We start from the raw sequence: 56720 nt of genomic DNA on the forward strand, positions 1-56720 counted from the left end.
CTCATCGACTCGGTCAAGGGCGCGCTCGACTCCCTGATCAAGAGCGGTGAGTACGGCAAGCTGCTCGCGGCCTGGAACCTGGACAAGCTGGCGGTCCAGTCGGCCGTGGTCAACGGCGGGAAGTAGCGTGCGTACCGAACCGATCGCCGACCCGTCGGGGACGCTGGTCCCCGTCGCCCGCACCCGCCACTGGGGCCGCACGCTCTCCGCCGTGGCCGCGCTGGCGATCTTCGGCTGGCTGCTCTTCCTGATCGTCGTCAACCCGCGCCTCGACTGGAGCGCGGTCGCCACCTATCTGTTCGGCGAGCGGATCCTGGCCGGGGTCTGGGTCACCATCGAGCTCTCGGTGCTGGCCACGGTCCTCGGTCTGGTGCTCGGCGTGCTGATCGCGGTGATGCGGCTGGCGCACAACCCGGTGCTGAGCCGGCTGGCGACGCTCTACATCTGGTTCTTCCGCGGCACTCCCGTGCTGGTCCAGCTCATCTTCTGGTACAACCTGGCGTTCCTGTTCCCGGCCCTGGTGATCAAGATCCCGTTCACCTCGATCGGCCTGATGTGGGACACCAACCAGGTGATGACCGGCTTCACCGCCGCCATGCTGGGCCTCGGGCTGAACCTGGCCGCCTACTTCGCCGAGACCGTGCGCGCCGGCATCCAGGCCGTCGACCACGGCCAGACCGAGGCGGCCTACGCGCTGGGCATGACACCGGCCAAGCGCATGCGGGTGATCGTGCTGCCGCAGGCGCTGCGCATCATCATCCCGCCGACGGGCAACGAGTTCATCTCCATGCTGAAGACGACCTCGCTCGTCTACACCGTCGCAGGGCACGACCTGATGACCAACGCCAGCCAGATCTACAAGGCCAACAACCTGATCATGGAGCTGCTGATCGTGGCGAGCCTCTGGTACCTGCTCCTGACCACCGTGGCCACCTTCCTGCAGGGCAGGCTGGAGCGCCGCTTCGGGTCCAACGCCGTCCGGCTGGTCCGCCGTGGCGGTCTGGCCGCCAGGGTCCTGCCGAAGGTCTCCGCGTGAGCCCGGTCGTGCACGCCACGGGCGTGCGGATGGGCTACGGGGACGTCCAAGTCCTCAACGGCGTGGACTTCGAGGTCGCGGCCGGCGAGGTGAGCTGCGTCATCGGTCCCTCGGGTTCGGGCAAGTCGACGTTCCTGCGGTGCGTCAACGGCCTGGAGCCCGTGCTCGGCGGCAGCTTGCGGGTGCTGGGCGAGGAGGTGGGCCATGCGCTACGCGACGGCAAGTATCACCCCTGGTCCCCCAAGCAGTACGCGGCCTTCCGGAAGAACATCGGCATGGTGTTCCAGCGCTTCAACCTGTTCGCCCACCACAGCGCGATGGAGAACGTCGCCTGCGGACCCGTCCACGTGCTGGGCACGCGGGCGGACAAGGCGAATGCGCTGGCGATGGAGCTCCTGGACCGAGTCGGCCTGGCCGACCACGCGCACAAGCGGCCACACCAGCTCTCCGGCGGCCAGCAGCAACGGGTGGCCATCGCCAGGGCGCTGGCGATGAACCCGGCCCTGATGCTGTTCGACGAGCCCACCTCGGCGCTGGACCCGGAGCTGGTCGACGAGGTGCTGGAGGTGATGCGAGGCCTGGCCGCCGACGGGATGACCATGGTCGTGGTGACCCACGAGATCGCTTTCGCCCGAGAAGTCGGCGATCGGCTGACCTTCTTCGCCGACGGCGTGGTCGTCGAACAGGGCCACCCCGCCGAACTCCTGGCCAATCCCGTGCACGAGCGCACCAAGGCGTTCCTGTCCAGCGTGCGCGGTTCCGGTTCTTGAGCGGTGAAGGGCGGCCAGTCTCGGCGCACCTGGAGCGAGAGCCGCGCGCTGAAGTTTTCGGCATGGCCTCGTATTGCCTCAGGTAGCGGCCACACCCTGTCCGCTTCCCCTGCGATTGTGGTCATCGAGCAAGGGCCGGGCGGGTCGATCCCCGTGATCGTCATCGGCGGCAGGGGAGCACGATCCCGCTGTCGCAGCGAACCGGCCCTGCGGTCGACACGGGCCGTCGGACGACGACGGCGACGTGTAGGACCCGCCAGATGACAGGAATCGAAAGGCAGGGACCGCATTCATGTCCGTCAACGTGGTGACCCATCTGAACTTCCGGGGTGACGCCCGCGCGGCGCTCACGTTCTACCAGTCCGTGTTCGGCGGGGACCTGGCCGTGGTCACGTACAAGGACGCCGGAAACGTTCAGGAGCCGTCCGAGGCCGACCAGGTGATGTGGGGCCAGGTGGCCGCCGACAACGGCTTTCGCGTGATGGCCTACGACGTGCCCTCGCGCCTGACCTGGGACCAGGGCGAGAACGCGTTCTTCGTCTCAGTCCGGGGCGATGCGGCCGAGGAGGTCGCCGGGTACTGGGAGAAGCTCTCCGAGGGCGCGACCGTCCTGCAGCCGCTGGGGCCCGCGCAGTGGGCGCCCCTCTACGGGATGCTGAAGGACCGGTTCGGCGTCACCTGGGTCGTGGACATCGTCAGCGAGTACCACGCGTCCTGACCTCCGGAGCCGGGGCGGCGGGCACCCGCCGCCCCGCCACCACCCGACTCGAAGGCAAGGACGTAGCAGTGAAGATGCGCCCACTGGGCCGGACCGGGATCCAGGTCAGCCCCTACTGCCTGGGCACCATGATGTTCGGCCAGGTCGGGAACCCCGACCACGACGAGTGCGTCCGGATCATCCATCGGGCGCTGGACGCCGGGATCAATGTCGTCGACACCGCCGACGTGTACGGACCGCGCGGCGAATCCGAGGAGATCGTCGGCAAGGCGCTCAAGGGCCGGCGCGACGACGTCGTACTGGCCACCAAGGTCAACGGCTCGATGGGGGAGGACCCCAACCGCGGCGGCAGCTCACGGCGCTGGATCGTCACCGAGGTCGAGCACTCGTTGCGGCGCCTGCGGACCGACCACATCGACCTCTACCAGATCCACCACCCCGACCCCCACACCGACATCGAGGAGACGCTGTCCGCCCTGACCGACCTGGTACGCAGCGGCAAGGTACGCGCCATCGGCTCCTCCAACGCCCCCGCCTCGGAGATCGTCGAGGCCCAGTGGGTCGCCGAACGCCGCGGACTGCAGCGTCTGCGCACCGAGCAGCCCACGTACTCCGTCCTCAACCGCGGCATCGAACGCGAGATCCTGCCCACCTGCCGGCGCTACGGCATGGGCACGCTGGTGTGGAGCCCGCTGGCGATGGGGCTGCTCACCGGCCGCTACCGCAAGGGCGGGCCCGAGCCGCTGAACGCGCGGATGCACTGGGTGCCCCGCCACATGACCGACGAGCGCAAACTCGATGCCGTCGAACAGCTCGTCCCGCTGGCCGAGGAGGCCGGCCTGTCGCTGACCCACCTGGCGATGGCCTTCGCCATCACCCACCCCGGCGTCACCTCGGCCATCATCGGCCCCCGTACCGTGGAGCACCTCGACGACCTCCTAGCCGGCGCCACGGTCACCCTCGACGACGAGATCCTCGACCGGGTCGACCAGATCGTGCCGCCCGGAACCGACGTCGGCCCGATCGACGTGTCCTACACCCCGCCCGCCATCACCCGAACGTCGCTACGCCGGCGGTCGGCCGACGAGCGCGCCGCGGCCTGAGCCGATGACCGTTCTCGGCACCCGGGCGCTCAACCGCGCGACGCTCGCCCGGCAGTTGCTTCTCGACCGGGCCGACCTGCCGGCCCTCGACGCTGTCGCGCACCTGTGCGGTCTGCAGGCGCAGGAACCGCAGGAACCGTTCGTCGGGCTCTGGTCGCGGCTGCGCGCGTTCGATCCGGCGGTGCTTTCGGGCCTGCTCGTCGGGCGGAGCGTGGTGCGTACCCACCTCATGCGCCGCACCGTGCACCTCCTCACCGCCGACGACGTCCTCGCCTGGCGGGCCCGCCACGGCATCATGCTGCGCCAGCAGGTGCTCGGGACGTACCGCCGCGAGCTCGACGGGGTGGATCTCGACGAGCTCGCCGCGGCGGGCCGGGCGGTGATGGCCGACGGCGAGCCCCGTTCGATGGCCGAGCTCGCGCGGGCGCTGGCTGAGCGCTGGCCGGCGCCGGGACCGCGGGCGCTGGGGGAGATGCTGGTCGCTGCCCTCCTCCCGATGGCGCAGCTCCCGCCACGCGGGCTGTGGCGCACGAGGGCGGGAGTGCGCAACGTCCTGCTCTCGTCCTGGCTGGGGCGCGAGATCGACCCGCCGTCCCCGGACGGTTCCGACCCGGTCGGCCAGACGCTGGTACGGCGCTACCTGGCCGCGTTCGGCCCCGCCGCCGCAGCCGACCTGCGCGCCTGGTGCGGGCTCGCCGGACTGCCGGCCGCCGTGTCCGCGGTACGCGAGGAGCTGGTCACCTTCCGGGACGAGCGGGGCCGGGAACTGCTGGACCTCCCCGGCGCGCCGCGCCCCGACCCCGACACGCCCGCCCCGGTGCGGTTCCTGCCGGCGTTCGACAACGCGCTCCTCGGCTACCACGACCGCAGCCGGATCGTCGACGACGCCCACCGCGGCCTGTCGGTCGCCGGCACCCGCGTCGTCCTGGTGGACGGCCGGGTCGCCGCGACCTGGAACGTTGAGGCGGGCACCGTGAACGTCACCCCGCTGCGCCGCCTCTCCCGATCCGACCGCGCCGCCGTGGCCGAGGAGGGGCGGGTGCTGGCGTCGTTCCTGTCCGACGACGACAGCGACCGCGTACAGCTCGACGCGTCTCCCCCCTGAGGGCTGTGACCAGCGCGGAGAGCCCGACGGATCGGGCCCTGAGGAGCGCGTCCCCGGTTGACCGCCTGCGTGATCGACGTGGCCTGCTGGTGACCGTGCCCGGGCACGAGGGCGAGGAACGCTCCGATTGAAGGTTCTATCCCGGTGAAAGGGGGGTTTCTGCGGCAAAGTTTACACCGAAAGTTCAACGATACCGTTGAAGGCATGGATATCAAGGACACGGCCCGGCCGCTCGACGGCTCCGGCGTCTCGGCGTTCCTCCGATCGCTTCCCGCCAAGCCCCTGCTGCTCGGCCTGGGCGAGGCCAGGCACTTCGTGGGGGAGCTGGGCGAGCTGCGCAACGAGATCTTCCGGCATCTGGTCGAGCACGAGGGCTACCGATCGTTCGCCATCGAGAGCGACTGCCTCATGGGGCTCGTGGTCGACGACTACATCACGACGGGCGCGGGCACGCTCGACGACGTCATGGAACGCGGCTTCAGCCACAGCTTCGGCGCGTTCCCGGCCAACCGCGAGCTCGTGCGCTGGATGCGCGCGTACAACGAGGAGCATGACGAGAAGCTCCGGTTCTTCGGCTTCGACGGCCCGCTGGAGTATTGGGCGGCGAGCCCGCGTCAGGCGCTCACCGCCCTCTACGCCCTCCTCGACGGCCCGCTCCCCTGCACCAGGGAAACCCTCGACACGCTGCTCGGCCCGGACGAGCGGTGGGAGAACGAGGCCACGGCCATGGATCCGTCCCAGTCGATCGGGCAGTCAGCCGACGCCCAGCGGCTGCGGCTGATCGCCGACGACCTGGTGGCGCTGCTCGACACGCAGGCGCCGCGGCTGAGCGCGGAGGACAGGGAACAGGCGGCACTGTACGGGCGCACCGCCGTCGGCCTGCTCCGCTACCACTACTGGATGGCCGACGCGTCCCAAGAACGGTGGGCCCGGCTGTCGGCCCTGCGGGACGCGATGATGGCCGCCAACCTGCGTGCCATCGCCGAGCAGGGCCCGGCCCTGGTTTTCGCCAGCAACCTTCACCTGCAGCGGAACAAGACCCTCATGCCGTTCGGCGACCAGACGCTGGAGTGGTGGAGTGCGGGGGCGATCGCCGAAGCGCACCTGGGCGACCGGTACGCCTTCCTGGCCTCAGCCTTCGGCACGGCCGGCGACAACACCCCGCCCCCCGACACCGTCGAGGGCGTCCTGTCCGCGCTCCCGTGGGACCACTCTCTCATCGACGCCCGCCGCCTGGCCCAGGCCGTCACGAAGCTCGCCCCGCGTATCTCCCACGATTTCGCCTATTTCCCGCTGGACCCGGCCCAGCTCGACATGATCGACGGCATCGTCTTCCTCAAGCAGGCTGTCAAGCTGAAGAAGCTGGGTTGACAGGCGCGTACGTGCCAGGCTGTGCCTGACGCGCCGTCCATGCCCGGGGTGCCGTCAACGCCGCTGTCACCGGCCGCCGTTTCGGCGTTGACCTGAGTGATCAGTGGATACGGCGGCGGAGCGCCAGAACCTCGGTGACCTTGGCGATGGCCTCGCTACCGGGTTTGACGTAGCGCATGGAGGTGCGGGGGTTCTTGTTCCGATGATCAGCTGGAGCGGAACGTCGGCCTCGCCCAGTTGGGTGGCGGCGCTGTGGCGCAACCGGTGGAGGTCGATCTCGACCTCGGCAATCGTGACGCTCCGGACAGGCGTCGCGAGGTCCTGCCTGGCGTGCGGCTCGGCTGCGCTGATGCTGCCGAGTGACCCCGGCCGGAATTCCCGGCCGGGGTCACCGAGCTCGGTCGGCGCCTCCGGACGACCTGTGAACCAGACGCGCCTTCACACTTTCTCGTGCTGGCCTGTCAGATCGGCCTGGCTTGTCGTGCGGACATAACGGTCACTGACCAGCACGCCGACGATCGAGATCGCGGCGAGCGCGGCGAGCCAGAACGCGGGTGCGAGGGGCGTGTCGAGGGTTGCGAGCAGCCAGGTGACGGCGACCGGTGTGAGGCCGCCGAAGATGATGGCGCCCACGTTATAACTGATGGACAGGCCGGTTCCCCGGGCTGTGGTCGGGAAGAGTTCGGCCATGCGGGCGGCGAGGGGGCCGGAGTACCAGGGTTTGATCAGGCCCATCAGCGTCATGACGATGGCCATCGTGGTAAAACTCGGCGCGGCTTGGAAGAGCAGGAACAGCGGGATGCTGGAGACGGCGATGCCCACCGCCGCGATGGTGAGCATCCTGGTGCGGCCGATGACGTCGGAGAAGTGGCCGGCGAGCGGAGCGATCAGCACCATGATGGAGCCGGTGAGGATGACAGTGGTGAAGCTGGTCGACGCGGGCAGATGGTACTGCCGGATGGCGTACGTCGGCATGTAGGTGATCAGATAGGAGTAGCCAGTCGACACTGCGAGGATCCCGATGCAGAGCGCCATCCTGGTCTTGTGTGAGCGCAGTGTCTGTGCCAAGGGCTGCTTCAGCTGGTCAGTGCGGCGCGCCTGGCTGAACTCCGGTGTCTCGCTGAGATTCTTGCGGATGTAATAGCCGACAGGGCCGAGCAGCAGACCGAACGCGAAGGGAACTCGCCAGCCCCACGACTCGAACTGCGCGTCAGACAGGGTGCTGCTGGTGATCGCGAGCAGCAGGGTGGCCAGAACTGTGGCGAAGGCCTGGCTGGCGCCCTGCCAGCTGGCCATGAAGCCGCGCCGGTTGGCGTTCTGCTCGACGAGATAGCCCGTGGCGCTGCCGAACTCTCCGCCCGCGGAGAAGCCTTGCAGCATCATCGCCAGCACCATGCCGATCGGTGCGGCGATACCGATCGTGTCGTAGCTGGGCAGGAACGTGATGATCAGCGTGGCGAGCACCATGATGCGGATGGAGGCCATCAGTGCGGGCATCCGGCCCGCGCGGTCGGCGTAGGAGCCGAGCACGAGCGCGCCGATCGGGCGGACGACATAGGCCAGTGCGACGGTGCCGAACGCCAGGAGTAGCGAGCTCTTCTCGTCCTGGCTGGGAAAGAATTGTTTCGCGATGGTGCTGGCAGCCAGGGTGTACGCGGTGAAGCTGAGCCATTCCAGCGCGTTCCCGACCGATGCTGCGGCCACGGGCCGCCACTTGCCACTCATTTTGCACCACCGATGCTGCGCAGGACCGCGGCCGCGGTCACGATGCCGTCATGGAACCGGGCGAGTTCGAAGTTCTCGTTGGGAGCGTGGTTGCGCTCGTCGACGTTGCCTAGCGGAATGCCGTAGCAGGGCAGTCCGAGCCCGTCGGTGAGGCCCGCGATCGGCAGGCTGCCTCCCATCGCGGGCGCGAACAGCGCCGGCTTGTCCGCCGTGGCGCTCACCCCATCGAGCACCGCCTGCGCATAGGGCGCGTCCAGCAAGGTACGCGAGGGCTCCATCATGGCCTTGAAGACGACCTCGGCGTGCGGAAGCCGGGCGGCCACGTGCTTGCGCACCGCATCGACGACCGTGGCGGCCCGTTGGCCGCAGGCGAGCCGCATGTCACAACGGGCGATCGCGACCGACGGGATCACCGACCGGTGCTCCTGATTGTCCAGGCACGTGAGCGAGTTGATGCTGAAGGTGGGCAGCGCCAACCGCTCGTTGACCCCGGCATCGCCGTACGGGTCCATGCGGTCGAGCCCGACCCCGGCGAGTAGCTCCTGCGGGGCCACGGGTAGTGCGTCTAGTGCCGCACGCTCGGCCGTGGTCAACCCGGTGGTGCCGGCGTCGTAGCCCTCGACGAGGACGCGCCCATCGGGTGCCCGCATCGTTGACAGCAGCCACACCAGCTCCCACGCCGGGTTGGCCGCGACGTTGCCCCAGTTGCCCGAATGCAACGCGGTATTCGCGCCCCGTACCGTGATCTCGAAACTCACCACGCCGCGCACGCCGAGCAACACCGTCGGCTCGTAGCTGTCGTGAACCGGCCCGTCGCTCCACACCGCGACGTCCGCGTCGAGGTCCGTGCGCATCCCTGCGAGCGTGGCCGCGAGGTGCGTACTGCCGATTTCCTCCTCACCGTCGAGCAGCACCGTCACCGAGCAGGGCAGCCCCTCCTTGCTCGCGCGCAGCGCCCGCACGGCGAGCAGTTGCGCGAAATGCTGCCCCTTGTTGTCGCCTGTGCCGCGCCCATACATCCGGCCATCACGGATCGCGGCCTCGAACGGCGGGCTGTCCCACTCCTCGAGCGGGCCGGCGGGCTGCACGTCGTAGTGCCCGTAGATCACCACGTGCGGGCTGCCCTCAGGGCCCGGCGCGTGACCAGCTACCAGCGGCCACCCGCCCGTCTCGACGAGCCGCGGTGCGAGGCCGCTTGCGGCCAGCAAACCCTTGGCGTGCTCGGCTGCCTCCGGCATGCCCTCCCCGGTGGCACTGACGCTCGGAACCCCGATCCAGTCAGCCAGCTCCTGCTCGTGCCGCGCCCGGTTACGCGCCACGTACTCCTTGATGTCCTCGATCGATTCCATGCGACCGCCCCTTGCCATTGCCTCCAGGAAGTGAAATCGATCCCAATAATCGACATCGGTTATACTGCTGTCAATGGCTGAACCTATGCTGTCGACGGCTGAACCGGAACCGCGCAGGCGGGCAACCCCGCAAGACCTGCGCGCCCTGACACACCCGCTGAGCTGGCGAATCCTGCGTCTCTGTCTGGAGAGATCCCAGACCAACCAGCAGCTCGCACAGCGGCTCGGCGTCTCGCCGGCCACACTGCTGCGCCGAGTGCGAGCCCTCACCGACTCCGGCTTCCTCACCGTGGAGCCACCCCGACAGGGCGAACATGGAGCATGGGAACGCCCCTACCGTGCCACCGGTGCGACCTGGCGTCTCGACCTCGGTACAGATGCGGACCAACTGACCGGTCAGATCGACCTGGCCATCGTCGACGCCCACCGCGCTGAACTCGTCGAGAAGGGTCCGACCCACAGCCAGCAGCACACCCGACGCGTGCTCCTGCACCTCGACGCCGAGGCCCGCGCGGAACTCGACCAGCGGATCGACGCCCTCCTCGACGAATTCGAGAACCGATCCACACCGGATGGCACGCCGATAGCCATCCTGTGGAACGCGGTCGAGCAGGGAAACACGCCGCCGGACTGACCGCCGGCCTTCCAGGGCGTGCATGCAGTCCTGACGTCGGCAGCGTACTGACCAGCCATGGTCGGGGCGAGCAGCGGCCACCCAGCTACATTGCCGCGCCGGCACCGGCAGCTCGATCCGGCGCGGCATCGCAGCCACTCGGGCCAGGTCCACCCCGACGTGGCAGGCGTCCTCATCATCTGGGGGAAACCCGTCGGCTCTGGCGCACATCCGGTGGTGAAAGAAGTGGCCCATCGCGGTCTGCCTGCTCAGCCACTGGCTGGACAACACAGGTCAGGCCGTTCGGGTCAGCATGTAGGCGTTGATCAAGCTCAGCGCCACGCTCGCGAAGAACATCGAGAAATTCAACACGAAGGGGAGATGGTCTTCGATTCCGGCTTGCATGGCGCGAGATTCAACGAGAAAGAGCACCTGGATCTGTACTACTTTAACGGATGTCAGTACCGGATCCATGGATACTCGTTCACCAAGAACGGAAAGTCCTACCAGGCGAGTTCTACAAGCGATACACCTTCGGAAACTGTCGCGAGAATCGCGGCCCGGGCCCTGTGTTCGACACGCCTCAGTATCTCGAATCTACACACGGTCGGACCGACTCGGGCTCGATGCGGGCGACTCGCGCCACGCCGAACATAAAACCGAAGGATATCGACTGGCCAGGACCTGGCCAGGGCCGTGGTAAGGTGCGAGCTCTGCGTAAGGAGCGATGCGTGGATATGGATTTGAACAGAGTCGGAGCATGTTTCTTGCTTACGCTTCTCGTCGATGCTCTGGGCGCATGCTCCTCGGGCCCTCCGTTGACCGACCACAATCCGGATCCACGCGCGCTTCCCGGTACGGCGCCCACTCTCAAACTCGACAACGTACTGGCCGATCACCGGATATCACTCCCGAAGGCTGCGTCCGGCGTAAAATTCAAATCCAGAATGGATAACGATCCTTACTGGCTGGAGCTGGCTTTCTCGGTGGACTGCGCGCAGGGATCCGCCTTCTTTGAGAAGGCAGGGCTCGAACGGCAGGGAGACGACGGGGATCTCTATGACGAGGCCAGGGTCGAGGAGTCGGAACGTTCCTTCGGGATAGAGCCGAGCCGATATTCGGTGCGAGGAACGTACGTCAAGGCTCCCGACGAATTCCGCAACTGCAAAATGGGGGCGCTGCTGGCTGATGCGGACAAATGCCAAGTGATCATCTTGTCCGATCGGTACAACTAGTAGACGTTCCCGGGGAACGGTATGCCCCTTTTTCGGGAGTGTGAACGCTTAGCTCGCTGAGAGCTTTTCGTCCCGGCTTCGCGAAGGCGTAGCACGAGAATAGCTTTGACAAGTTGACCGCCGAAGAGATCCTCGAATCCCTCGCGCGATAGTGCCGACGAGTTTCAGGCGCAGAACTCCAGTAGGGCCTGGTCGGCTCCGGACGCGGCGGCGTGTCGACCTCTTGAAGAGGAACCGGAAGAGATGTGAGCGCCAGGCGGCGGGTCGATGAGATCCGATCGTCACCCCACCTGAGGGCCGGTCGCCAGACACCTCGCCGACCTGCCCCTCACCCAACCAGGCCCTAAGAACCTGATCATGTCTTGTGAACGGCCTGTCACCGCTGAGGGCTGGCCCGAGACTGATGCCCGCGTCCCATGATGACGGATCACCATGGGACGCGGGCACGGCTCACCGTCGCCTGGCCGGGGCGCTGTCCTTGTCGCAGGTGGTGTCGCCGTCGGGCAGGACGCCGTCCACCAGATACCGGTTGGCGGTGGCGTCGACGCAGGCGTTGCCCGCCGCGAGGTAGGCGCCGTGGCGGAAGGCGCCGCGCAGGGTGACCATGCGGGAGCCGGTCAGTGCCCGGTGCATGGCCCGCTGGCCAGGGTAGGGGGTGACGGGGTCGCCGTCGGCGCCGACGATCAGCATCGAGGCGTCGTTGCCGATCGTGGTGGGCGCCTCCACCGGTGTGGTCGGCCAGAAGGCGCACGGACTGATGTTGCGGGTCATCGGCCCGAACAGCGGCTCGCCGGCGCGGTGGGCCTGGATGTCGCGGAAGTAGGCCTCCAGGTCGTGGGAGGCGGCCCGGTCGGCGCAGAGGATCGGGGTTCCCGCCCGGTCCTCTGCCGCCCCCGAGCCGGTGAACAGGCCGTCGAGGGCCTCCTTCAACGACGCCGGGACGGTGACCGCGTCGCCGCGGGCGGCGTCGGCCAGCACCTTCACCTCCGCGGCGAAGCTGGCGTACACCTTCGCACTGTCGTCGTAGAGGCGGATGAACAGCAGGTAGGGGACGTGGTGGGCGTCGATCCGGTACTCGCCGACCCGCAGCGGGCGCCGGGTGGCGGCCTGGTTGACGCGCTCCACGGTGGCCAGGACCTCGGCCTCGGTGGCGCCCAGGCCGTACTCGGCGTCGTGAGCGGCGGCCCATGAGGCCCAGTGCTTCAGCGCGGCGGTGATCGCCGGGCCGTTCCCGGACAGCAGATCGGGGCCGTAGACGTCCGGGTCGACCGCGCTGTCCAGCACGACCCGGTCGGCCCGGGCGCCGAACATCTGCGTGTAGACGGCGCCCAGGTAGGTGCCGTAGGAGTAGCCGAGGTAGGACAGCTTGGGCTCGCCGAGAGCGGCGCGGATGGCGTCCATGTCGCGGGCGGTGTTGCGGGTGGTGGCGTACGGCAGCAGGTCACGGTTGCCCTGGACGCACCCGGCCGCCAGCTCCTTCATGAGGGCCACGCTCTCGTTGAAGGTGCGGCGGGTCGGGCCGGCCGACCGGGTGAAGGTGTCGGTCGTCCACCGGCAGTGGATCGGCGTGCTGCGGCCGACGAAGCGCGGATCCATCCCGATCAGGTCGTAGCGAGCCGCGACGGCGGGCATGAACGTGCCGAGGAGCGCCCGTTGCAGTCCGCGCCCGCCCGGACCGCCAGGATTGATCAGCAGGACGCCCCGGCGCTTGGCGGGGTCGGTTGCCTTGATCCGTGAGATCGCCACCGAGATGGTCCGTCCCTGGGGCCTGCGGTGGTCCAGCGGGACGGTGACCTCGGCGCACTGGGCGCCCGCCGCGTCCAGTTCCTTGCCGGTCTCGTCGTTCGGTCCGGTCATACAGCCGTGCAAGTTGAGCGTCTGGTGGTGAAACCGGGCCAGCCTGTCGGTCCCGGTGTCACCCGTGACGTCTGCCGACGCCTGGCCGGTGACCGCCATCCCCGCCATCAGAGTCGCGCTCGTGGCGACGGCCGTGGCGATCTTTCTTGCACGCACAGAAGGCTCCCTTGCCGGATGATGTCGTCACCGAGGCTAGGGTTCCTCGCGGTTGATCCTGATCGGCCATATGGTCGACCGGAATCGACCTTATGGACAGTTCCTCGTCCGTCTCCGGCTGGAGGCGTTCGTCGGGTCACCCGCCGCGCACCGGCGCCGATCCGCTCGGTGCCACCGCTCGCCGTACCGGCGCTGTGAACGGTCTGCGCCGGACCTGTCGTACGCCGCCTTCAACCGCAGGTACCGCGAACGGGCCCGGTCCGGAGCGCTGCGCTACCGCCCCCGGTGCCGCTGACGGGGGCCGACATCTGGCGGGCCTACCAGATCGAGCCGCGCGAGCCGCACCACGATCCGTGGGGCTTCAATCCCGTCGAGCGCAGCGGAGCTGTGCCGCTCCCGTGGCCGGTGCCGGCGCGGCTGGCGCGGCGGATCGAGGCGCTGGATCCGGTAGAGGGCGTCGCCTACGGTCGGCGGGCGGGGAATCGCCGAGGATCCCGCCGATCGACCTCCAGCGACAGATCGGCAACGTCATCGCCGGTTCCGGCACCGAACTCGTCCCCTTCGGCCCGCAGAAGGCGGCAACTCTCAGGATGACGCTCCGTAGCGGGTGGCGATCGCGGCGGCGCGGTTGCGCAGGGAGTCGCGCAACCACTGCGGGGCCAGGGCTTCCGCGTTCGTGGCGAGCTGCCACAGCGCCCATTCGGCGTGTCTCGGATCTTGGAAGGTCACCTCCAGCCGCAGCCAGCCGTCTGAGTCGGCTTCTTCGGCGAGGACGGCCAGCGCGGTGCCCACCAAGTCCTCCCGCCGCGCCGGGTGCACCCGTACCAGCACGGTGACTTGGTCGCCGCCAGCCCGAAACTGCGTGCTGCGTTCCTGCCAGGCCCGGTCCAGATCGACCCGGTCTGGTCGCTGTGCGGGTTCGGCGAGTTCCTTGGCGGCCAAGACCCGGGACAGCCGGTAGGTGCGGTCCGCGCCAGACCTTGTGGCCAACAAGTAGCCCCGGTCTCGTACGGTGACCAGGCCGATCGGGTCCACCGTGCGCCATTTCGGGGTCTGGTCCATAGCCGCGTAGTGGATGCGCAGCTTGTGTCCGGCGAACACCGCGCGCAGGACCTCGGCCGCAATGGTGTCAGGCACCTCCTCAGCGACGAGCCGACGCGAGAGGAGGTCGGTCTCCGGGTCGATGAGCAATCGCTCGGCCGCGCCGGCCGCGGTGTCCCGATAGCTTTCGGGTAGCGCGTCAACCACCTTGAGCATCGCCGAAGCGAGCGCCGAGCCGAGGCCGAACGCCTGCGCGCCGCGCCGCGATCCGGCGACCAGCAGGGCAAGGGCTTCGTCGTGGTTCAGTCCGGTGAGCTCGGTCCGGAAACCGGGCAGCAACGCGAAACCGCCGTGCCGGCCGCGTTCGGCGTAGACCGGGACGCCGGCTGCGGACAGCGCCTCGATGTCGCGCAGCACGGTGCGGGTGGATACCTCCAGCTCGCGGGCCAGCGCGGCCGCGGACAGCCGACCGTGCTGCCGCAGCAGCAGCACCAGCGAGACCAACCGGTCGGCGCGCATACGAAAACTCTACAGAAATACACGACACAGGATGTCGTGTATTCGCTGGGAGGCTGATCAACACGACGAAAGAGATGGCGGCTACCGAGCCGATGGACGTACGTAATGTCGACGAATCGAATGGAGCTGATGTGGCAATGGAGCGAACGGCGGTCAACCCGTGGGCGTGGTCGGTGGAGCTGGGGTACAACCAGGGTGAGATCGTCTCCGGGCACACCCGGACCCTGTACTGCTCCGGGCAGACCGCGATGAGCGGCGACGGTAAGTCCCTGCATGCCGATGACATGGCGGCGCAGTTGGCGCTGAGCCTCGACAACCTGGAGGCCGTGCTCGGCGATGCCGGCATGTCCCTCGCGAACCTCGTCCGGCTCAACGTCTACACCACCGATGTCGATCGGCTCTTCCAGCACTACGGCGTGCTGGCGGCGCGGTTGGGCGCCGCCGGGGTAGCACCGTCCACCACGATGCTCGGGGTGACACGGCTGGCGATCCCCGACCTGATGGTCGAGCTTGAGGGAACCGCCGTCGGGTGATGCGACCTCGCCGCCTCCGGCAGGGCTTCCGGAGGCGGCACGAGTAGTAGGCAGGTGGGTGATTTCCGGTGCTCAAGATGGCGACAATCGGGGTCTACGGCTTCGACGGCGAGTCCTTCCTGCAACGACTGCGGCACGCGGGCGTTCGTCTGCTGCTCGACGTACGCGTTCGACAAAGGACCGCACGGCCGTCTCTTCTACGGCGTCAAGGCCGGCGAACTGCCGTTCATCACGTATCGCCCGCCCGCAGGGCAGCCTTGACCGACAAGGAGTTCGCCTCGCCACTGGCCGCCCAGCCGTACGACCTGCGCCACGCCTGCGTGTCCATGTGGCTCAACGCTGGCGTTCCCGCTCCCCAGGTCACCGAGTGGGCCGGACACAGCGTGGATGTGCTCCTGCGCGTCTACGCCAACGACGTCACCCACTGGCTCCAGCAGAAACACGCATACAAGTCCTGGTACACCAAGCGCGCCATGCGCCTGATGGGTGCCGCCCTGTCCGGGATGGCCACCGCCGCCCGCGCCGAGCCAGCACTACGCCACGCACGTGCGCCTGCTGATCGACCAGCTCGCCGAGGTCCGGCCAGGCGCCGACGACGCCGGCCGGGGCCAGGATGCCGTGCACAAGGTCGCCGAGGCGGCCGCGCTGGCCGTCGCGGTCACTGCGGGCCTTCGTCGGCCCAGATCAGAGGCCGGCATGGCGGGCGACCCCGGCCGCGTGTTCCAGGATGCGGGCGTTGACCAGGTCCGGCACGTCCAGCGCGATCGCGTGCCCGGTCCCCGGCACCAGCTCGACTTCGGCGGCGGGCAGCACCCGGGCTAGACGCCGGGCGACGGCGGGCGAGTCCTGCATCGTGCTGTGCTTGCCGAACAAGATGCGCGTCGACGCGGATATCGCCGCCAGTTCGTCGTCGGTCAGCGGGACCATCGCGGGCTGTGCGCCCTCGTACAGATAGGTGCCGGAGATGGCGACCCTGACGTCCTCCACCCGGTTGATCGAATCGCTGTACAACAGCTTGGCCAGCGGACGCCGCAGGAGGGGCGGCAGTTGCATCCCGATCCCGCAGCCGAATCCCCACGCGTAGTGGGCGACCCCCGCCACGCGAAAGGCGGCCGGGTCGAGCAGCGTCATCCCCGCCACCCGTTCCGGCGTGTGCATCGCCTGCACCAGCGACATGTATCCGCCGTAGGAGAAACCGACCAGGTAGACGCGGGGTGCGTCGATGCCGTCGAGCACCTCCCTGATCCATAGGGCCTGATCCTTGGCGTCGCGTAGCGGCGCCGTCTGGTCGCTGCGGCCTGCCGTGCCGAGGGGATCGACCAGGTAGACCGGGTGATGGGCGCCGATGGGGCCGCTGGCGTGGATCCAGCCCAGCGAGTTGCCGCCCATGCCGGGCAGGAACATCACCGGCAGCCCTTCGCGGGCGCCTGTGCGGTACAGGCGGGTGGTGCCGTGGCCGGTGGGGATGTCGAGCGGCTCCAAGGGAACGGGCCAGTCGCGAATCGCTGCGTCGTAACCCGCGAGGTAGCGCTGGGCGGCCCAGTCGCCGCGGAAACGGCCGATAGCGGAGGGTTCCTTCATTGATACGATCGTATCACAAACGTGGTACGACTGTATCATCATGAGGTGCCGATGAAAGTGGACCACGAAGAACGCCGCCACCAGATCGCCGAGGCCGTCGTGCGCATCGCCGCTTCCCGCGGCCTGCAGGCGGCCAGCATGCGCGAAGTCGCCGCCGAGGCAGGGGTCTCGCTGCGGCTGGTGCAGTACTACTTCCACACGAAACAGGAGCTGCTCGCAGGAGTACTCACCTACCTGAGTGAGCAGATCGGCAGGCGGGTGGCACGGAGAGTGGCCGAACTCGGCGAGCCCTCCACCCCCCGCAGCTTCCTGTACGAAGCGCTGACCGCACTCCTGCCCACCGACGAGGAGAGCCGCCGCATCGTCCTGGCCTACACCGCCCACTTCACGCTCACCCTCACCGACCCCGACCAGGCGGCGGCAGGCGTGTCCTACGCCAACGCCTTGCGCGACGTCGTGACAGAGCAGTTCAGCCAAGCCCAGGTCAGCGGCGACCCGCGCACCAGAGCAGCGGTGACGCTCGCACTCGTGTCCGGCCTCCAGCTGGGCGTGCTCGTCGGCCAGTACACGGGCGAGGAGGCGGTGGCGCTACTCACCGCCCATCTCGACGAGGCGCTCGGCTAGTTGAGGGCCCGTCCCGAAACCGCTGCTGACCGGCCAGGTCGGCAGCGCGGCCGACCTGGCCGGCGTGTTGCGCTGGCGCACCGGCAAGACGCTGGCCACACTGCGGAGACCGCCAGCACCCGCAGGGACCGGCCCAAGTTGCGTGCCCTCAACGGTGGGGCTGAAAGTGAGCAGATCGAGTGCGGTCCGCTCCGGTCGGCGAGATCTCCGCCGCGAAGGAGACGCCGTCGGTGCCGACGTCCGCGAGCGCGCTGGCCCCAGCACGTCGCGCGCCCTTCCAGCACTTCTTGTGCCGCAGCTCGGGTGAACCCCTCGGGGCCGCCGCTGTCTTCGGGCGGGCAGGCACGGCCGCCGGCGCTGCAGCGCGGGTAGCGCGCGTTCGGCGTGGCCTGGTGGACCTTCTCCACGATCAGGTCGTGGTCCCACATGTCGCCGAAGTCGTAGCGGTAGGCCAGCCGCTCACCCGGTCAGGGTGACGCCGCACTCGGTCCAGTCCTTGGCGAACAGGTGCAGGTGATAGTTCTGCCAGCCCATCGCGATCTGGACGACGTTGTGCAGGTCCAGCAGGCCCGCCGTGGACGGGACGTGGATGCGCCGCCAGACCGGCGGGTGGACGTCGCGCAAGGTGACCTTGAGCTGGTGGATGGCACTGACCGCGCCACCGTAGCGAGCCGGGTGGTTGTCGTCCTGCCGGGCGACGTCACGATGTCTACGGACATTCGGCCGTTTGCGCAGGTCAGCAGTTTGCAGTCGTACCCGTAGGCGTCACGTTCGGACTCGTTCTGGCATGGTCAGCGGCGACAATAGGGACATGCAGGGTTTATCGACCAAGGCTGTCCTGGGGCGTGCAGCCCTCATCGGGTTGGTGACGGGCATCCCCACGGCCATCATCTGGGCGGACATGCAGGGGGAAGAGCTTGACGGAACCGTTCTCCCGCTGGCCATGTTCCTCCTGGCGATAATCCTGGGCACGGTGGGCGCGCGGCTGGCCGGGCTGCCGCGCTGGGGCGTGGCCGGTCTTGTCGGGGGCTCTGCGACTTGGGTGCTCATTGATGCCCTCGCGGTGCTGGTGCCGGTGCCGGAGCCGGAGCTATTCGGCCCTCTACCGGCCCTTGTCGTCCCTGTCTACGTGGTCGGTGGTGTGGTTGGCTTCGCCCTGTCGGCGTGGTCGTTCATGTCGCCCCTTCGCTGGTGGGCGGTAGCCCTGGCCGTAGTCGTGCCCCTCGGATCCTGGGGCGCGGCGCAGTACAAGCCGCAGATCCTGGCCTGGTTTGAAGTCCGCAGCTTCGAGAGGTCCGGCGTGCCGCTGATCGCTCCAGCGATCCAGGGGTACCGGCTGGTTCACGTGGATCTCAATGCCGCCGGGCAGCGGGAGCCGGAACCGTCCACCTGGCTGGAGTACTGGCGGGCCGCCACGCCGAATCGGGGATTCTCCGAGATCCAGGTCACGGTCTGGCCCGCCGCGGCTGGAAACCCGCGGGATTCCTGCCTGGCGGTCACCGAGAACTATGGAGTTCCGCTGCGATGCAAATCGCTCCCGGGAGACCGATGGGTCCGGACCGGTGCCGGGTCCTCCTGGGTCACCGTCTTCGCCAGGTCGGGCGATGCGCTGGTCATGCTCAACGGTTCGGGTATCGCTGAGGCTGACCTGGTGGCGGCGCTGTCCACTTTCCGTCCCATCTCGGCCTACGAGCTTGCCATGGTCGCGTGACCAGTTGCTCAGCAGCCACCGAGACGGGCGAGGTGGCCAGGGCGGGCAAGTGCGGCGCGTCCGGCAGCATCGGCTCGCTCTCCCGATCCCGGCCGGCCGCGGTGGCGGGGGTCGAAGTGCAGCGGAACGAATCGTACGTTAAGCCCGTTCCCGCAGGTCAACCCTGCCTGTCCGATAGGCGGAAGCGCACGCCATCTGAAGCCGATCACGCACCAGCGCTGAGCTGGGCGAGCGGGGCTTAGCGTACGCTTTCGATCCACCGCACTCCGAGGGCCGTTTCCGCAGGTCAGCGCGTTGACCGGTAATGCGACAGAATGGACGCACTGTGCCGATACTGGTGAGTAACGGCCGTGGCGTCTCGCCCGGCGTCGTTGTCCTGGGCTCAGACGACCTGATGGCGACTTGCCGAGCCTGATGCAAACGGAGATCAATCTGATGCCTGGCTCGGCGGATCTGATGCCGTGCTGCCGCCCCGGGCGTGGCCCGGGGCGGCGTTGGTGGACCGTCTAGGGCCGGCAATCTACGGCCATGACTTCCATGGCGTTGGCGGGGCCGAACACCCGAGCCTGTCGGCACGTCCAGACAGGCGGGTGGTAGCGCGGCTGGTTGATGACCAGCTTGACCGGTCCGCTCGTGCCGGTGGTAGGAGCACCGTTGGAGGCCTGGCAGCCGATGGCATGGATCATGATCGGGAATCCAGGGGTTCCTGGGGTATCGGTCTGGCAGGTGTAGGTGGGCTCGTCGGCCGTGGCCGAGGCCGTGGCGGCCTGGGCGGCGGGGGCAAGGGTCAGCATGCCCGCGGCGATAGCCAGGGTCAGGCCGAGGGGCAGGGGAGGTGGCAAGCGCATGGGTTCCCTCTCGTTCGACTACCGTACGTATATACATAAGCACGCTCAGTAAGCATTGGCTATGCGTCGAAACCTTTCGCGACCGCATCCGTGCTGGGCCCGCGTTCGGCGCGCCCGTTCCGGCCCTCCGCTTCCGAAGGTGTCCCCGGCCCCAAGGTAGCTGTGTGAGTAATCACGATTGCGGTGCGTGATCGTCACGGAGGGGTGAATGCGGCTGGCAAGTCCGGGTTTCTGCTTGATCGTGTTCGTGTCGGAGACGGTCGGGTGGAGGGCGGGGTCGGATGCACAGCACACGACAGGCCGGCCGACATCCCGCCCCGGAAGACACCCTGACAAACACACGCTGCGTCGTCGACCGCGGCACCGTCCGGGCGGGCCGACAGCCGCTGCTTCCGACCAGGCGAACCACCCATCAGGCAGTACAGCCGGGTGATCTGCTCGTCCCGCCGAATCAGACGGTCAGAACGATCTTGCCGAAGGTGGCGCGGGACTCCAGCAGAGTGTGCGCGGCCGCGGCTTCGTCCAGCGGGAAGGTGCCGTGCACCACCGACTTCAGGCGGCCTTCCCGCAAGTCGGCGAAGACGAGTGCGAAGGTCTCGGCGGCGGTCTTCGACGGTGCGCTGGTGAGACTGAGGGTCGAGATGGTCCAGGACTGCTGGAAGTTCGCGAACAGTGCCATGCCGAAGTCGGGGGTGGGGGCACCTGCGGCGATACCGCTGATCACGTACCTGCCGTTCGGGCGGAGCAGGGGGATGAAGTCGGCCACGTCGGAACCGGCGACGATGTCGATGACGGCGTGATAGCGGCCGTCCGGGCCCGGGTCGACCGCGTCCAGGCCCTCGACTTCCGTGGCCCCCAGGTCGTACAGCCGCTGCGCGACGGACCGGTCGGGAACAGAGGCGATCACCGTCGCACCCCGAGCGGCCGCGAGCTGGGTGGTGAGCACGCCGATCCCGCCACCGGCGCCTCGAACGAGCACCCGCTCGCCCGCCTTGAGGTCGGCCCTTTCCAGGCTTGCCGCGGCGACCAGGGAATTCACCCCGAGCGCTACCGCGTCATGGAACGAGACGTCCTCCGGTAGTTCTACGAGAGATTCGACGGGCACCACGGCGCGGTCGCTGTAGCCGCCGCCGTGTCCGGTCGGCGCGAAGACCCGGCGTCCCACCCACCCGGCGTCGTCCTCCGAACCGACCTCGACCACCGTGCCCGCCACCTCCAGACCGGGTACGAAGCCGGTGCCGACGTCGGGCTTGGCACCCTGCCGTATCAGAACGTCGAAAAGGCCGACCCCGGCCGCTGCCACCGCCAATACGGCATGGCCCGGCTCGGCGGTCGGGTCCGGCCGGTCGACCAGCTTGAGGTTCTCCGGACCACCGAAGTCGGTGATCTCTACTGCACGCATGATGTCTCCTTGTAGCGTTTTGCCGCGCATGAAAGGGGAAATGGCTGTCGAACAACGAGGCTCAGACGTCCTCGGTGACCTCGATGCCGCGGCACCAGAGCAGGCTAACCCCGCTAACCGGATGACCTCTTCCATTTGTGGTTAAGTGAGAGACATGCCTATTCAGCCGTCTCGGAACCCGTCCTTGTCCGCCTCCGAGACCCCCGTCCGGGGGCAGCGAGCCGACGCCCGGCACAACCGCGCCCGGCTCCTCCAGGCCGCCCGCGAGGCGTACGCCCTCAACGGCACCGACGTACCCTCCAGCACCATCGCCCGCAGGGCCGGCGTTGGCGCCGCCACCCTCTACCGGCACTTCCCGACCCGGGGCTCGCTGATCGCCGCGGCGTTCTCCGAACAGCTCGCCGAGTGCGTCGCAGCCTTGGACGAGGCCCTACGGGACGACGATCCCTGGCGCGGTCTCTGCTCCGTCCTCACCAAGGTGTGCAGGATGCAGGCCGAAGACCGCGGGTTCAGCGCCGCGTTCCTCGAGGAGTCTCCCGACGATCCCGACCTCCATCGCGAGCGCGCCCGCGCCGAGGCAGGACTCGCCCAGCTGGTACAACGTGCGAAGAACACAGGGCAGTTGCGCAAGGACTTCGATCCCAGCGACGTCACCCTCCTGCTCCTGGCGAACAGCGGCGTCGTGCGGCAGTCCCCGGAGGCGTCCCTGGCCGCCTCTCGCCGCCTGCTCGCCTACTTCCTCCAGTCCTGCCGGGCCACGGACGGCGCGCCGTCCCTGCCCCAGCCCGCACCGCTCCGCCTCGACGACCTTTACGGGCCGCCACACCGAACCGACTGACCGGCGACTTCCGCCTGGGGCGCGCCCCCACGCCAGACGCTTGCCCGTCTGTGCGCCAGCCAACCAAGATCAATATCGTCGGGATTTCGGTTCCAATGCGACATCGACTGCTCGGCCCGCCGAGCACGCGACCGACAGTCGCGGAGTGATTTCGAATCGCTTCCGTGGTCCGTGCTCGCCGCTTGCTGGGCAAGTCCACTACTCGGTGGTACTGTGTAGTGGTACTCGGTAGTACAAAGTACCAGGAGACCGAAGAGGACCGACGATGGACGACCTGACGGAGATGCTGAAGGGCACGCTTGAGGGCTGCGTGCTTGAAATCATCGGCAGCGAGGAGACCTACGGGTACGCCATCACGCGTCGGCTGAACGAACTCGGCTTCGCCGACGTCGTCGAGGGGACGGTTTACACCATCCTGCTGCGGCTGGAGAGGAACGGGCTCGTCCAGGTGACGAAACGACCGTCCGGGCTGGGCCCGCCGCGCAAGTTCTATGCGCTCAACGACGCGGGGCGCGAAGAACTCGCGACGTTCTGGGCGAAATGGGAGTACATCACATCACGGATCGACAAGCTCAAGGAGGGTGGGAGATGAACTTCTGGGAGACCATAACAGGCAGCGATCTCACCAGGGAATGGAAGGCGTTCGAAGCCCGGGCCGCGGCATTGCCGGCCGACTACCGGGCGGCGTGGGAAGAGATCAAGGGTCATCTTTCTCTCTACTCGGACTTCACAGGTCGAAACCTGATGCCGATTCTCGACGGTGCTCTGGGGCTGCTCGAAGAGACAGCGTCCGATGGGCAGAGCATTCACGAGGTGCTGGGTGACGACATCGCGGGCTTCTGCGCGGCGCTGGCCGGCGGAGAAAGGGGTCGGGGCTATCGCGACCGGTGGCGCGAGCAGTTGAACAGGAACGTCGCAAGGAAATTGGGCCGGCTAGGAGGCTGACGTGGGCATCCAAGACATCATCGAGGGCAAGAAGCAGTGGCGGGCGCACATGGCGCGGGTCAAGGCGCTCCCGCCGGACTATCAGATCGTCTACAAGGAGATTCAGAGGTACCTCTTCAAGGTTGGACCGATCGACTTGCATGACGGGCCCCTGCTTCCAGGGATCGTCGATTTCTTCGAGGAGGGCGTCGCAACCGGCAAGGGAGTCCTGGAACTCATCGGCAGCGACGTCGCCGCCTTCTGCGACGACCTGGTCAAGGACTCGCGCACCTACGCGGACATCTATCAGGAGTCCATCAGCGGGGAACCCGGCACGGCCGAGAAATAACACCCGTCGACCCGAGGCACCGGCGGGACGCCTTGACCACTGGGACGTCGTTGTCGTGCCAGTGACAGCCCTTGGCGAGCCGAGCAGCTTGTAAGCACTCCTCCAGACTGCACGCCGAGACCCACGGCGTGGACCCAGGAGCGTTGGGAAGATCGTCACATACTGACACCCTCTCAGCCACGCATCGGCGCGTTGCGGCGGGGCCACTCGCACGAGGGGCTGTGTGAGCCCGCCGGAGATTTGATCATCAGCTTCACCGACCACGTGCTGCCGCCTTGACGGTTACCCGCCGCCCGCTGTGCTGGAGGAAGCAGGACCCGGCCAGAGGCCGGCAACTTCTGCGGCACCGTCCTCGTTGCCGTCCAGGCAGCCGCTCGGGCCCACCCGGGCCGGCCCTGGTGGGCCCGCTACGGCCGTGATGATCCGCAAGATCACCGAAGCCCTCGACGCTTGAGGATAAGGCACAGGGCCTGACCGGGCCCGGGACACGGCGGCGTTGCGACCATCGACAAGGATGTCGATCTGCTCATCGTGCCCGGGGACGAGCACCACGTTCATCGACGGTCTGCACGATGCCATGAACGGTTCAGCGCTTGCGGCCTCGGGGCTGCGAACTGCGCCACGCCGACACCCCCGACCCTCGCGTGGCGCTCATACAAGCCCATGAGCGCCACGCCAGGACGGATATCACAAGATCAAACACTATAGGTAAGGGACATTCATGATGGGAACCGGCAACAGCGGCTTCTCCGCAGCAGGACTGCGCAGACTGCATGACGTGCTGGCGCGGCATGTCGAGTCCGGGAAGATTCCCGGGCTGGTCGCTCTGGCCAGCCGGGGCGGTGAGACGCACGTCGAAGCGATCGGGACGATGCGCCATGACGGTGGCGCGCCGATGCGCCGGGACACGATCTTCCGGATGGCGTCCACGTCCAAGCCGGTCACGATCGCGGCGGCGATGGTCTTGCTGGATGAGTGCAGGCTGCGGCTGGATGACCCGGTGGAGCCGTGGCTGCCGGAACTCGCCGACCGGCGGGTGCTGAAGCGGATCGACGGCCCGCTGGACGACACCGTGCCGGCGCGGCGGCCGATCACCGTACGGGACCTGATGACCTCCACGTTCGGGCTCGGCATGGATATGACGGCACTGGGCACTCCGATCATGAACGCGGTTTTCGAGCAGGGGCTCACGCCCAATCTGCCGGAGCCGATGCCCGAGCCGGATGAGTGGATGCGCCGTCTGGGCACGCTTCCGCTGATGCAGCAGCCCGGAGAGGGCTGGCAGTACCAGATCAGCAATGATGTCCTTGGCGTGCTGGTGGCCAGGGTCACGGGCCAGTCGTTCGAGACGTTCCTGCGTGAACGCATCTTCGATCCGCTAGGCATGAAGGACACCGGTTTCCACGTGCCCGCTGACCAGATCGACCGGCTCCCGCCCCTGTATGTCCCCGACCCGCAGACCGGAGAGTTCCTCGTGGACGAGGCCGAGACCGGACGCCACAGCCGGCCTCCGGCGTTCCAGTCAGGCGGCGGCGGGCTGAACTCCACCGTCGACGACTACCACGCCTACTTCCGGATGCTGCTGAATGGCGGGATACACGGGAATCAGCGGATCCTGTCCCGGCCCGCCGTCGAGCTGATGACCACCAACCGCATGACGCCCGAGCAGACAGCCGCCCGAATCACCCTGGCCAAGAACAACGTCCATGTGTCGTACGGCCAGGGCCAGCACGGCGGCTGGGGATTCGGGATGGCGGTGCGCACCTACCGCGGCGACTACGCCTCCATCGGCCAGTTCGGCTGGGACGGCGGAGCCGGCACCTCGACCTACGCCGACCCGGGCAAGCAGCTCACCGGATTCCTGCTCACCCAGGTCGGGATGTCCACCCCGGATTCGGCGCGGGCCATCCACGACTTCTGGACCACGCTCTACCAGGCCATCGACGACTGACACCGAGCCCGCGCACGATAGGGCCGTCCTCAACCCACGCGCGGTCAATCTTTGGCGGGGAGAACCGTCGACGTTTCCGGGCGGGGCTGGGCTTGGCCCTGTCTGCCTGAGGCGGCGGCCGGAGGCCGCCCAAGTGTGAGATCCCCTCGGGCACCACCAGGATCGCAGTTCACCATCCGTGATGGTGCTACCCGTGGTTGGGCAAAGGGCCGATCGACGACAAGCGGCGCCATCGGCCATGCAAGGCGCGCACGCAACGGCTTCCCGCCACCTATCACACGGCGATCGATGCGCGCAGCCGTACCTGCAGTACTTCGGACCGGGGGACGGATCTCGTCGATCTGTTCGAGCAGAGCGCGGCGGACGGAACCCCGCTCCGCGAAATCGTCGGTGAAGACCCGATGGAGTTCGCCGATGCGTTTCTTGCCAACTACCCGCGGCGCGTGCTGCGCGGCGTGGACTTCGACGGATAGCGGCCACCTCCTGCACCTCCTACTCACGCTATCGGCGTGGGGGCCTGTGATCACCAGCCGGACACGAAATGCCGCCGGAAGGCGAAGAACAACGATCGCGCCGGCGATCGCCGTACATCATTCACAGATTCAAAGGAGCACACATGGCTGCCTCGAACCCGACCCACTCGACCTGGACCGGCATGATGCCGGTCGACGACACGGCGCTGGCCGTGACCGACACCGGCGGCCCCAGTATCCCTGTGGTCTACCTCAACGGCGCCTATGCCGACCAGTCACACTGGCGGCGCGTCGTCGCCGGCCTCGGCAGCGACTACCGGCACATCACCTACGACGAGCGCGCCCGCGGCAAATCGAAGCGCTCGGCGGACTACTCGTTCGAGGCCTGCATCCGTGACGTCGATGCCGTCCTCAAGGCGAGGGGCGTGGACCGGCCGATCCTGGTGGGCTGGTCCTACGGTGGGGTGCTGGGGTGGCACTGGGCCGACCGGAATCCGGACCGCGTCGCCGGCCTGGTCACGGTCGACGCCTTTCCGGTCGGTCTCACCGGCGAGGCCGGCGCGGAGCGGATCCGGAAGCTGTTCCGCCGCATGCGGTTGTTCCTTCCGATCGCCGCCCGGCTGGGCCTGGCCGCGCGGATGAGTGCTGACCAGCACGCCGAGGTCAACATCGAACTCAACGAGATCGCCGCCGCCAGCGTGCCGGTCCTCGAACGCCTGACCTGCCCGGTGCGGTTCGTCCTGGCCACGGGTGACAGCCTCGGGAGCCAGGAAGGGGAGATGGAACAGGGACGGGCCGTGCTCGATCCTGTGCTCGCCCGCAACCCGAACGTCAAGATCAGCGCGAAGGTCGCGAGTAACCACAGCAAGATCCTGCGCAACGACTCCCCCGCCGTCGCCCAGGCCGTACGCGAGCTCGCCGCCACCCACGGCCACACGGTCGGCTAAGCCGTGACAGACGGCATCACCATCGGCCAGGCGAGCTCACCCGCGCTGCGCGCGTCCGACGCGGACCGCGACCGGGTCATCGAACTGCTGCGCGCCGCCGTCGTCGACGGCCGGCTCGACCCGGTCGAGTTCGACGAGCGGCTGGACGCGGCGCTGGCCGCCCGCACCATCGACGCGCTGGCGCCGCTCGTCACCGATCTGATCGCGGTGCCAGGCAGCGACGGCGCACTCACGCCGCCGTTCGCCGGGACGCCGGCCGAGCCGACCGTCGAACTGCTCACCGTCAAGGAGCGGCATGGCACAGTGCGCCGCGACGGCCGGTGGACGCTGCCGCACCGGCTGGCGCTGCGCACCGCATGGTCCCACGTGATGCTGGACCTGACCAGCGCGGTGCGCAGCGCGCCCGAGCTGGTCATCGAGCTGCGGGTGAAGGGCGGCAACGTGGAGCTGGTCCTCGCGTCGGGCATGGTGGTGGACGCCAACGAGCTGTCGGTGCGGCACAGCACGCTGGCGATCAGCAAGGACACGGGCGACAACACGCCCGAGACACTGCACGTCCGCCTGGTAGGCCGAATGCGGCACGGCCGCCTCGACGTCCGGTGGCAGGCGCCGCGCCGGTGACGCGGAAGTGCCCGGATACCGGCGGATTCCAGGGGTCGTTGCAACACGGCTTGTCATCTGGCTTCGGCCAGGAGCTTAGCGAGGCGCTCGGCTGGGGTATCCCAGCCGAGCGCTTTGCGTGGGCGGCCGTTGAGTTCGGCGGCGACTGCCGCCAGGTCGTCGGGGGTGTGGACGGCCAGGTCGCTGCCTTTGGGGAAGTACCGGCGCAGCAGGCCGTTGATGCTTCTATGTCAAGCCGCAGACCGATGGTGTGTGATCTGGTGTTGCCCGGACGCTCGATCGGTGGTCATTGCCCGGTGGATGACGTCGATGAGGTGGCGTTGGAGGATACGGCGGGCGCCGCGTTTGCCTTTGGCGGGTTCATGACGGGCCAGGAGTTCCTGGGCGGCTGGGTGGAAGCGTTTCTGGACGATGGCCGCGGTGTAGAGGACGCTGTTGAGGCGGCGGTTGCCACCTCGGTGGAGGCGGTGGCGTTCCTGGTCTGAGGAGTAGACCGGGATGGGAGCGCAGCCGGTGTAGCGGGCGAGCTTGGCCGAGGTGGGGAAGCGGGTGATGTCGCCGATCTCGGCGATGAGGACCGCGGCGGAGTTGTGGCTGATGCCGGTGATCTCCAGGAGGGCTGGGGCCAGCGGACTGACGATCTCCTTGATCGTGGCGTCGAGGTCGTGAACACGCCGGTTGAGCTCCGAGAGGTCGGCGGTCATGTCCAGGAGGACCCTGCGGACGTGGGCGCCCAAGTGGGCGGCGGCCAGCAGGCAGGCCAGCGTGTCCGTGCCTTTGGGCCGGGCGAGGTCGCCCGGGGTGTGGTCGAGCCAGAGATGGAGCTGGGCTTTGAGCTGGTTGATCAGCGTGGTGCGGCGTTTGATGAGGTCGGCGCGGTAGTCGACCAGAACTCGCAGTTCGCGGACGTGTTCGTCGATGCGGTGTCGGGCCAGTTCAGGGGTGGCGATGGCGGCATGGGCGGCCGCGGTGGCGTCGGCGGGATCGGACTTGGCGCCGGTGGCGCGGGCGCCCGGCGCCGCGCACAACGCAGTGGCGCACAAAGAACCGCGGGGACCGGCCGTGACGGCCGAATCCCCATGGGCGGGACGAAAGGGCGGGGGAGGTTACCGGCTCACTCGGGTTTCGGTGCCCGCCAGCACGTTGCCCGGGTCGGTGGCGACCAGGACGAACGACGCCCCGGAGGGGTCGGCGTACACGTTGAAGTTCGCCGAGCTGTCGCCCAGGTGGAACGACGCCTTCCCGCTGCAGTCGCTCTTGATGTTGTAGGAGAGCGTGATCGGGGTGTGGTCGTTCACCAGGGCGTCCTTCACCACGAAGGTGGCGATGCCGGTGCCGCCGCCCTTGCCGTCGAAGTAGTCGAGGCCGCCCGTGGAGATCGGGATGCTCTCGCCGCTCGGGGGCACCGACGTGCCGTTGGCGCCGAAGATGTAGTGCCCCTTCAGCGTGGCGTTGCTGCACTGGATCGTCGACTCGCTGGGCGCGGCGGCATCGGCGTTGGTGGGGCCGACGAATGTGAGGATACCCGCGGTGGCCAGGGCGCTGGCCGAGGCAAGGACGGCGATGCTCTTGCGCGGGCCGATCCTGGAGATGAGTGATCGGGACATGGGTCGCTCCACTTCTGGATGTTCGGGGGCGTGAAAGGCTCAGGCGCGCTGGAAATACTGACATCGTTCGCAAACCGATGCTTCTCCTTCTTTGCGGTAATGGTGGCTTGTTTCCGGCCGTAATAGCCGCCACCCGGGGAAGGCGGCAGGAAGCCCGCTGAGGAGAAGGAGGGGACATATGCTTTGTGACGCCGGCGCCGGGCGGAAGAGCAAGACCAGCACGGACAACGGCAAGGACAGCGACGGTACGCCTACGGGCACGACCGTGACGAACATCGTCACGGTTAAGGCCAAGGTCGGCTGCCAGGCCGACGTCATCAACGGCGACCTGACCATCCGGATGTGACATGGACATCACCTACACACACCCGGACGTGCTGACCAAAGGCATTGTGGATGGCTGGGCTGACCCCATCGCCGACCCGGCCCTGATCGACTAAACGAACTCTGCTGTGTAGCGCACGTCGCGAGCTCCCTGGGGTCGGGAATAGCCGGATGTCAGTGAATCCGGCCCTCGCAGGCCTGCGTCACTACACTCTGTCCGGGTATGAGATCGTTCGCGGAGGTGGGCGTGGTCGAGCCGGAATGTACGCTGACGACCCTGCATCCGTGAGCGAACGACGGAGCCTCGCCGACGGCCGATACGTGCTGGAGAGCGAGCCGGTTGGCTCGGGCGGGATGGGCACCGTCTGGCGGGGATACGACCAGAAGCTGCACCGCATGGTCGCGGTCAAGGAGCTCCACCTTCCGGCCGTCGGCCTCAGCGCGGAGGAGCAGGCCAGACTGCGGGCGCGGGCGATGCGCGAAGCCAGGGCGATAGCCCGCCTCGAGCATCCGGGCATCGTGGGGGTGTATGACGTCCTAGAGGAGGACGGCCGGCCGTGGATCGTCATGCGTTTCATCGCCGGTTGTTCGCTCGACCAAGAGGTCAAGACCAACGGGCCGCTGGATCCTCGGTGGGCGGCGGAGATCGGCAGCCAGGTGCTCGACGCGCTGTCGGCGGCGCACGACGAGGGTGTCCTGCACCTGGACGTCAAGCCGCAGAACGTGTTGCTCGACGACAACGGGCGGGCGGTGCTCACCGACTTCGGGATCGCGTTGGTCGCCGACGCCACCGCGACCGTGACGACGTCGCTCGTCGGTACCGTCGGCTATATCGCCCCTGAACGGCTGGACGGTTCTCAGCCGGGTCCGGCGGCCGATTTGTGGTCTTTGGGTGCCACGCTCTACTTCGCCGTGGAGGGTCGGCCAGCGTACGCCGCCGACAATGTGGCGGCCGCGCTCGTATCGGCCTTGACCCGTGCCCCCGAGCCGATGACGCGGGCAGGGGCGTTGGCACCGACAATTTCCGGCCTGCTGGAGCGTGATGCCAGCGTGCGTCTCGACGCGGCCGATGCCGGCACGCAACTGCGCGCGGTCGCCACCGCGACCCAGATCCTGCCACCCGATGGTCGCGCGCGGACGAAGGCGCTGCCTGCGGAGGTGCTGGACCCGCCGTCCGGGGCGGTCTGGAAGCGGAGGAACGCGGTGGCGGCGGTGGTGGCGCTCCTCCTCGCAGTGGTCGTTATCGCTCTTTCCTCCCTGATCTCCCAGGACCGTGGAAATGCCGGACGGCAGCGGGGCGCAACGGGCTCCCCGGCTGCAACCCACACAACGCCGAGCGTCACCTCGTCCCCGACGCCCACGGTGAGCCCGTCGCCGACGGCTGCCGCGCGCTACACCGCGATCCCCGACATCTGCACCAAGGTGGTGACTCGGGCGAGAAAGATCATTCCCAAGATGGATGGCGGCAAGGAAGATACGCCGGTCGACAAGTTCGACGACCTCGTGGAGTCGCGCGAATGTCGCTGGAGCACTGACGGCTATTGGTACAAGCACCCCTGGGCTGCCGACGTCACCGTCAAGCTGTTCCTATTCTCGACCGACTCCAGCGCGTCGGCGGCCTTCGAAGAGGAGCGCACCGACTTCTTTAAGAACGCCATGCGGCTTGATGATTTCGCGGATGAGCTGTGCCTGTCCAACCCGACCGGCAATGACTACGGGTACGCGCACGTGATGTTCCGCAAAGACAACCTGCTCGTGCAGGTCTTCTACGAGATGCTGACCAAGGGTTCGCCTGCGCCAGCGGTGGCGAGACCGCGTGGCCGGGACCTGGCGAAGTATGTCTATCGGCTGGTGAAGTCGGCCACGTAGCACGGTTCATCGGGACCCACCAGGTGGGCCGTACGCCTAGCGCTGATCCGCTGCCTGCCCGGACAGGACGGCGCGAGCGGCTTTTCGGCGCCGATGGCATCGGCCTTGCCGCGCTGCAGTCGACGGGCTCAATCCGGACGGTTGACCTCGAGAGCCTGGAGGTTGTGCACGCTCTTGCCCTAGCGATCCTCATGTTGCCGGATGCGATTCGCTTTCGGCGGTGGGCGTGGTCGGGGTGGACTACCGCCGTCGTCGGCGTGTCTGCTTCTGCGGAGCCAGGTCTTGCTTCGACGTTTCCGGACGTTCGATGCGGGTGGGGTGGCCGCGTACGAGCTCATCGTGGATGCGCCAGCGGGCGGTGGTGACGGCGCGTCCTGCCGCCTCGTCGCCGTGCTCGATGCGCTGTCGCAGCAGCCGCATGGCGATGCGGTGGTTGAGGCTGAACTGCCGCTCGGTGTCGACCACGACGACGATTCCTGTGGGCCGGTGGGTCGCCCGTACGGCCGTGCTGGCCTTGTTTCGATGTTGACCGCCGGGGCCGCCGGTGCGGCAAGCGACGATGTCGACGTCCGCTTCCGTGAACGTCGTGCGTGGGGTGTCGACCTGGCACGGTTGGGCGATGACGTACCAGTTCTTGCGGCCGGTGTTGGCCCGGTACGGGCTGGGGGCCTGCCAGCACAGGGTTCCGCTCCACGAGGCGACGAATGCCTCGGCACCGTCTCCTGCGATCTGGATGAGGACTGATCGGTAGGTGCCGGTCCGGTCACCGGGGACAGTTTGGGCCCGTTGGGTATCGAGATGGTGCCGGGTGGCGTCGGCTTCCAGGCGGTGCAGCAGTTGGGCCAGTGCCCAGGCGCACTCCTGCGGGCCGCGCCCGGCCGACAGGAGCAGGTGGACGCTCACGGCCGGCCCCGCTTGCGGCGCTGATCCCGGCGGTCCCTTTGGGGCGTGGACCCGAGGTCGGGCGTCTTGTAGGTGACCAGAGGGATCGTGGTGGCCACGGGCGTGGCAAGGTCATGCTCGACGAGGTCGGCGATCACTTGCTCGATGCGCTTGTACGCCGTTGGCGCCTCCTCGAAGAGCAGCTGCCGGTCGCCGCACACCACCAGCGACCCCACCGGTGTGCGGCGCAGCTCCTCGACCGTGTGCTTGGCCCGCCCCCGGCGCAGCGCGTCCGCACGCGACATCTTGCGGCCCGCGCCGTGCGCCACGGAATGGCCGGCATCCGGCCCGGCGTGGGCGGCCACAAGGTAGGAAGGGGTGCCTCGCGTACCGGCGATGAGCACGTCGCGGCCGTCACCCGGCGCCGCCCCCTTGCGGTGCAGATAGATCCCGTCGCGGATCTCGACCAGGTTGTGGCACTGGTCGACGATCGGCTCGGTGGGCTCTGTCCCCAGCGCGTGGGCGACCCGGGCGGCCAGCAGCCGCCGGTTGAGGGATCCCCAGCGTACGGCGTCGTCATGCATCGCCAGGTAGGCGCCGGGATCAGGGGCAGGGCCCGCGCCGTGGACCTCGGTGTGCGCCCGCAGGATCCGTTCGCCCAGCCCTCGCGAACCACTGTGGACGATGAGAACCAGGTCGTCGGCGGCGAGTCCAAGACGGCTCGCGTGCCCCGGCTCGAAAACGGTCCCGATTCGCGCCAGCTCGACGAAGTGGTTGCCCCGGCCGACCGTACCGAGGCCCTCGACATGACCGGCCGGAATATCACCCTTCACCACGGCCCAGGCGGGATCGTCGGCATCCCGTTCAGGGTCCAGCGCGCGATCGAGATCGGGAAACCGGGCGGCCAGCTTCTCGGGTACGGCGCGCTTGAGCTTGACGGGGAACACGGCGATGCCGCAACCGATGTCGGAGCCCACCAGGAACGGGTACAAGATGGCCGACGCCATGGCGGCGCCGATGGGGGCTCCCTTGCCGGGGTGCAGGTCCGGCATGGCGGCGACGTGCATCATGCCGTCGAGGGCGGCCACCTGATGGCACTGCGCGACGGCATCGGACTCGATCCAGCTTGTGGGGGAGGCGAACACGGTGACGGTGGCCGACCCCATGGCCGGGGTGGACGGCAGCGAGAATTCCTGCCGAGAGTGTGGTTGAGACAAAGACGCTCTCTTCGCTGAACAGGGGATGGGCGGGCGGCGTTACGGCGCGAGCCGGCGCCGTGGCATCTCGGAGTAGTGGAGTGCTGTCCGTCAGAGCATCATGGACACCACATTCTCTGAGCCCCGTCATGCGAGGCAAGCGGTTTTCGGCCGTATGGGGTTGCGTGCCTGCGCGCACCCTTACTCAACGACGTGCGGGTGCGCTGCGTTCGACCTGCTGAGGCCTGCCACGACCTGGGTGCCGGTCGGCTTGCTGGCGGTCTGGTGAGCGGGCGGCGCGGCCGACCTGGTCGGGGGTCATGCCGTGGCTGTTCGGCGTGCTGGTGGCGTTCGCCACCACCGGCGCGCAGGGCCTGTTGATGATCCGAGCCCGCTGTTCATGCGCCCTTCGGCCCTGGTCCGATCCGGGGTCGTTCGCTTCGTACCGCTCGCCATGCCGTGTCGTTCCCGCCACGCGACGCTGGTTGCGTCACGCTGGCATGCACAAGCAGCGCGAGGAGGACCATGCACGATGACCAGGACTGCCCCGCCGCGCCTCGCAGACAGGTAGGGCGACCCCCCTACGGCCTGCCGCTCCGGAGCCGGCCTCGGCTCCCCGTCGCATCCGACTCAATGGGTTGGCGCACGTACTCATCCCCGGTCCCACCGGATCGGCCATCCCGCCGACTGACCGTGCCGACGCTTGTTGCAGTCTTTCTGGCCTGTGTCGGCATCGGTATCTGGAACGGATGGGGAATCGGTATCGCCTCACCTCGACCGCCGGCCGTCTCGGTGGCGGCGCCTCACCCGAGCGCTGCGGAACGCTCGGCCGTGCCAGCCTCGCCTCTGACATCCACGCCGACCCCTCGGCCGCCCTCACCTTCGGCGAAGCGGAACGCGAAGCCCAAGGCGTCGAAGCGCTGGCCGGCCTCGTCGCGGAACGCTACTCGATCATCTGCCTTGGCTGTGCCGCGTGAGCGTCGTGAGAACGTTCCGGCGGCCCTGCCTGGGAAGACGCCTCGGATCGACCGCGTGGACGAGCCCAGGCGTATCGTTCATCGTCGCGAAAGACGATGAACTGTTCGCACCTTCGCGCGCCGAGTTCCACATCCGTAACCGCGCATGCCACCTACGTAACCTCGCCTAAAGATCCCTGCTCTGACATGGAAGGTACGTGAAGTCGTGAGACTCGCCTGGAATTCAGCCTCCCGCTACATCGAACTTGCGCGCCAACCTATCGAGGACGAAATCTACGTGGGTCCTTTGCTGTTCGCGATAGCCGACAGCAAGGGGCGGCCCGCCGGCGACGTTGCCACCCACCTCGTGATCGAATCCTTGAAGAAGTGCGATCGGTGGGATGACGATATCGACCCGTCAGATCTGACAACCGTTCTCGAGCGTGCGATCCACTCGGCGAACGAGTCCATTGAGCGAAAGATCGAGGCTCAAGCCGAGCTGGCGGGCATGGGCGCCGACCTGGTGGCCTTGCTGTGGTCTGGGACCTTGGGGGTCTTTGCGAACATAGGCGATACACAGACGTATGTCGTACGACAAACAGACAGCGGAGCCGCTGAGCTCATCTGGACGACCGAGGGGCATGCCCACGGTATGGCTGAGGCCGGCAGCGTGCCGGAGCCACCGGAACGGATCCCGAGTTTCCTCGACGGACGGTCCGAGGGGCATGCCCCTGACCTGGTGGTCCTCAGTCTGTCTCCCGGTGACCGGATCTTACTGTGCACGGCTGGACTCAGCGCGGTGGTTCCTCACACGCTCCTGATGGAGATTCTGAGCGGACCCGGCGGATCGGCAGAAGCGGCTGATCGTCTCGAAGCCCTTGCCGGGGAGCACGGTGGTCCGGACAACATCGCCCTGGTCGTCATCGAATTTGTCGATTTCGAGTTACATCGAGAGGAATGCACGTTCATTGATTAGCCTCACCGCATGAATCATTGAAGCGCGGTGTCGGAGTCGACGGCGTCAAGTCCCACACAGAAAGGCGGCCCGCGAGAAATCCGTGAGGCCGCCTTTCGGCTCTCCCCCCCTAGTGCAAAAGGACGTCCTGGGCCGCGCACGGCATGGGCTGTAGGCGGCGATCGCCGAGGCAGGCGCGTCGTGGACCGGCCCTGCGGGGCAGCGGCCATACACAGGTCCCGGGCGTTCTTCGATGAGATGCAGCGCGATCCCAGTGGGCGGTTCGCGACTTGAATGCCCGAACTGTCACAGCGTGATCGGGTGGAATTCTCTCAAACATCTCTCAAAACAACCTCGGTCGAGGACTTGAGTGAGAACAAGTTATGAGAAGGATTCGAAGCTGTCGACCGTCCCGTGAGACGTGTTGGTGATCTGCTCTCGGAATCGATCGCTTATGAGAACCACGTCCTTGACTCGAGGCGGCTTACCTGAGATTCGAGCTTGGATCGAGGCCGGTCAGGCTGGCGGTGGCGGTCCACAGGCGCGCTGCGAGTGCGGTGTCGGCCAGGTGACCTTGGATGGGTTCGAGGGTGGGCAGGCCGCGGATTCCGAATATCCGAGGTCCCCAAAGCTGGCCGCCGCGTACGGACGGGTCGAGGACGGCCCGGACGGCGGGCCAGGCGGCGGCCTCCTTGCTTTGCAGGAGGAGGCCGGCCGGCAGGCCGCGCAGTCGTTCGCCGGTGGTTCGGAGGTGGACTGGCGGGCGTGAGGGGGTGAGGGAGTCGAGTGCGCCGCCGGGGTGGGTGATCACGCTCAGCGTCGTGCTGCTGGCGGCGCGCAGGCGGCGGTCGAGTTCGAAGCCGAAGAGCATCTGCGCGAGTTTGGATCGTGCGTAGGTGCGTTTCGGCCGGTAGTCGCGCGTGCTCTGGAGATCGTCAAGGTCCAGGTTCTCGGACTTTGCCGTGAAGCTGCCGGTGGTGACGACGCGGCTCGCGGGTGTGGCTGTCAGCAGGGGTGTGAGCCACGAGATCAGCGCGAAGTGCCCCAGATAGTTGGTGGCGAACATCAGCTCGTGGCCGTCGTTGGTCTCGCGCCGTGGCGGCTGGTCGAGCAGCACTCCGGCGTTGCAGACGATCGCGTCCAGTCTGTCCAGTCTCAGGGCGTCCGCGGAGGCTTTGAGCGAGGAGAGGTCGGCGAGATCCAGGCGGATGTGACGGACGTGTGCGCCGGGGACGCGGGCGCGGATCGCGACCTGCGCGGCTTCGGCCTTGGCGGTGTCACGGCTGGCGAGGATGACGGTGGCGCCGGTGCCGGCGAGTTGTTCGGCGACGAAGTAGCCGATGCCCGCGTTGCCGCCGGTGACGAGGAAGTTCTTGCCCTCGGCGCGCGGCAGGCGTCGTACGTCCCAGGGGGCTGGGTTGTGGAGGGAGGACATTGTCGGGCTCCTTACGGTCTGCGTCAGTGCTGGAGTTCTTCTGGTGCTCGTCTGGGCATCAGGGTCACGGCCGGGACGGTGATGGCGGTGAGGGCTACGACGACGATGAGGCTGGTCGTCATGGCGGGGCCGAAGCCGGAGCCGGCCGACTGGAAGAAGACCGAGGTGACGGCGGCCGAGCCGATACCGGCCGCCAGTTGCTGGATGGCCGACAGGGAGCCGCTGGCGCTGCCGGCCTCGTCGGGATCGATGTCGCCGATCGCGACGTCGAAGATCGTTGCGTAGCAGGCGCCCATCCCCAGGCCGGTGAGGAAGACGGCTGGTGCGAGGGCCCATAGGCTCAGGTTCGTGCCGGAGGCTGTGACCAGGACGAGTAGCCAGCCGCAGCCGATCAGGATGACGGCCAGGCCGAGGAAGATGAGAGTGCGGCCCAGCTTCTTGATCAGCGCCATGCATGCTCCCGAGGCAACGATGATGCCGACGGTCATCGGCAGTAGGCCCAGGGCGGCGTCCCGGGCCGAGGCGTGCAGCCCTTGCTGCATGAACAGGGAGAGGACGTAGACCAGCCCGGTGGTGGCGGCGAAGATGATCAGTCCGACGAGCAGTCCGGAGCTGAAGCCGCGGTTGCGCAGCAGGGAGGGCTTGACCAGCGGGTCGGTGGCGGTGCTCTGGCGGCGGGCGAAGGCCGCCAGGAACACCAGGCCGGCGGCGATCGAGAGGATCGGGATGGCGGTCCAGCCGTTGCTCGACCCCTCGACCAGCCCCAGGAGCAGGCCGAACATGGTGGCGGCGAGCAGCCCTGAGCCCACCCCGTCCACGCAGGTGGACGCGTCGCCGTCGTCGTGCGGCAGCAGCCGGACGGCCAGAACCAGGCCGAGGCCGCCGAGCGCCAGGTTGACCAGGAAGATCGGGCGCCACGACAGCCCGGCGATGTCGGCGTCGATGACGAACCCGGCCAGGATCGGGCCACCGACCGAGGCGACCCCCAGCAGGGGGCCGAACAAGGCGAACGCCTTGGTGAGCATGTCACGCGAGAACGTCCTTGTCATGATCGCCATGCCTTGCGGGATCAAGAGCGCGCCGAACGCGCCCTGTGCGCCGCGGGCGAGGATCAGCAGAGCGGGGTTGGGCGAGAGTCCCGCCACGGCCGAGGCGATCGTGAAGCCGCTCATGCCGATGAGGAACAGCCTGCGCTGGCCGTACTTGTCGCCCAGCCGCCCGCCGACCACGAGCAGGACGCCCATCGCGAGCATGTAGGCCGACCCGAGCCACTTGATCAGGCCCTCGCCGCCATGCAGCTCGGCGGTGATCGTGGGCGCGGCGATGTTGGTGACCGTGGCGTCGATCATGTCGAGGGCGTCGGCGAGCAGCACCAACCCCAAGATCGCCCACATGCGCCGAGTGGACGCGATCGTCGGCGGGCCGACGGTTGCGGGGGTTGCCATGACGCATCTCCATTCACAAGAAATCTGAACTGACTCAGAAACTATAACCACTATAGATTCAGACGCGTTCCGGGTTCTGGATACGATGGGGACATGTCGACGACGATGGGGCGCCGCGAGCGCAAGAAGGCCCAGACCCGCCGGGCGTTGTCGGAGGCCGCGTTGCGGCTGTTCTGCGAGCACGGGTACGACGGCGTCACCGTCGCTCAGATCGCCGACGAGGCGGACGTCTCCATCGCCACCCTGTTCGCGCACGTGCCGGACGGCAAGGAAGCGCTGATCTTCGACGACGGCGCCGAACGACGCCTCTGGCTGGTCGCCGCGGTCCGCGACCGGCCCTCCGGCCAGTCAGTGCTGGAAGCCCTGCGCCGCTGCATGGCAGCCCGGGGACCCTTCACCAACGATCTCCCGCCCGAACTGCGGAGCAAGCGCGACCTGATCGTCAGCACGCCCGCCCTGCGGGAATACTCACGCAAGCTGTGGATAGCCAGCGAGGGATCCCTGGCTGAGGCGATCGCCGCCGAGAGCGGCCGCGACCCCTCCGACATGACCGTCCGCGCTCTCGCCCGCTATGTCCTGGAGATCCCCGAGCTCGCGGGCACGGAACCCGACCCCCTGGCCGCGCTGAACGCCATCTTCGACCTTCTCGTATCCGGCTGGCCCGAGCCGCCCAAAGAAGTCTGACCAAGCCCCCACCTGGCCGACTTGCCCGCCATGCTGAAGCCAGTGATGCCGTGGGCACACCGCAGCAGAGCGACGGCGTATGCCAGGTTCATCCGGCACGCTCGACAGGACTGGCCTGGTCGGGTGGTCACTGGCCGAAGCGTTGTGCAGCGCCAGACGGGGGTGGTCCTCCGAATGCGACCCGAAGCTCCGGGGCCGTTGTCGCTACCTTTTGGCGTTTGCCCTGGTGAGGTGAGGCGCGTCTCCGGTGACAGTTCTGCCCAAAAGCCCCAGGACGCGGGCAAGGGTGTCGAGTTGGCCAGTGGCGCGGAAGCGACGGCCGTGATCGTCTCGTTGTCCGGGGTTAGCGGGGGCACGGGTTCAGCAGGAAGGGTAGGCCCGCATCGTGGACCCTAGTCGGGCGCAGGGGCCGCCACCCCTCGATCAGCTCGGCCAGCTCGGCTTCGATGTCGACAGTGATGAACCCGAAGAAGTTGATGTTCTCGCGGTGACCGGGGGCGATGAACGACAGCAGCTCGTCGGGGACGTCGCGGCCCTGGGCGCGGAGTTCGCCGATCGCCTTGCCGTAGTACTCGGTGGTCCAGGTGGTATCCGGGGTGGCGACGAACCCGTGCTCGAATCCGACCTGCTGCGCGATCTGCGGCGTAACGGCCGGTCGGCGGGCTTGGGTGTGCTGGGATGGCCGGGTGAGCGAGCGCAAGCCGTACCGAGCGACCTATCCGACGAACGGTGGGCTTTGATCGAGCCGGAGTTTCGGTCTCCGGAGACTACGCCTGCCAGGATCGGCCGCCCTCGTTGCGGGCATCCGACACGCCTTGCTGACCGGCTTGATTCGGCCGATCAACCAGCGCTGACGCAGCACCTACGGTGCCCGGCGCATGCATGCCGAGCTATGCATGGGCGCCACAACGTGGCCGTTGCGTTCCGCGCGGATGCCGCTGCGTCGTATGGGGCGGGGGCTCTGCCGGCGTCAGGGGGTGGAGGAGGGCTCAGGGGTTCCGTTGGGCCAGAGGCAGGTGGAGGTGGCGCCAAGGCTGAGCACGTTATCGGCCTCCCGGCCGATGGTGATAAGGAAGTCGTCGGGGCGAGAGCGCCCGTAGAGTTGCAGGCCGTTCTCGTGCTCGACCGCAATGTAGTGGCCCTGCTTCTGCCAGTACGCCTTCACCTCGGCGATCACCTCCTTGAGTGCATCCTCGGTCTTGGGCAGTCCTCGCAGGTAATACTCGCGACTGACCTCGATCCGGTCTTCGGAGCCGCCATCCTGCGGGTCGAGGCAGAGGCCGTCGTTGAGGCTGGGCTGATACAGGTCCAGTTGAGGCTTGGGATGGATGACGCTGACGGTCCCGTTGATGAGCTGCTCAATCCGGGTGAGTGCCTGTGCTTTGGTGATCGTTGGCTTGTCGGCCGATGGATTCATGGCTCCTCCCGGGCCTCCGCCGGGTGCGCATCCGGCGACGAGAATCACTGCTGCGGTGATCAACCTGACGGCGCGGAACATCTAGTCTCCCGTCGGCGTGGGTGAGGACTGGGGAGTCGGCGACGGCGGGGACACCGGGTCCGGAGCAGGGCGTGCCGTAGGTGGCGATGTTAGATGGGGCGTCGGAGGCGGTGCCTGCTTCGGCGTTGGCAGCTTCGACACGTCATCGTACTGACCATCGATGATGAATCCCATGTTTCTCAGAGAGGCCGAGCGCCGAGCCCAGTAACCAGAGTGTGTCGCAATGTCGTAGCCGGTGAAACCGGCCGGCGTGGGATCGACGACAAAGCGGTTGGCACCAAAGGCGATGTTGCTGGGGTCGGTCCCGAAGGGGCCCGCACCATTCGGGAACCAGGGGGTGAGCACGCCAGAGATGGGGTTCCGCCCGCCGCTGATTGGAAGATGCCCGAGGTCGGCGATGGGGTCCTGGGGTGACTCGCCTACCCAGACCTGCTTGACTCCGAGATCGCTCGCCCGCGCCGCCATCGTCCCGGGACTTCCTACAAGAATGAGTTGATCGGCGAACGTTCCTTTCCGCGTCTGCGCGGCCATACCGGTCACCACACTGCCGTAGCTGTGGCCCAGCACGGTGAATCGCGGTGTGCCAGCAGGCTGGTGCGTGGCGTGGAGACCGTCGAGGAAACTGGCCAGTGAGCCTGCTCCGGCCTGGGCAAGGTTGGGCGATGCCACGGAGGTGTCGGCACGGAGAATTCCCGCGTCGAGTTGTGGTGCCTCGTAGCCGAGCCAGATGATCGAAGCGATCTTCGTGTGGGAGTGGGCCGTAAAGTTGGCCTGGTCCCACAGGGTCGCGGCGCGAGCCGCGTCACCGCCGATCCCCTCTAATGTGCTGCCTGTACCCGGCACGGAGGTGACCACTGAGTCGGCCTTGTCGGGGTCACCGAAGGAAATGGCGGCCTTGCCGAGTCCGCCCAGTTCGAAGTGGAGCAGGAGCGCCGGCGGGCGACCGTTGACTCCGCCCATCGGCAGGCTCTTCTCGACGGCCCCGATCTGTCGCTGTTCCGCTTCCAACGCATTGATCTCCATGCGTAGATAGGACTGCCGTGCCCCTTGCTTCATAGCCTCCTCCAGCCCCCTCAGTTCCGCCAACCGCTTGGCAATATCGCCCTTGCGTAAGCCCAGGTAGGCCCGGTTTGCGCTGTCGCGGGTGGCGGCGGGTACGCCGTTGAGCGAGCCGATCAGATGCGGCGCGGCGTCGATGAGCCGCTGGCGGGCGGCCGGGTCGAGCAGCTGCCACCAGGCGCTGACCCGGGCGGCGAGGGTCGGGTCCTTGCCGGTGTTCTGCGCCGCCACCACCTTCTCCAGCGCTGAGGGGTCGCCGGCCGCGGCGGCGGTCAGCATGTTGCCGAGGCCGCTCGGGTCGGGGGCGGACCCGCCGAAGAGCCCGAAGCCAAGCACGGCCGCGTTGGCCATGTCGCCGTCGGGACGCTGCTGGAGTACGGTCAGCCGCCTGCGCAGGTCGGTGGCTTGTTCGGTGGCCCAGGCGCCCACCTCCGCGACCTGTTGGGCGGGCGCGGCGCTGACGCATGCGGAGGCCAGCGCTGCGGAGAGCTGGCTTCCTGCGGCGGGGAGTTCATGCCCCGCGCGCTCCAGGTCGGCCACCATGCGGGTCATCGCCTCCACGTTCATCCCGGCGTAGCCGCCCCTCGTGGACGTGGCGACGGGGAGCGGGGTTGACAGCGATGGCGCGGTGGCGTGGCCGCCGAGGGCGCGGATGCGCTCGGCGATCTGCGCTGCTGCAGTTTCGAAGGCCCGCTGGAGCCGGGTGCGTTGGTCGTGGGTGGCTTGCGTGAAGGGGCCTGCGCCGCCGCCGACCCAGGCGTGGGCCGTCATGTGGCGCATGGTGGAGTCGAGCGCGCTGATGTGGTCGCCCGCCAGCCGCACCACGCGGCTGAGGGCTTCTTCTAAACCGGCTGTATCGCCCTCCACAAATCCGACGATGTCACGTTTTGCCGCTGCTCGTGCGCGCGATATGCGGAGTCGTTATGGGAGGCGCCCCGACCGCAGATCCTTATAGAGGTTGGTGTCTCAAGCCTTTCTCTGGGGCGCGAGGCCGGTGTTACGCGTCACTGAAACGGCACGCGTGCCGCGCACGATGACAGAGGACGGGGAGCCTGCTTGCTACGTCTAACACCACACGGTCACCCAACGGCTCGTCGAGCCTGATGGCGTCCTGGCCGGACAGGCCAACCCCCGCACACGGGCCGTCACCCTGATCGGGGACGTCGATCCCCAAGACCACTACATCCGGCTCCTCGCGGACTCGTGGGCTGACGTCGAGCGGCTCTCTGCCGCAGCTGCCGTAGTCGTAGCTCACCAGTAGTGTGCGTTCGTCGAGCACCTTGAAGTCCGTGACCCCTTCGCCTGACACGTGTTTGCCGATGGCGTCTTCGACGGTGCCGACCGCGTCCTGATCGACCGCGACGTAGTCGATCGGGCCGGGCAGGTTCGAGAAGTGCAGCCGCCATGCGGGCACGGTGGCCATGCCGCGTACGGTCTCCAGCCGCATCGTCGTGTAGGTGGCACCGGTCAGCTTGTACACCTCGTCGTCGGAGAAGGAGAGCTCCGCACCCCAGGGGGACAGAGCCACCAGTGCCTCTCGCGGTGAGATCACGGTGACGCGCATAGCGGACCCGTCATCCCAGCGGACCTGCGCCTCGGTCGGCGCTGCGGGGAGCGGGCCGGCCACGACCCAGCCGTACTCTTCATCGTGCTGGATCTGTTTGAGCACCTTTGGCGGGATCACGCTCAGGTCTCCGACCGGGACGAAGCCCTTGCGCCAGATCTTTGCGGCACCGCTGGTCCGCCACGTCCAGATGGCCTGTGCGGCGTGGTCGTCAAACGTCAGCGGTCCGATCAATAGATGGCCGCTGCTGAGGAGCAACATCACCGCCAGGAGCGTCGTGACTAATCGCAGCATGTGGCGATCTTGGCAGGGTGTCGCTTCCGATGCCGACGGCTTCGACGACATCGAGCTGTCGGAGGCCGCCGAGACGGTTGGAAACGGGAAAACACGACCAGCGGGCCTTGTTGACCCTCACTTAGCTGGTTGACCACCCCTATCGGGGCTGGGGAACTCTGTCATGCCGAATGCTCACATCACAGTACGGGTACACCGAGCTGCGCGAATAAGCGGTTAGTCGACGGGTCGGTCGAATGCAGGACCGCACCGGACATGCCCCTGGTGGCCAGCACACGGTATGTGTTGCGAACCAGTTCCCCGAACCGGGGGGCGCCCTGCACCTCGGTATCTTTGTTGGCTCGACGGTTGGTTTGCCAATCCTGCCCCGTCCAGGTCAAGTCGTCACCGAAAATGACTCCTGCATAGTCGTATTCGAAACCTTGGGCGGTGTAGATGCATCCGATCTGGCCGAATCCAGCTGGGTGAGTAGCCCACAGGCTGGACGGAGGGATGCCATTCTTCTCGCGCTCGGCTCGCGAGTTCCAGGGGCGGTGCCAGTCGCCGATCTGAACATCCTCGACCAACGTCCCATTGGAGCGGGGGTCGGTCCACGGCCAACAGAAGCCGGCAGCCATGCGGGCGCTGTCGCCTTCGGCCTGCTTGGCTCGTAGAAATTCCTCCATGATCGCAGGAGTGCGGGCGACGTACAGCTCGAAGGTCTCCAAGGGCCGCCATGGTTGCGGGCCGTCCTCCCACCCCAACCCCAGGAGCTGCTCCACCCAGGTGACGTATTCGGGACAGCCGCCACATCGAAATTGGTGGCGTAGATCGATTTGCTGAACCTTTATTCCCATGCTGGCTGCGGCATCATGGATCAGCTGAACGGAGCCCACTTCGCCACGGCGGACCAGCTGGTGCTCATCGAGCAGGAATACCGGAACGGCCGCGGCCTCGATCAGCTCCTGTACTTGAGGCCGTCCCTGTCGTCGGTCGTGGTCCCCGTCATAGGTGTTACGGCGACGATCAGATGTCTCGCGGATTCGGTGAGCTTCGTCGCAAATCAGAACATCGATATTGTGCGGGGTGGCATGAATATAACTGTTGAAGTAGGAAAAACTACGCGCGGCACGTCGGTTGACCTTCTCGACGTTGTCGCGCAATGTCAGAGTGAAGGATTTGCTGCCTGTGGCGTGTACGGCATGTACACCCTGCCGGTTCAAGGTGCCCAGCAGCTCCACAGCGATTACGCTCTTCCCGGTGCCTGGACCGCCCACGATCAAGACGACCTCCTTGGGGGCGCCCTGCTTGCTCGCGTTCACCGCCGCTCTCACGTACTCGTAGGCATCCCTTTGCTCATCGAGCAAGGGAAAGACCGACCGTCGGCAAACGCTCTCATTTACCACCGTCATAAGGCTTTCGGTTGGGCGTACTGGCGCTTCCAGAAACTCTTGTGCATAGTCGGACGCCTTTTTTGGCGAGAGGACGGCGCGAAGTGTCCTTTTGAAGTGATCACGATGATCAGAACAGAACATCCGAACCAAGGAGGAGTCATATTCGAGGCCGATGGTGGCAGGTCGGATCGCCGCCAAGTTCTCGCTGATGGCATTGTGCATGTTGACAATGCAGTGTACCTTGGCCGACCTCCGGACTAAGGAGATGTAGTCGATTAAGACTTGGCGGTAGTCCCAGACTTGCCTGATGGGGTGTGAGTGCGGTCTTGGGTTCGGTGACCTAGAGAGGTAGACCAGTTCTGGGCTCGGTCCGGGTGTAGCCCACTGCCACTGCTTGTTCTCCACCACAACCAGTGACATCTGCCCGTTGTCCGGATAGGAGCCGACCAGCACCATGTCTATCCGCACATCGCTGATCGGCGTCTTCACCTCGACCAGCACCTGCACATCGCCCAGGCCCTCTTCCAGTAAAAGATCAACGACCGTGGGGATGCTGTTGCGCCATGATTCAACTTCTAGGGGATTCAGATCCCCGCCAATCAATTCGCCGTAGCTTCGCCTGAGCTCTTGGAGAAGCCCGCCTGCAGAGATAAGGGCGGCGAGTTCGCTGGCGGTTGCCTGGTATAGACAGCGTGATGCCACGAAAGCTGCTCCTCTGCAAATGGAGCCATCCGGTAATGGACGGGCTTATGCAACATATCGTAACCATCCTGTCAAAACGGACATGACTGGCCAAGTAGGGATGAAGTCCCATGCTTATGGCGGGGATGAGGCCAAGCCTTAGGAAGAAGGGGGCGGATCTGCAGCGCCCAGTTCGCGGGTTCCTGGGCATTGGCGACCCCGCATCTGCAGCAGCCTTCTACAAGCTGCAGAGCCCAAAGATGGCATAGGTACCGTCTACGGGGCTATGACCAGAAGCTCGACCGAGAAGCCGTTTTCGGGCTCAACTACTGCTCCTCGTGCAGGACGCTGAGGCCTTGGGTACGGCTTTCTTCTGTCATGGCAAGAATCGTGGCCTCGGGTAGAGCGGCCTCAAGCGACTTTGGCGTGGGCGCGCCATGATGAGGTCATGACGGGACCGATTGGGGCCGCGTGGCACGCATGAGGCCCGCAAGGAAGTCCCGCAGCTCGGGGTCGACCGCGTAGATCACGGTTCCGCGCATGCCTCGGGTGAGCAGGACCTTGTACACGTTGCGAACAAGCTGGTCGAAGTCGCTGTTAGGAACGGTCTTACGGCTCTTGAAAGCAGGATCCCGGTTCTCCTCGCGCACGGTGAACAGTTGCCCGTCCTGGACGGCCAGGTCGGGACCCAAGATGACGCCGTTCCAGTCGTACTCGAACCCCTGGGCGGTGTAGACACAACCAACCTGCCCGAACCCGTTCGGCTCGCTGGCCCACAGCATGCTCGGCGGATAGTCGCCGACGGCCCGGTCCTTCTTGACGTTCCACGGCCGGGCCCAGTCACCAATGACGACGTCATTGACGAGGGTGTCATCAGCACGTGGGTCGCTCCACGGCCAGCAGTAGCCGGCGGTCATGCGGGCGGTACCGGTCTGGCCTCCCAGGAAGGCCTCAAGCTCTTGCGGGGAGTCGGCGAGCCGTACCTGGAAGTCCTCATCTCCGTCCCACTCCATCGGCCCGCCGTCCGCCAGACCCAGCAGACGGAGGACCCACTGCTCATACTTACGGCTGCCTCCGCAGCGGAACTGCTCATCGAGCGATACGAACCGAACGTCGTATCCCTTGGCGCGGGCGTAGTGCTCGATGCTCGCCACGGTGCCGAGCTCGCCGGGCCGTACCACCTGGTGCTGGTCGAGAAGGAAGACCGGCACCCGTGCCGCGGATAGCAGCTCGTCGAGCTGGCTGCGTCCTGTCCGCCTTGCCGCCGGGGTGAAGCGGTTGGTGGACGTTTCGCGGATGCGATGAGCTTCATCGCAGATCAGCACGTCCATGCCGTTCTGCTCGGCATCTGTGAAGCTGTTGAAGTACTTGAAGAGGTTCTTGATCCGGGTGCTGCCACGGCCGGGATAACGGCGCATGGTCTGCGTGAAGGACTGTGAGCCGGTGGCGTGCAGAGCCGAACGGCCTTGCCTGTACAACTCCCCGAGTAGTGACAGCGCAATGACGCTCTTCCCACTCCCTGGACCGCCTGTGACGATGACGACTTGCTTGGAGTCCGCCCGCCGTGCTTTGTCGACGGCGCCCATGACCAGTTCGTACGCGACTTGCTGCTCGTCCAGCAGGGTGAACTGCTCGCGCTCGCGGATCTCTTTGGAGGCATAGGTCATGAGCTGCTTGCTGGGAGCGACGGCGCTGGACAGGAGGCGGTCGGCGGCGTCGGCGCCAGGCTTGTCGGACAGCCGCTCGCTCAGGTAGCGGAGAAACTCGCCGCGCCGTTGTTTGGTGAAGAGACGACTGCGTTCGTCGCGGACCTGATCCGATAGGCCGTCGACGTCCAGGTCCATGGCGTTGTGCAGGTAAGCGGCTCCGTACACGGCGTTCGGCTTGTCGCTGAGCACCCCGAGGAAGTCGCACATGTACTCGCAGTACCGGCGCACCTGCTCGGCCGGATGAAGCGTGTCGCCGCCCGGCATACCGTCCACGATGACCAGATGCTCACCCAACTCAGAGGGCTCGGCACGGCTCCACTGCTTGAGCTCGACGACGACGTAAGAGTCTTCGCCGGTCCGCGGGTGTACGCCGGCAAGCACCACGTCGGCGCGCTTGCTCGTCAGCGGGAGTTTGTACTCCACGAGCATCTCGACTCTGTGCAACCCGGCGTCGGCGAGATCGCGTGCAAGGACTGGCAAGCTGCGCTGCCAGGACCTGACTTCGGAGGGTGAGGAACGGCGGCCGGTAGTTGCCCGCACATGTTCGGCGATCACCTCCGCGAACGCGGCCTCGTTTGGAGAGGCGAGCAGGTTCTCGACAGACAGCCGCAGCGCCGTCACGGATTGTCCCCCCAGGCAGCACGAATGAACTCGCGCGGGTGGGGGCCTATCCGCTTCGGACGAAACCGTACGACCGCGGAAGCCCGTCGGGCCGCATCACATGGTCGCCAAAAGAGTAGCGGGGCCAGTATCGCTGCGAAACCGCATTCACCTGTATTGGAGCACTCGCCCTCATTGTCGGTAGCGTGCTCTAGCCTTCCTGTACTGACGAGACTGGGGGCGGGGATGAGCACTGCCGAGCTGCTAGAGCCGGTCAAGTTGTGGGAAGCGGCCGAGGTCCTCACCCGCCCGAGTCCGGTGCCCGCCGTCGCGGGCATCTACGGCTGGTACTTCACCCAGCCTCCGCATCCCAGCCTGCCCGCTGACAGCCTCCTCTATGTGGGGATCGCTCCCCGCCGCATGGCGACCCGAGCCAGCAGGCAGAATCTCCGGAGCAGGGTGCGCTATCACTTCCGGGGCAACGCTGAGGGCTCCACCCTGCGACTCACCCTCGGCTGTCTGCTTGGGCTTGAGCTTCGCCGAGTGGGCAGCGGAAAGCGGCTGACCTTCGGCCAGACCGGTGAGAAGGAACTGACGGCCTGGATGGCTGAGCACGCGCGTGTGTGCTGGATCCAGCACGACGAGCCTTGGACCGGGGAAGCCGAACTAATCGCTCGGCTGGATCTCCCCCTCAACCTGGATCAGAATCGCCACCACGCCTTCCACCCCTACCTGAGCGGCCTGCGCGCCTCGGCGCGGGCCCACGCTCGCAGCCTCCCGATCAGCTCCTGACGATCCCCGGGCTGTGGACGCGCTCGGCCGGCCCTCGCCTTCTGCGGCAAGTGTTCGGCTTGGCCGGCAGCGGTATTCACGCTTGTAGCAGCCCTGCGTCACGCCAGGTAGAGGCGGTCATGGAATGCGCCGCGCTCCTCACGTTTAGCGGCTGCAACTTTTTCGATCACAGCCCAGTCATGTCCGTGGACCGCAGCTAGAGAGCGAAGAACCTCATACACATCGGCGATTTCCTCCGCGACCTCGGCGGGGGAGGCTTCGTTGAGCTCGGTAGCCTCTTCAAACAATTTCGCCAGCAGGGCCTTGCGGTAGTCGACCTTGTCGAGCACGGTAATGACCGGTTCTCTGCCGCTTTGGCGGATGATATCCGGAATGTTGTCCCGTACCAGTTTGCCCATGCTCGACGTCCTCCACTCACCCAAGCCCCACCTGTAAGGCTCCTGAGCCTATCGAGCCTCAGTGACATTCCCGTGATCGCGAACTACCCTGAACCGGTCGATATCGCGATCAAGGCTGGCATGTACGGATGACTGTGGAGTTCTTTCGCGAAGAGCCGACCGCCCGCTCCTCATGGCGGCTGGCGGTGCTCATGGGCGCCAACGTGCGTACCTACTTCGCCTTGGGCGGGGCGTTGCTGGGCGCTGCGGCCGAAGGGCGTACCGACATCCTCCTCAGGGACTTGGCCAAGCCGTACGCGATGAGTCTGGTGGAGCATCTGGCTCAAGCGCCGCAGGCGTCGTCGAAGGTCGTTGCCGGCGGATTGGATTTCCTGTCCGTGGCTCGGGAGGAGGCCGCTGAGTCCGTGCGGCTCGGGTCCCCAACGGAGAAGCTGCTCGCTGCCGCGATGAAGTCGATGCCCGCCATGGTGATGCAGAAGTTCCACAATTTGCGTGGTGACGGCGGCGCTGAGGTGCCTCACCGCTTCTACGAAGTGACTGGCACTTCTCGGGAGCGTGTGGTCAAGCTGACGGACCATCTCCGTGAGGTCGCTCTGTCCGAGCAGAAGGCGAGTCTGCAGGCGGAGTTGGCCGCGCGGTGGAGCATCGTTGAGACGTCCTTCGCCGCTGGGGTGGGTCGAAGCCTGGTCGAGGAGGGGGTCGCGGTCGACCTGGAGGCGCTGCAGATCACCGACAAGGAACGGCGGCGCTCGGTCGCGGGGGTTACCGAGGCCGTCATCGGGTTTCAGCATGGCCGCTGCATCATCTGCGCCGAACTGCTTACCCCTGGTGTCGATGACGTTGCGGTCGATCATGTGTTCCCGTACTCGTTCAAGCGGCTCCTTCCTGGTGCGGACATCGATCTGGACGCGATCTGGAACCTCGCCCCTGCACACAGACCCTGCAACGGGCAGAAGAGCAATCAGCCGCCCACGCAGGGCCAGCTCATCCGTCTGGCCCTGCGGAACGAGGCGATCATGCAGTCGCCTCATCCGCTGAAGCGAACTCTCCAACTGACGCTGAAGCGTCACGGCTTCACAGGTGGACGCGTCGGCGAATGGTGGGACTTCATCCAGGAAGTGCGCAACCAACTGGGGTAGGCGCTCGAAGGACAGTTTAGGTCGCTCTTCGCCACCTCCCATCGCGATCGCCTCGGCGATGCCGGGCTATCGGAATTGCCCCTGCGGCATCCGGGTAAGCGGCGTTCCATGGGCCCGAGAGTGTGTCATTCCTGCTCGTCGGGATGAGATTTCTGCTGGTCAGGTCAGCGCGGGCGTTCCTTTCTGGCGATGACACGCACTGGGTCGGGTCCGTGCGCTGCTCGTCCGTCAGCGGCCCGAGTGCGCATATGGGAAAGCCTCTGGTCCCCGCGTACCGCGATGGTGTGCTTCTGAGGGCAAGGGCCATTCCACTGGCAAGGTATTCGTCGATCGGCTGGGGCCCTTCACGGGCTGCAGGAACTGGAGAAGGCGGCTGGCGAGAAAAGCGGCTTCGCGAAAAGGGACGAACAGCGCAGCTGCAAGAGGCGGGTGATGCTGGAGCCTGGCGAGTCGAGGAACCCAGGAACAGCCGTGGGCACTGAAGGATTGTGTGCCATAGGCGGTTGGTACGTTCGGCTTGTAGCGTGTTGATCGCTGTGGTTGATAGCTGGCTTATCCGAGCCAACAGGAGTGGTCGGGTGGAGCGCGGGGAACTGATCGCGGGCCGGTACGAGTTGGTCAAACGGCTCGGTCGGGGCGGCATGGGTGAGGTGTGGGCCGGACGGGACCGCACCCTGTACCGCGACGTCGCGCTCAAGCTGCTCGTCCTCGACGAGGCGGCCTTACCGGAACTGACCCTGCGCTTCGAACGCGAGGCGGTGGCCGCCGCGCAGATCAACCATCCGAACGTGGTTATCCTCCACGACCGTGGAGTGCACGAGGACATGCTCTTCCTCGTCATGGAGAAGGTCGACGGCGCCACTCTCACTGAACATATCCGCGCCGATGCGCCGATGGCTCTCGCCCAGGCGCTCGCGATTGCCGACGGGATCTGTGCCGCGCTGATCGCCGCGCACCGGACCGGCGTCGTCCACTACGACATCAAGCCGCACAACGTGATGCTCACATCTGAGGGGCAGGTGAAGGTCGTCGACTTTGGGATCGCAGGGTTCCTCCAGACCGCTTTCACCGTGGCACGGTCCTCCCAGCTAACACCGGCCGGCACCCCGGAGTACGGCGCACCCGAGCAGTTCCTCACCGAACGCGGAGACGAACGCTCAGACCTGTACGCGCTTGGCGGAGTGCTGTTCGCCATGCTCACCGGCAGGCCTCCCTTCACCGGGCACCACGGCCTAGCCGTTATACGACGCAAACTGGACGAAGACGCGCCCCGCCTCGACTCCCTCCGCCCCGGCCTGCCGCCCGCCCTGACAGAGCTCGTCGCCGAACTGCTGGACCGCGATCCCGCACGACGACCCGATTCGGCACATCAGGTCCGCGATCGTCTCCGCGACCTGAGGACCGCCCGCGCTGACACGGTGCCCATGCCGGGATCTGGCGGACCTGGCGATACGGGTGGAGCCGTTGTGGACGACGGGCTGGACCACGGTGCACATGACAGCTGGCGAACCCGTACGGCCACGGATGAACGCGGCGTGGTCGGTCAACCGCCGCATACAAGGGCGGTGGCTCCGACCCGGCGGATGCCCGAGCCGGACGGTTCTTTCGACATGTCCTGGACAGGCAAGGAGCCCTTGTCCGCTTACGCCGACCGTACAAGGCCAAGCGGTGTGTGGAAGACGTGGGCGATCTGGGCGGCAGCCCTGGGGCTGGCGGCAGCCGTGTGCATATACCTCCCGCTGCAGGGGCATCGCCTCAGCCTCCAGACTGATGCCGGTGACGAGCTCACCGGCTGGGGCTACCTGCTCGCGTTCGGGCTTCTCCTTGCCATGGGTTCAATCGCCCCCTGCGCTATCAATGCGATCTACGCCGCATACAGCGAGATGAAGACCGCCCGCCCACACGGAGACAGGGATGCCTGGACGCTGCACGTTGGCCCGAACCACATCGTGACCAATGGGACCACCGGACGCCGCGAGTTCACCTGGGATCAGATCCAACGCATCACCATCGAGCCCATCAGGGGCAAGGGAGCGGGGAGGGAACCGTACATGTACAACGGCCTCCACCTGGAGCATGCGCCCGGGAACGACCGCCGACCGACGGAACTGTGCCCGGCAGGATGGCCACACCACGAACCGGCCACGATCGCGGCGCGCAAGGACGGCCGCTTCCCCATCTGCGTCCTGGGACCGATGACGAAGGAACAGCAAACCGCTCTGACCGAGGCCCTCGCTCGACACGGCGGCCGACGATGGAGTCCCTCCAGCGCACCGGTCTCACGGGACCCGTGACCCGAGGGGTCCCTAGCGACGGCGGCCACCATTCCGTAGGTGAGCTGGGTGAAGTCCTCCTGTCGGTGATCCTTCGAAGAGTGCGGACGGGCCTGTCTCTTGCGATGTGTAGGGCGGAGAGCCTTTTGGTTCGTCACCTGCCGGTACGCCTGGCGGGGCGCGTGCATGACGGCGCTGACGGCAATGGATCGCCTGCCACCAGGGCGAATCTTCCTGGTGCCCTTACGAGTGCCTCGCTGGGGTTGTTTACGGAGCAGCAGCCGGGAAGGATGGGAACCAACCTTCTGGGGACCTCGAGAACGGCACGATAGGAAATCACGCGGAGTCCTTGGCGTTTGTCGCGTGGCACGCTCTTGCCACCCGCATGTCTAGCCGAACATTCCATGCGCGGCGTTCGTGAGATCGGCTAACCGGTCCTGCTCACGCTCTCGTTCATGATTGATCCATTTCTTTCCTTCGGCGGCGACGCCTTCGAGAACGTGCAGGGTGTTTCCAAGCCCTGCGGTGTCGAGTGTCACTTGCGACACAGTGCGCGCGTCCTCCTCTACCCCTGTCTCGGGATTCGGCGGAGGTCCGGTCACCTCGACCGAGATCGGGTGGCCGTTAACCAGCGTCAGTTCGAACGTTCTGTGGCCGTCATCGGCTTCTGCGGCCTGAACAGCGGCGACGGCGTCGTAGCGGTAGTTGATTCTTTTTCGGTCGTGGAATGTGGCCTTTTCGAAGTCGAGGTCAACGGTCATCTGTCGGACGCCGTCCGCGGTGAGCAGGAAGACTAGGAGCTTGTATCTGGAATAACGCCAGGGGCCGTGTAGGACGTGTGCCCGTTTGTAGGTAGCTGCTGGGGCTTCGATGAAGGCGTGGGCGATGACGTTGTGTGGTTTCAGCTTGTAGTGCTGCATCGCCTCCTTGGTCAATGCCATGCGGTCGCAGTCCAGCCAGTGCGCCATCTCCCGATCGTCCGGCTTATCGGAGAGTTGGCGCTCCCACCGGGCGAAGGCCGCCTGGCGAGCGTCCAGCAGCTGCTTGGCCTCTTCCCGGTCGGCGGCGTACCTCTTGTGTTCCAGGACGATATGCAACCAACCGCCTACGGCGAATCGGCTGGCCGCCGCGACGATGAGTGCGGCGACGACGACGCTGAACGGCGCGATGTGCAGTCCGCCCCAGGTTAGCCAGACCGTACCTGCGGCGATGGCCACGGCGCCGAGGGCGAAGCGCGCCTTCATGGATGTGGGGACCCGGAGCCGGTCGCGGTACTCCCACAGTTGGCCCTTCTGCCAGCGATCCTTCACGTCGCTGACGAGGTATCGGATGAGCCACGCCACCCGTTTGGCATCGATCCTGCTCTCCCGGTACAGCTCGACGACCTCATCCCGCAGGGCCTGGCGAACGCTGGCTGTCTGCGTCAGCCACGCCGCTCTGTCCGTGTTACGCGGCACGTACCGTGCGAAATAGTCGGCGAACTGCCGGTCGATCCGGCTCGCGAAGCCCTCTGGCGCCGGTTGCCTCATGGCCTGGCGTTCGCTGTCCTTGGCCCGCAGGCGTTCGACCCGGAAGCGCCATTCCGCACCTCCGCGTGCGCACGCGTATGAGCCGGCGGTGACGAGCAGCAGGGCGAGGGCGGCCGTCGGCCAGGAGTGCTGCCACGCCTGGACACCGATATGACCGACGGCCGCCAGCGAGAGGGCCGTGGTCGTTACGGAGAGGATCCAGCCGCCGATCGTGGTGTCGGGCGGACGCGGCAGGCGTACCCGTGGGCCGATCGGGTCGGGCTGGAAGAACTTCCAGACCCGTTGCAGACGCGCTCGATCGCATCGGTCCTGCTTGGCCAAGTCGAAGGCACGTGCCCACATGGCGTCCTGGATGGGGCCGTGCAAGAACATCTCGAGGTGACGGACGATCTCGTTCCGCCGGTCGTCTTTCAGTTCGCTGAGCTGATTCTCGATGGCGGAGAAATCGACGTCACGCTCCTGGAGGGAGGCCAGGAGGCGATTGATCACCTTCATCGCGTGGGTCCACTCATCGTCGATGCGGCCGACGAGCGCCTTTTGGGCGAAGGCAAGAGGGGCGAGGTCGTCTTTCGGTACCTGCTGAAGCGTGCGACCGCTCAACAGGGCGAGCAGCAAGTAGAAACAGGAACGGCTGTTGACGTAGCCGTCCATGACGGCTTCGCCGATGTGCTCTCTCGCCCTTCCTGGCATGCCGCCGCTCAGGCAGCGCAGGCCCACCTCGAACCGCTCCTTCGGCGAGGCGCCCGTCGGCACCTGGTACACGTAAACGTTGCCGTGCACAGTTTCGGTCTGGATGCCGACGGTGGCGGAGCCGTCCGCGATGTTGGTCGTGCCGGTGCCGGGATTGCTCATGAAACGCCTCTGATTGCGGTGATGACGGATGTCACCTTCGAGGCCAGCTCGGCCACGTCCATCAGCAGGCCGCGCAGTCTCTTGAGCGCGATCATCGCGCGGTTCTTGCCCTGTTCGGTGTCCGTCGACAAGGACTCGGTGACGACGCCGAGTTCTTCCTCGGCCGCGGCGAACGTGTCCTCGTCAACTGTCCCGGCCGTCCGTGCCTGCGCCAGCTCCTTGCGGAGCTCCGCAAGCAGTGCCGTCGCGTCGGCGGCAGGCTCGGATGACTGCCCCACCGAGACGTTGCCGTAGATTGCCCCGGCTTGCACGCCCACCCGCGCGTGGCCGCGGGCGATGTTTCGCACATTCTCCGTCACGGGCTCGCCTTCCGTCCTTCCCGCAGAAGCGGTACGCCATTTGGGATGTGCAGTCTGAGCAAGTTCCGCAGCGAGAGCAGTGGCGAAGGCCGCGGCGTTGGCCACCGCCCTCGGTTGCCAGCTCGCGCCGTCGGTAGTGACCTTGGTGCCGTCAGCCCGGTCGCTGACGCCGCGTACCACGACCATCGGCAGCGACCTGTTGAAATGGGCGGCCTGCGCCACGCCGGCGGCCTCCATCTCGATTGCCAGCGCGTCGTTGTAGGTCTGGCGAACCCATTGGGCATGTGTGGAGATCGCGGAGTCCTGCACGACCTCGCCGGCTGCGATCGGCCCGAAGCGCACTTTCGGAATGTCCGCGCCATTGGGAAGGCGCCGGATCCAGGTGCCGCTGCGATCAAGGTGATGCGCCACCTGCGCCGCCTCGTGCGAGATCTCCCATACGCGGGGGCGTGCCTTGAACCCGTCGTTCTCGCTGGTGCCCCCGTGGTAGGCGTAGACGTGGGTTGCGACCACCACATCGCCCAGTCCCACCTGCGGCCACAGGGCGCCGGCCACGCCGACGAACAGCAAGGCGCGGGGATCGAATTCGGCGATCGCCCGTTCGGCGAGCACGGCGGCGGGGTGGTTGCCCTTACCTGCCAGACCCAGGACCACTGGGCATTCACCGTCTGGCAGGTGGCCCACCTCGAACAAGGTGCCAGCGCGGTGGTGATGCGCCCGCAGTCCGGCCAGATACTTACGGACGGCCTGATATTCCAGATCCAGTGCGGTGAGGATCACGATGGGGTGCTCGTTCATGAGTGCTCGCCTCCTTCGGGATCAGCGTGACGGCCGGGGGCTTCGTGTCCGGCCTGAGTTGAGCGGACCATGGGGGGATACAGCGCCTGGACCGGCCCGGCTTTGAACAGCCGGGGGGGCCGGCCGTTCTGTGTGCGCCGCACGGGGCCGGTCGCGACGATGAAGCCGTGGGCGCTCTGGACCTTGCGGTAGAAGTTGCGAGGATCGAGCCGGACTCCCCACACCGCCTCGTAGACCTGCTGGAGTTCGGAGATGGTGAAGGTCTCGCCGCAGAAGGCCGTCGCGAGTGACGTGTGCTCAAGCTTGGTCCGCGCGCGCTCGACGCCGTCGGCGAGGATTCGCCGATGGTCGAATGCCAGCTTCACATGTGCGGAGGTGGACAGGACGTCCTCCACCGGCGTCCAGCAGGCGCCGGCAGCGTCCGTGCCGGCGATGGGGTCCGGCAACCGGGGAGCGATGGCCAGGTAGGCGATCGAGACCACCCGGCCGCGAGGGTCGCGCCCGGGCTCGCCGTACACGCCGATCGTCTCCAGATGCACGTCGAACAGTCCGGCCTCCTCTGACAGCTCCCGGCGTGCCGCCGCTTCGATGGCCTCACCCTCGTCGTGCAGGAAGCCTCCCGGCAGGGCAAACGCTCCGCGATAGGGCTCCACACCACGCTCGACGAGCAGGACATGTAGACGGGCTTCGCGCAAAGTCAAGATCACCAGGTCGACCGCGAGCAGAACGCTCGGCGGCTCCCACCGGTCGTCGGTCATGAAACGACCATAGTTTCTTGTCAGAGTGACAGGAAGTTGCGGAAGGGTGACACTTGCTGCGCCACTAACGGATCGCGGCCGGTCCACCCCTCGACAAACAGAATTCGGGCATCGAAATGCGGTCTGACTTGCACCGATACTGAATCAGCATTCATCGCTCGAAGTTCGCGATCATTGCCGTCGGCCGCTGGCCGCCGGAATCCGGCTGTTAGTGGATCTTGATGTCAGCCTGGATGCGCACGCATGATCGAACGGGACACTACCCGGGCCCCGTGGACAAATCGTGTTCCT

55 protein-coding genes and 2 pseudogenes (2 of these 57 only partly in view) are annotated in these 56720 nt (G+C 66.9%); 29 read left to right on the top strand and 28 right to left on the bottom strand.

Annotated elements, in window-relative coordinates:
- The 7 genes from ABT294_RS22330 to ABT294_RS22360 form a co-directional block, all read left to right on the top strand.
- Positions 1-126 carry the 3' end of an ABC transporter substrate-binding protein gene (locus ABT294_RS22330; protein ID WP_350808128.1) on the top strand. Its footprint begins 825 nt before the window's first position, so 126 of the gene's 951 nt are visible here — the last part of the coding sequence; its start codon lies beyond the left edge, outside the window; it ends in the stop codon at positions 124-126.
- 1 nt (position 127) lies between these two features.
- Positions 128-1036 (top strand): amino acid ABC transporter permease, encoded by a 909-nt coding sequence (locus tag ABT294_RS22335; RefSeq protein ID WP_350808129.1) that lies wholly within the window; start codon positions 128-130, stop codon positions 1034-1036.
- 29 nt (positions 1037-1065) lie between these two features.
- Complete coding sequence (locus ABT294_RS22340) at positions 1066-1806, top strand: amino acid ABC transporter ATP-binding protein (RefSeq protein ID WP_350808201.1); 741 nt, start codon at positions 1066-1068, stop codon at positions 1804-1806.
- 292 nt (positions 1807-2098) lie between these two features.
- Positions 2099-2524 (top strand): VOC family protein, encoded by a 426-nt coding sequence (locus ABT294_RS22345; protein ID WP_350808131.1) that lies wholly within the window; start codon positions 2099-2101, stop codon positions 2522-2524.
- A 74-nt stretch (positions 2525-2598) separates the two neighbouring features.
- The gene (locus ABT294_RS22350; RefSeq protein ID WP_350808202.1) at positions 2599-3627 is read left to right on the top strand and encodes an aldo/keto reductase; all 1029 of its coding nucleotides are present in this window, start codon (positions 2599-2601) and stop codon (positions 3625-3627) included.
- Between the two features lie 4 nt (positions 3628-3631).
- Complete coding sequence (locus ABT294_RS22355) at positions 3632-4732, top strand: winged helix DNA-binding domain-containing protein (RefSeq protein ID WP_350808133.1); 1101 nt, start codon at positions 3632-3634, stop codon at positions 4730-4732.
- A 204-nt stretch (positions 4733-4936) separates the two neighbouring features.
- Positions 4937-6103 (top strand): erythromycin esterase family protein, encoded by a 1167-nt coding sequence (locus tag ABT294_RS22360; protein WP_350808134.1) that lies wholly within the window; start codon positions 4937-4939, stop codon positions 6101-6103.
- 438 nt (positions 6104-6541) lie between these two features.
- Here ABT294_RS22360 and ABT294_RS22365 read toward each other — a convergent pair whose 3' ends face one another.
- Positions 6542-7828, bottom strand: a complete 1287-nt coding sequence (locus ABT294_RS22365) for an MFS transporter (protein ID WP_350808136.1) — start codon at positions 7826-7828, stop codon at positions 6542-6544.
- Complete coding sequence (locus ABT294_RS22370; protein WP_350808137.1) at positions 7825-9177, bottom strand: M20/M25/M40 family metallo-hydrolase; 1353 nt, start codon at positions 9175-9177, stop codon at positions 7825-7827. The genes ABT294_RS22365 and ABT294_RS22370 overlap by 4 nt, the downstream gene beginning before the upstream one ends.
- Before the next feature lie 85 nt (positions 9178-9262).
- Here ABT294_RS22370 and ABT294_RS22375 point away from each other — a divergent pair, with 85 nt between their 5' ends.
- A complete protein-coding gene (locus tag ABT294_RS22375; RefSeq protein WP_350808139.1) occupies positions 9263-9811 on the top strand; it encodes a winged helix-turn-helix transcriptional regulator in 549 nt (182 codons plus the stop codon).
- Between the two features lie 273 nt (positions 9812-10084).
- Here ABT294_RS22375 and ABT294_RS22380 read toward each other — a convergent pair whose 3' ends face one another.
- Positions 10085-10264, bottom strand: a complete 180-nt coding sequence (locus tag ABT294_RS22380) for a hypothetical protein (RefSeq protein ID WP_350808141.1) — start codon at positions 10262-10264, stop codon at positions 10085-10087.
- 257 nt (positions 10265-10521) lie between these two features.
- Between ABT294_RS22380 and ABT294_RS22385 the strand changes: the two genes are divergently transcribed.
- The gene (locus ABT294_RS22385; protein WP_350808143.1) at positions 10522-11025 is read left to right on the top strand and encodes a hypothetical protein; all 504 of its coding nucleotides are present in this window, start codon (positions 10522-10524) and stop codon (positions 11023-11025) included.
- Positions 11026-11475: 450 nt separating this feature from the next.
- Here the strand turns inward: ABT294_RS22385 and ABT294_RS22390 are convergent, their stop codons facing one another.
- Positions 11476-13038, bottom strand: coding sequence for an alpha/beta hydrolase (locus tag ABT294_RS22390; protein ID WP_350808144.1), 1563 nt, complete (start codon positions 13036-13038; stop codon positions 11476-11478).
- Positions 13039-13623: 585 nt separating this feature from the next.
- A complete protein-coding gene (locus ABT294_RS22395) occupies positions 13624-14598 on the bottom strand; it encodes a helix-turn-helix transcriptional regulator (RefSeq protein ID WP_350808146.1) in 975 nt (324 codons plus the stop codon).
- A 137-nt stretch (positions 14599-14735) separates the two neighbouring features.
- On the opposite strand from ABT294_RS22395, the gene ABT294_RS22400 reads away from it, so the two are divergent.
- Together ABT294_RS22400 and ABT294_RS22405 are read left to right on the top strand one after the other, a co-directional pair.
- On the top strand, positions 14736-15131 hold the full coding sequence (locus ABT294_RS22400; RefSeq protein ID WP_350808203.1) for a RidA family protein: 396 nt from the start codon (positions 14736-14738) through the stop codon (positions 15129-15131).
- Between the two features lie 242 nt (positions 15132-15373).
- Positions 15374-15541, top strand: a pseudogene (locus tag ABT294_RS22405) (tyrosine-type recombinase/integrase); the annotation flags it as partial.
- A 274-nt stretch (positions 15542-15815) separates the two neighbouring features.
- Here ABT294_RS22405 and ABT294_RS22410 read toward each other — a convergent pair.
- Positions 15816-16712 (bottom strand): alpha/beta fold hydrolase, encoded by an 897-nt coding sequence (locus ABT294_RS22410; RefSeq protein WP_350808147.1) that lies wholly within the window; start codon positions 16710-16712, stop codon positions 15816-15818.
- A gap of 51 nt (positions 16713-16763) precedes the next feature.
- Here ABT294_RS22410 and ABT294_RS22415 point away from each other — a divergent pair, with 51 nt between their 5' ends.
- Complete coding sequence (locus ABT294_RS22415) at positions 16764-17336, top strand: TetR/AcrR family transcriptional regulator (protein WP_350808204.1); 573 nt, start codon at positions 16764-16766, stop codon at positions 17334-17336.
- Here the strand turns inward: ABT294_RS22415 and ABT294_RS22420 are convergent.
- Both ABT294_RS22420 and ABT294_RS22425 read right to left on the bottom strand, forming a co-directional pair.
- On the bottom strand, positions 17333-17764 hold the full coding sequence (locus tag ABT294_RS22420) for an IS1096 element passenger TnpR family protein (protein ID WP_350808149.1): 432 nt from the start codon (positions 17762-17764) through the stop codon (positions 17333-17335). The genes ABT294_RS22415 and ABT294_RS22420 overlap by 4 nt on opposite strands.
- 31 nt (positions 17765-17795) lie before the next feature.
- Entirely contained in the window at positions 17796-18086 is a 291-nt protein-coding gene (locus tag ABT294_RS22425; protein WP_350808205.1) for a plasmid pRiA4b ORF-3 family protein, read from the bottom strand.
- Between the two features lie 61 nt (positions 18087-18147).
- On the opposite strand from ABT294_RS22425, the gene ABT294_RS22430 reads away from it, so the two are divergent.
- Positions 18148-19047, top strand: a complete 900-nt coding sequence (locus tag ABT294_RS22430) for a hypothetical protein (RefSeq protein ID WP_350808151.1) — start codon at positions 18148-18150, stop codon at positions 19045-19047.
- Positions 19048-19553: 506 nt separating this feature from the next.
- Here the strand turns inward: ABT294_RS22430 and ABT294_RS22435 are convergent.
- Positions 19554-19895: a hypothetical protein gene (locus tag ABT294_RS22435; protein WP_350808153.1), complete on the bottom strand. Its 342-nt coding sequence runs from the start codon at positions 19893-19895 to the stop codon at positions 19554-19556.
- 451 nt (positions 19896-20346) lie between these two features.
- A complete protein-coding gene (locus tag ABT294_RS22440) occupies positions 20347-21297 on the bottom strand; it encodes a quinone oxidoreductase family protein (RefSeq protein ID WP_350808155.1) in 951 nt (316 codons plus the stop codon).
- 184 nt (positions 21298-21481) lie between these two features.
- On the opposite strand from ABT294_RS22440, the gene ABT294_RS22445 reads away from it, so the two are divergent.
- The 8 genes from ABT294_RS22445 (at position 21482) to ABT294_RS22480 (ending at position 27400) form a co-directional block, all read left to right on the top strand.
- Positions 21482-22135, top strand: a complete 654-nt coding sequence (locus tag ABT294_RS22445) for a TetR/AcrR family transcriptional regulator (RefSeq protein WP_350808157.1) — start codon at positions 21482-21484, stop codon at positions 22133-22135.
- Positions 22136-22400: 265 nt separating this feature from the next.
- Positions 22401-22727 (top strand): PadR family transcriptional regulator, encoded by a 327-nt coding sequence (locus ABT294_RS22450; protein ID WP_350808158.1) that lies wholly within the window; start codon positions 22401-22403, stop codon positions 22725-22727.
- Positions 22724-23080: a DUF1048 domain-containing protein gene (locus ABT294_RS22455; RefSeq protein WP_350808160.1), complete on the top strand. Its 357-nt coding sequence runs from the start codon at positions 22724-22726 to the stop codon at positions 23078-23080. Before ABT294_RS22450 ends, ABT294_RS22455 begins: the two co-directional genes overlap by 4 nt.
- Position 23081: 1 nt before the next feature.
- Positions 23082-23408, top strand: a complete 327-nt coding sequence (locus tag ABT294_RS22460) for a DUF1048 domain-containing protein (protein ID WP_350808162.1) — start codon at positions 23082-23084, stop codon at positions 23406-23408.
- Positions 23409-24132: 724 nt separating this feature from the next.
- A complete protein-coding gene (locus ABT294_RS22465) occupies positions 24133-25359 on the top strand; it encodes a serine hydrolase domain-containing protein (protein ID WP_350808206.1) in 1227 nt (408 codons plus the stop codon).
- 197 nt (positions 25360-25556) lie between these two features.
- On the top strand, positions 25557-25832 hold the full coding sequence (locus ABT294_RS22470) for a DUF1048 domain-containing protein (RefSeq protein ID WP_350808164.1): 276 nt from the start codon (positions 25557-25559) through the stop codon (positions 25830-25832).
- 143 nt (positions 25833-25975) lie between these two features.
- Positions 25976-26779 (top strand): alpha/beta fold hydrolase, encoded by an 804-nt coding sequence (locus ABT294_RS22475; protein ID WP_350808165.1) that lies wholly within the window; start codon positions 25976-25978, stop codon positions 26777-26779.
- 3 nt (positions 26780-26782) lie between these two features.
- Positions 26783-27400 (top strand): DUF1707 SHOCT-like domain-containing protein, encoded by a 618-nt coding sequence (locus ABT294_RS22480; RefSeq protein WP_350808167.1) that lies wholly within the window; start codon positions 26783-26785, stop codon positions 27398-27400.
- 53 nt (positions 27401-27453) lie between these two features.
- Here ABT294_RS22480 and ABT294_RS22485 read toward each other — a convergent pair.
- The 3 genes and pseudogenes from ABT294_RS22485 to ABT294_RS22495 all read right to left on the bottom strand — a co-directional run.
- Positions 27454-27630: pseudogene (locus tag ABT294_RS22485) on the bottom strand (IS30 family transposase); the annotation flags it as partial.
- Positions 27631-28443: a transposase gene (locus ABT294_RS22490; RefSeq protein WP_350808168.1), complete on the bottom strand. Its 813-nt coding sequence runs from the start codon at positions 28441-28443 to the stop codon at positions 27631-27633.
- Positions 28444-28506: 63 nt separating this feature from the next.
- Positions 28507-29007 carry a hypothetical protein gene (locus ABT294_RS22495; RefSeq protein WP_350808170.1) on the bottom strand — a complete coding sequence of 167 codons (501 nt, stop codon included), beginning with the start codon at positions 29005-29007 and terminating at the stop codon, positions 28507-28509.
- Positions 29008-29185: 178 nt separating this feature from the next.
- Here ABT294_RS22495 and ABT294_RS22500 point away from each other — a divergent pair, with 178 nt between their 5' ends.
- Positions 29186-29353, top strand: a complete 168-nt coding sequence (locus tag ABT294_RS22500) for a hypothetical protein (RefSeq protein WP_350808172.1) — start codon at positions 29186-29188, stop codon at positions 29351-29353.
- Between the two features lie 263 nt (positions 29354-29616).
- Positions 29617-31200: a serine/threonine-protein kinase gene (locus ABT294_RS22505; protein WP_350808173.1), complete on the top strand. Its 1584-nt coding sequence runs from the start codon at positions 29617-29619 to the stop codon at positions 31198-31200.
- 240 nt (positions 31201-31440) lie between these two features.
- Here the strand turns inward: ABT294_RS22505 and prfH are convergent, their stop codons facing one another.
- Entirely contained in the window at positions 31441-32103 is a 663-nt protein-coding gene (gene prfH / locus ABT294_RS22510; protein ID WP_350808175.1) for a peptide chain release factor H, read from the bottom strand.
- On the bottom strand, positions 32100-33248 hold the full coding sequence (locus tag ABT294_RS22515; protein ID WP_350808207.1) for an RNA ligase RtcB family protein: 1149 nt from the start codon (positions 33246-33248) through the stop codon (positions 32100-32102). Before ABT294_RS22515 ends, prfH begins: the two co-directional genes overlap by 4 nt.
- Before the next feature lie 668 nt (positions 33249-33916).
- On the opposite strand from ABT294_RS22515, the gene ABT294_RS22520 reads away from it, so the two are divergent.
- Together ABT294_RS22520 and ABT294_RS22525 are read left to right on the top strand one after the other, a co-directional pair.
- Complete coding sequence (locus tag ABT294_RS22520; RefSeq protein WP_350808177.1) at positions 33917-34255, top strand: hypothetical protein; 339 nt, start codon at positions 33917-33919, stop codon at positions 34253-34255.
- A 205-nt stretch (positions 34256-34460) separates the two neighbouring features.
- Positions 34461-35210: a PP2C family protein-serine/threonine phosphatase gene (locus ABT294_RS22525; RefSeq protein WP_350808178.1), complete on the top strand. Its 750-nt coding sequence runs from the start codon at positions 34461-34463 to the stop codon at positions 35208-35210.
- Positions 35211-35673: 463 nt separating this feature from the next.
- Here the strand turns inward: ABT294_RS22525 and ABT294_RS22530 are convergent, their stop codons facing one another.
- Entirely contained in the window at positions 35674-36624 is a 951-nt protein-coding gene (locus tag ABT294_RS22530; protein WP_350808180.1) for an SDR family NAD(P)-dependent oxidoreductase, read from the bottom strand.
- A gap of 23 nt (positions 36625-36647) precedes the next feature.
- The gene (locus ABT294_RS22535; protein ID WP_350808181.1) at positions 36648-38069 is read right to left on the bottom strand and encodes an MFS transporter; all 1422 of its coding nucleotides are present in this window, start codon (positions 38067-38069) and stop codon (positions 36648-36650) included.
- A gap of 93 nt (positions 38070-38162) precedes the next feature.
- On the opposite strand from ABT294_RS22535, the gene ABT294_RS22540 reads away from it, so the two are divergent.
- Positions 38163-38753, top strand: a complete 591-nt coding sequence (locus ABT294_RS22540) for a TetR/AcrR family transcriptional regulator (protein ID WP_350808182.1) — start codon at positions 38163-38165, stop codon at positions 38751-38753.
- A 343-nt stretch (positions 38754-39096) separates the two neighbouring features.
- On the opposite strand, the gene ABT294_RS22545 is transcribed toward ABT294_RS22540, so the two are convergent.
- The 6 genes from ABT294_RS22545 to ABT294_RS22570 form a co-directional block, all read right to left on the bottom strand.
- On the bottom strand, positions 39097-39453 hold the full coding sequence (locus ABT294_RS22545; RefSeq protein ID WP_350808183.1) for a Tn3 family transposase: 357 nt from the start codon (positions 39451-39453) through the stop codon (positions 39097-39099).
- Positions 39454-39723: 270 nt separating this feature from the next.
- A complete protein-coding gene (locus ABT294_RS22550) occupies positions 39724-40251 on the bottom strand; it encodes a hypothetical protein (protein ID WP_350808184.1) in 528 nt (175 codons plus the stop codon).
- Entirely contained in the window at positions 40252-42177 is a 1926-nt protein-coding gene (locus ABT294_RS22555) for an alpha/beta hydrolase (RefSeq protein WP_350808185.1), read from the bottom strand.
- A 130-nt stretch (positions 42178-42307) separates the two neighbouring features.
- Positions 42308-43168, bottom strand: coding sequence for a hypothetical protein (locus tag ABT294_RS22560; protein ID WP_350808186.1), 861 nt, complete (start codon positions 43166-43168; stop codon positions 42308-42310).
- 179 nt (positions 43169-43347) lie between these two features.
- A complete protein-coding gene (locus ABT294_RS22565; RefSeq protein WP_350808187.1) occupies positions 43348-45243 on the bottom strand; it encodes a DUF2075 domain-containing protein in 1896 nt (631 codons plus the stop codon).
- Between the two features lie 425 nt (positions 45244-45668).
- Positions 45669-47552 carry a DNA/RNA helicase domain-containing protein gene (locus ABT294_RS22570; RefSeq protein ID WP_350808188.1) on the bottom strand — a complete coding sequence of 628 codons (1884 nt, stop codon included), beginning with the start codon at positions 47550-47552 and terminating at the stop codon, positions 45669-45671.
- Positions 47553-47777: 225 nt separating this feature from the next.
- Here ABT294_RS22570 and ABT294_RS22575 point away from each other — a divergent pair, with 225 nt between their 5' ends.
- Positions 47778-48323 carry a GIY-YIG nuclease family protein gene (locus ABT294_RS22575; RefSeq protein WP_350808189.1) on the top strand — a complete coding sequence of 182 codons (546 nt, stop codon included), beginning with the start codon at positions 47778-47780 and terminating at the stop codon, positions 48321-48323.
- A gap of 98 nt (positions 48324-48421) precedes the next feature.
- Here ABT294_RS22575 and ABT294_RS22580 read toward each other — a convergent pair whose 3' ends face one another.
- On the bottom strand, positions 48422-48721 hold the full coding sequence (locus ABT294_RS22580) for a nucleoside triphosphate pyrophosphohydrolase (RefSeq protein WP_350808190.1): 300 nt from the start codon (positions 48719-48721) through the stop codon (positions 48422-48424).
- 128 nt (positions 48722-48849) lie between these two features.
- Between ABT294_RS22580 and ABT294_RS22585 the strand changes: the two genes are divergently transcribed.
- Together ABT294_RS22585 and ABT294_RS22590 are read left to right on the top strand one after the other, a co-directional pair.
- Positions 48850-49860: an HNH endonuclease gene (locus ABT294_RS22585; RefSeq protein ID WP_350808191.1), complete on the top strand. Its 1011-nt coding sequence runs from the start codon at positions 48850-48852 to the stop codon at positions 49858-49860.
- Positions 49861-50438: 578 nt separating this feature from the next.
- Positions 50439-52154 carry a serine/threonine-protein kinase gene (locus ABT294_RS22590; RefSeq protein WP_350808192.1) on the top strand — a complete coding sequence of 572 codons (1716 nt, stop codon included), beginning with the start codon at positions 50439-50441 and terminating at the stop codon, positions 52152-52154.
- 368 nt (positions 52155-52522) lie between these two features.
- Here the strand turns inward: ABT294_RS22590 and ABT294_RS22595 are convergent, their stop codons facing one another.
- The 4 genes from ABT294_RS22595 to ABT294_RS22610 form a co-directional block, all read right to left on the bottom strand.
- A complete protein-coding gene (locus ABT294_RS22595; protein ID WP_350808193.1) occupies positions 52523-54514 on the bottom strand; it encodes a hypothetical protein in 1992 nt (663 codons plus the stop codon).
- The gene (locus tag ABT294_RS22600) at positions 54511-55671 is read right to left on the bottom strand and encodes a 5'-methylthioadenosine/S-adenosylhomocysteine nucleosidase family protein (protein WP_350808194.1); all 1161 of its coding nucleotides are present in this window, start codon (positions 55669-55671) and stop codon (positions 54511-54513) included. Before ABT294_RS22600 ends, ABT294_RS22595 begins: the two co-directional genes overlap by 4 nt.
- Positions 55668-56429, bottom strand: coding sequence for an NUDIX hydrolase (locus tag ABT294_RS22605; protein ID WP_350808195.1), 762 nt, complete (start codon positions 56427-56429; stop codon positions 55668-55670). The genes ABT294_RS22600 and ABT294_RS22605 overlap by 4 nt, the downstream gene beginning before the upstream one ends.
- A gap of 259 nt (positions 56430-56688) precedes the next feature.
- On the bottom strand, positions 56689-56720 hold the final stretch of the coding sequence (locus tag ABT294_RS22610; RefSeq protein ID WP_350808196.1) for an ATP-binding protein. The gene runs 2455 nt beyond the window's last position; 32 of the gene's 2487 nt are visible here — the last part of the coding sequence; its start codon lies beyond the right edge, outside the window; it ends in the stop codon at positions 56689-56691.

This window comes from Nonomuraea sp. NPDC000554, from assembly GCF_040300065.1.
Lineage (GTDB): Bacteria > Actinomycetota > Actinomycetes > Streptosporangiales > Streptosporangiaceae > Nonomuraea.

Coding starts and splice junctions, on each gene's coding strand:
- ABT294_RS22450 (WP_350808158.1), top strand. CDS start 22,401: ATGGACGACCTGACGGAGATGCTGAAGGGCACGCTTGAGGGCTGCGTG.
- ABT294_RS22435 (WP_350808153.1), bottom strand. CDS start 19,895: ATGCGCTTGCCACCTCCCCTGCCCCTCGGCCTGACCCTGGCTATCGCC.
- ABT294_RS22550 (WP_350808184.1), bottom strand. CDS start 40,251: ATGTTCCGCGCCGTCAGGTTGATCACCGCAGCAGTGATTCTCGTCGCC.
- ABT294_RS22420 (WP_350808149.1), bottom strand. CDS start 17,764: ATGTGGGACCACGACCTGATCGTGGAGAAGGTCCACCAGGCCACGCCG.
- ABT294_RS22530 (WP_350808180.1), bottom strand. CDS start 36,624: ATGTCCTCCCTCCACAACCCAGCCCCCTGGGACGTACGACGCCTGCCG.
- ABT294_RS22400 (WP_350808203.1), top strand. CDS start 14,736: ATGGAGCGAACGGCGGTCAACCCGTGGGCGTGGTCGGTGGAGCTGGGG.
- ABT294_RS22455 (WP_350808160.1), top strand. CDS start 22,724: ATGAACTTCTGGGAGACCATAACAGGCAGCGATCTCACCAGGGAATGG.
- ABT294_RS22560 (WP_350808186.1), bottom strand. CDS start 43,168: ATGCTGCGATTAGTCACGACGCTCCTGGCGGTGATGTTGCTCCTCAGC.
- ABT294_RS22465 (WP_350808206.1), top strand. CDS start 24,133: ATGGGAACCGGCAACAGCGGCTTCTCCGCAGCAGGACTGCGCAGACTG.
- ABT294_RS22600 (WP_350808194.1), bottom strand. CDS start 55,671: ATGAACGAGCACCCCATCGTGATCCTCACCGCACTGGATCTGGAATAT.
- ABT294_RS22430 (WP_350808151.1), top strand. CDS start 18,148: ATGCAGGGTTTATCGACCAAGGCTGTCCTGGGGCGTGCAGCCCTCATC.
- ABT294_RS22585 (WP_350808191.1), top strand. CDS start 48,850: ATGACTGTGGAGTTCTTTCGCGAAGAGCCGACCGCCCGCTCCTCATGG.
- ABT294_RS22475 (WP_350808165.1), top strand. CDS start 25,976: ATGGCTGCCTCGAACCCGACCCACTCGACCTGGACCGGCATGATGCCG.
- ABT294_RS22380 (WP_350808141.1), bottom strand. CDS start 10,264: ATGGATCCGGTACTGACATCCGTTAAAGTAGTACAGATCCAGGTGCTC.
- ABT294_RS22440 (WP_350808155.1), bottom strand. CDS start 21,297: ATGCGTGCAGTAGAGATCACCGACTTCGGTGGTCCGGAGAACCTCAAG.
- ABT294_RS22515 (WP_350808207.1), bottom strand. CDS start 33,248: ATGGGGTCGGCCACCGTCACCGTGTTCGCCTCCCCCACAAGCTGGATC.
- ABT294_RS22340 (WP_350808201.1), top strand. CDS start 1,066: ATGGGCTACGGGGACGTCCAAGTCCTCAACGGCGTGGACTTCGAGGTC.
- ABT294_RS22360 (WP_350808134.1), top strand. CDS start 4,937: ATGGATATCAAGGACACGGCCCGGCCGCTCGACGGCTCCGGCGTCTCG.
- ABT294_RS22375 (WP_350808139.1), top strand. CDS start 9,263: ATGCTGTCGACGGCTGAACCGGAACCGCGCAGGCGGGCAACCCCGCAA.
- ABT294_RS22395 (WP_350808146.1), bottom strand. CDS start 14,598: ATGCGCGCCGACCGGTTGGTCTCGCTGGTGCTGCTGCTGCGGCAGCAC.
- ABT294_RS22535 (WP_350808181.1), bottom strand. CDS start 38,069: ATGGCAACCCCCGCAACCGTCGGCCCGCCGACGATCGCGTCCACTCGG.
- ABT294_RS22345 (WP_350808131.1), top strand. CDS start 2,099: ATGTCCGTCAACGTGGTGACCCATCTGAACTTCCGGGGTGACGCCCGC.
- ABT294_RS22580 (WP_350808190.1), bottom strand. CDS start 48,721: ATGGGCAAACTGGTACGGGACAACATTCCGGATATCATCCGCCAAAGC.
- ABT294_RS22575 (WP_350808189.1), top strand. CDS start 47,778: ATGAGCACTGCCGAGCTGCTAGAGCCGGTCAAGTTGTGGGAAGCGGCC.
- ABT294_RS22355 (WP_350808133.1), top strand. CDS start 3,632: ATGACCGTTCTCGGCACCCGGGCGCTCAACCGCGCGACGCTCGCCCGG.
- ABT294_RS22605 (WP_350808195.1), bottom strand. CDS start 56,429: ATGACCGACGACCGGTGGGAGCCGCCGAGCGTTCTGCTCGCGGTCGAC.
- ABT294_RS22595 (WP_350808193.1), bottom strand. CDS start 54,514: ATGAGCAATCCCGGCACCGGCACGACCAACATCGCGGACGGCTCCGCC.
- ABT294_RS22495 (WP_350808170.1), bottom strand. CDS start 29,007: ATGTCCCGATCACTCATCTCCAGGATCGGCCCGCGCAAGAGCATCGCC.
- ABT294_RS22365 (WP_350808136.1), bottom strand. CDS start 7,828: ATGAGTGGCAAGTGGCGGCCCGTGGCCGCAGCATCGGTCGGGAACGCG.
- ABT294_RS22415 (WP_350808204.1), top strand. CDS start 16,764: ATGAAAGTGGACCACGAAGAACGCCGCCACCAGATCGCCGAGGCCGTC.
- ABT294_RS22540 (WP_350808182.1), top strand. CDS start 38,163: ATGTCGACGACGATGGGGCGCCGCGAGCGCAAGAAGGCCCAGACCCGC.
- ABT294_RS22370 (WP_350808137.1), bottom strand. CDS start 9,177: ATGGAATCGATCGAGGACATCAAGGAGTACGTGGCGCGTAACCGGGCG.
- ABT294_RS22410 (WP_350808147.1), bottom strand. CDS start 16,712: ATGAAGGAACCCTCCGCTATCGGCCGTTTCCGCGGCGACTGGGCCGCC.
- ABT294_RS22350 (WP_350808202.1), top strand. CDS start 2,599: ATGCGCCCACTGGGCCGGACCGGGATCCAGGTCAGCCCCTACTGCCTG.
- ABT294_RS22500 (WP_350808172.1), top strand. CDS start 29,186: ATGCTTTGTGACGCCGGCGCCGGGCGGAAGAGCAAGACCAGCACGGAC.